This is a genomic window from Streptomyces sp. NPDC058274 (assembly GCF_042881375.1).
In the GTDB taxonomy this organism is placed as follows: Bacteria; Actinomycetota; Actinomycetes; order Streptomycetales; family Streptomycetaceae; genus Streptomyces.
The window spans coordinates 50,080-107,196 of sequence record NZ_JBHVXW010000002.1; the positions used below are offsets into that span (position 1 = coordinate 50,080).

Below are 57,117 nucleotides of genomic sequence, written 5' to 3' on the forward strand. Positions count from 1 at the left end.
GAATGAGAGCCCCGCATCCGGCAACGGAGCGGGGCTCTTCCCGTTCCTCCCGCGCCCGACACCCCCCTCCCCGCCACCCCAAAAGGCCGCGCCCGCGGCGCAGCCGCAATCAGACACAGCAAATCCCGTCAGGACCGCAGTGAATGAGAGCCCCGCATCCGGCAACGGAGCGGGGCTCTTCCCGTTCCTCCCGCGCCCGACACCCGCGGCAGAGAAGGGCCCCGCACCCTCCCGGATGCGAGGCCCTTCCGCATGGCGCGTCCGCCTCGCACACCTTGACGTCGCCACCGTCGGCCGGTACCCAGAAAGCAGGGCCCTCGACCTCCCGGAGGTGGCGTATGGCGACGACCGCCAGGCACGAGACGCGAGCCCTGCTCCGCGCCCACCTGTCGGCCGCCTCCGGCTATCGCCATCTGACCCGGCACTGCCCGATCTGCCACCGGCTCCTGCGCCTCGCCATGGAGCCCGCTCCGTGCGCCGTTGAGCCCGTCCCGCGTGCCGAGGAGGACCCCGAGGCGCCCGCCGAGGACGAAAGTCCCGCCACGGCGTGACCAAAGCCGCGGAGAGCGGGACGGCACCCGGTGGGAAGCTGGACGTAGCGACCGAGCCCGAACACACGTCTCCTTTAGCGCAGTTGCCTCATGAGTAACAAGCCGCCCAGCGTGTGACGGGTGTCACCGCATAAGTTTTTGAAACCCCGGTACTTACGCCCCACCTACAACTAGTCAATTTAATATGTGCAATTGCACCACTCCCGGAGGACTCCCACAGGAGATCCCACAGCCCTCCCCAGACTCCGACAAGGACGCTCACAGTCGAGCTGATCCGGTCCGCTCAGCGCCCAACTCGGTCAGAAGCGGGACGCAACCGGTGGGCAAGCGCTCCCCCATCAGGGCATAAAAAAATCGCGCTGGACCCGGCGGAGTCCAGCGCGATCGACGACGCACCCTTGTCGCGTGCTTGTGAAGCTTGGGCGTGGGCTCTGTTGGGGCAGAACCCGCGTCGCTTGGAGCTTGTGTCCGGGCGTCCCGGCAAAGTTGGGGACTTACCGATATGCCCGGCTATGCAGTTGTTCAGGCCTCGCTGCGCTGCTGCGGGATGCCCGCGAGCAGAGCACGGACCTCCGCTTCGCGGTAGCGGCGATGCCCGCCGAGCGTGCGGATCGACGTGAGCTTGCCGGCCTTCGCCCACCGCGTGACCGTCTTGGGGTCGACGCGGAACATCGTGGCGACCTCAGCCGGGGTCAGCAGCGGCTCGGCATCAGGGGTGCGAGCGGTCATGAGCGGCCTCCTCGGGAGAACCGAACCTTCTCGGTTCTTTCCTCTAAATTCTGCACCTTGACCCGCGTTGCCCGAAATGGCGGACGCGAGTCGAGTCGGTTATAGGACGAACGGCTTGTCCTCGGCACTACAACTACACCATCCGTCCAGCCGCGTAGGCCAAACCGATGGAATTGCCCTCCCAGGTGTTCATCAGCGACGGAAGCCGATGGACCATGCCATAGCGGACAGTCACGCGGCTGTGACGATCAGTCACAGGGCGATCAGGAGTCATCAGACCCCCCATAGCGAGCAATGCTGAGATTCCGCCCATAGACGGACGGACGGAGCCCTCCCCGGACTCCTTGTCCTATTTTGGCATGAGGGGGGGCAAGCGGCGCAAGGGGCGAGTAAGTGCGTTCCATCACGCTTGCGACAAAAGCCCGGATCAGGACCTACGTCCCGTACGGCGAAAGACCGGGGTACGTCGGGCGGAAACCGGGGGCCCTGCGTCAACCCTGGGCCAAGGATCGCCAGTCCACCACGACCGCGCGCTTCTGTCAGCCCCTCACTGCACAGCGGCGCCCGCACCGGCCCCCGGCCACGGCAGCTCACCTCGGCCCAGCCCCCCCCGGCCACGGGCGGCTCACCCGGCCTCGGCCCGGCCTCACCGGCAGGCCGCCGGGCGCTCTCCCCGGGACGACCGCGTCAGTTCGCCGACTGCCGGTCCCGGACCGAACGCCAGCGCTCCACAAGGCGGCCGTACGCCTCACCCGCGGCGACCCCGTCACCGGTGCGCAGCGCCTCGATGCCCTCGGCGACATCGGCCGCCGAGTGGTCCCCTTCCAGCTCCCCCGCCGGCAGGACGTGCACCAGGCCGCCGTAGTCCAGTTCGACGAGCGAGCGCGGGTGGAACTCCTCCAGCCACCGCCCCACATCCAGCAGGCCGTCGATCAGCGGCCCTTCCTCGATGGTGTCCTTGAGCGTCTTCAGGGCCCGCGCCACCCGGCGCCGCGCCTGCACCATCGGCGTCCGGTAGCGCAGCACCGGCCCGTCCCCGTCCGGCTCCCCCGCCCCCTTGGCGTACTCCCGCTCCTCGTCGGAGACCAGGACGAACCAGTTCAGCGGGACCTGCCAGGTCGAGGTGCGGATCCACGGCCGGGCGTCGGGGTTGCGGGACAGCCAGCGCTCGTAGTCCTGGGTGGCCTGGCGGCGGACGAGCGGGGGCAGCAGCGCATCCAGGACCGGTGCCGGGAACTCCTCGGCCAGCTCGCCCAGGGCCTGCCAGCCGCGCAGCCTGGTCCGCCAGGGGCAGACGCAGACCACGCCCTCGACCTCCACGACGAAGGCGTCACCGCTCTCGTGCACCGGCACGGGGACCGGCGGAGTGGGCAGCAAGTCGGCGAGGGACCGGCGCAGTTCGTCCTGGTACGAGGGGCGCTCGGCCCGCCGGGCGTAGCGCGCCCAGTGGCCCCGCTCCGGCTCCGGGAAGGCCGCCAGCGGCTCGTACACACGCAGATAGGACGCGTACGGGATGATCACCGCGGACACCTTGGGCACCCCTGCTCCCTCCCCAACGGACCGGACGTGAAACCCGAGCGCGAAACCCGCGCAACCTGCGCACAAGCGACCGGGAAAGCACTGCAAATCGTGCCACGGACGTACCGGAACGTACTCCGCGAGAGGGTGATCCTGAACACTGCGTCGATGGCGGCCGGGCCCAGGCCCTAATCTCGTGCCCAACGGGAGCCCGCCACCCGCACGGGCACCGCCGCCAACCGCCGCTACGTACCTGGGAGTCACCACCGTGACCGACGTAACCAACGGCGTCCTGCACACCCTGTTCCACTCGGATCAGGGGGGTCATGAGCAAGTCGTGCTCTGCCAGGACCGGACCACAGGCCTCAAGGCCGTCATCGCCATCCACTCCACCGCTCTGGGCCCCGCCCTGGGCGGTACGCGCTTCTACCCGTACGCGACGGAGGAGCAGGCCGTCGCCGACGCGCTGAACCTCTCGCGCGGGATGTCGTACAAGAACGCCATGGCCGGTCTCGACCACGGCGGCGGCAAGGCCGTGATCATCGGCGACCCCGAGCAGATCAAGACCGAGGAACTCCTCCTCGCGTACGGACGGTTCGTGGCCTCCCTGGGCGGGCGGTACGTCACCGCGTGCGACGTCGGCACGTATGTCGCCGACATGGACGTGGTGGCGCGCGAATGCCGCTGGACGACCGGGCGCTCGCCCGAGAACGGCGGCGCGGGCGACTCGTCCGTGCTGACCGCCTTCGGCGTCTACCAGGGCATGCGGGCCAGCGCCCAGCACCTGTGGGGCGACCCGACGCTGCGTGGCCGCACGGTCGGCGTCGCGGGCGTCGGCAAGGTCGGGCACCACCTCGTGGAGCACCTGCTCGAGGACGGCGCCGAGGTCGTGATCACGGACGTCCGGGAGGAGGCGGTGGGCCGCATCCTCCACCGTCACCCGGCGGTCCGCGCCGTGGCCGACACCGAGGCGCTGATCCGCGTCGAGGGCCTCGACATCTACGCCCCCTGCGCACTGGGCGGCGCGCTGAACGACGACTCCGTCCCGGTCCTCACCGCGAAGGTGGTGTGCGGCGCGGCCAACAACCAACTGGCGCACCCGGGCGTGGAGAAGGACCTCGCGGACCGCGGGATCCTCTACGCCCCGGACTACGTCGTCAACGCGGGCGGTGTCATCCAGGTCGCCGACGAGCTGCACGGCTTCGACTTCGACCGGTGCAAGGCCAAGGCCGCGAAGATCTTCGACACCACGTTGGGGATATTCGCACGTGCGAAGACGGACGGGATTCCGCCGGCCGCGGCGGCCGACCGGATCGCCGAACAGCGGATGGCCGAGGCGCGCCGGCGCTGACCCCGGACGCCCTTGTCAGGGACCCGCCGACGGACACGTGGAGAGAACTCTCACGTTCGTCGGCGGGTCGTGCGCCAAGAAGAGGTTAAAATCGCGTTTGACCAGCGGGGACAGGGCACCTCGCGGGTGGTGGGCGAAGGCGCGTGCTGCGGGCGACGTACCGTATGGGCGTGGGCTCAGGTACCGTGGATGCCCTACGGACCGGTCTCTCCACGGAGAGCCCGTTCCAGATCATGAACGCGTGTCAAGACTCTGGGGCCACCGAGCCCCGTATCCGAGGGGGTCGAGCCATGGGGCGCGGCCGGGCAAAGGCCAAGCAGACGAAGGTCGCCCGCCAGCTGAAGTACAGCAGCGGCGGGACTGACCTCTCGCGTCTGGCCAATGAGCTGGGCGCTTCGACTTCGAGCCAGCCGCCGAATGGCGAGCCGTTCGAGGACGACGACGAGGAAGACGACGACCCGTACGCCCAGTACGCGGATCTCTACAACGACGACGATGAGGACGAGGACGACCAGTCAGGTCCTCAGTCTCAGCGTCGCGGCGCGTAGCGCTCGCAGCGGGCTCAGCAGGTTCCACGGTCTCGTAGAACTCGCAGCACTGCACCTCACCCGGTCCGGGGCCTCAGCGCCGGACCGGGTTTCGTGCTGCCCCTCGGGGCTCAGTTCGCGTAGTCACCCACGAGCGCCGCACCCGTCGGGTGCTCGCCGCGGTCGGTGATCTCGCCGGCGATCCAGGCGTCCACACCGCGGTCGGCGAGGGTGGCGAGCGCGACCTCCGCCGACTCCTCGGGGACGATCGCCATCATGCCGACGCCCATGTTCAGCGTCTTCTCCAGCTCCAGGCGCTCGACGTCACCGGTCCTGCCGACGAGGTCGAAGACCGGGGCCGGGGTCCAGGTCTCGCGGTCGACGATCGCGCGCAGCCCGTCCGGGATGACGCGGGCCAGGTTGGCCGCGAGTCCCCCGCCGGTGATGTGCGAGAAGGCGTGCACCTCGGTGGTGCGGGTGAGCGCCAGGCAGTCCAGCGAGTAGATCTTGGTGGGCTCCAGGAGCTCCTCGCCGAGCGTGCGGCCGAACTCCTCCACGTGCTGGTCCAGTCGGAGCTTCGCTCGCTCGAAGAGGACGTGCCGGACGAGTGAGTACCCGTTCGAGTGAAGTCCCGAGGCGGCCATCGCGATCACCGCGTCACCCGTACGGATACGATCCGGGCCGAGCAGCTGGTCGGCCTCGACCACGCCCGTACCGGCCCCCGCGACGTCGAAGTCGTCCGGACCCAGCAGACCCGGGTGTTCGGCCGTCTCGCCGCCCACCAGGGCGCAGCCGGCGAGGACACAGCCCTCGGCGATGCCCTTGACGATCGCGGCGACGCGCTCGGGGTGGACCTTGCCGACGCAGATGTAGTCGGTCATGAAGAGCGGTTCGGCCCCGCACACCACGATGTCGTCCATGACCATCGCGACCAGGTCGTGGCCGATGGTGTCGTACACGCCGAGCTGCCGGGCGAGGTCGACCTTCGTCCCCACGCCGTCCGTGGCGGAGGCGAGCAGCGGACGCTCGAAGCGCTTGAGGGCGGAGGCGTCGAAGAGGCCGGCGAAACCGCCGAGGCCGCCGAGGACCTCGGGGCGCTGCGTCTTCTTCACCCACTCCTTCATCAGCTCTACGGCGCGGTCGCCCGCTTCGATGTCGACGCCGGCAGCCGCGTAGGAAGCACCGGTACGAGGGGAGGTCTCAGACATTGCCTGGGATCTTTCGGGTTGGTTGGTACGAGGCTTACGGGCGACGGATCGCGTCAGCCGCGGCCGTGGCTGCGGGACCCGCGGCCAGCTCGGTCTCCAGAAGCTGCTTGCCCAGCAGTTCCGGGTCGGGGAGATCCATCGGGTACTCGCCGTCGAAGCAGGCGCGGCACAGGTTCGGCTTGTCGATGGTCGTGGCGTCGATCATGCCGTCGATGGAGATGTACGAGAGGGAGTCGGCGCCCAGGGACGTGCCGATCTCCTCGATGGTCATGCCGTTGGCGATCAGCTCGGCGCGGGTCGCGAAGTCGATGCCGAAGAAGCAGGGCCACTTCACGGGCGGCGAGGAGATCCTGATGTGGACCTCGGCGGCGCCCGCCTCGCGGAGCATGCGGACCAGGGCGCGCTGGGTGTTGCCGCGCACGATCGAGTCGTCGACGACGACCAGGCGCTTGCCCTTGATGACTTCCTTGAGGGGATTCAGCTTCAGACGGATGCCGAGCTGGCGGATCGTCTGTGAAGGCTGGATGAAGGTCCGGCCGACGTACGCGTTCTTCACCAAGCCGGCGCCGAACGGAATGCCGGAGGCCTCCGCGTAACCGATCGCGGCGGGCGTCCCCGACTCCGGGGTCGCTATGACCAGATCGGCCTCTACGGGAGCTTCTTTGGCGAGCCGGCGGCCCATCTCGACACGCGAGAGATACACGTTCCGGCCGGCGATGTCGGTGTCCGGGCGGGCCAGATAGACGTACTCGAAGACACAGCCCTTGGGCTTTGCCTCAGCGAATCGCGAGGTACGGAGGCCGTTCTCGTCGATGGCGACGAACTCGCCCGGCTCGATCTCACGGACGTAGGCGGCGCCGCAGATGTCGAGGGCGGCGGACTCGGAGGCGACGACCCAGCCGCGCTCCAGGCGGCCGAGGACCAGCGGGCGGATGCCCTGCGGGTCGCGGGCCGCGTACAGGGTGTGCTCGTCCATGAAGACGAGCGAGAAAGCGCCCTTGACCTGGGGAAGGATCTTGGCGGAAGCCTCTTCGATGGTCAGCGGCTTGCCGTCGTCGTCCACCTGGGCGGCGAGGAGCGCCGTCAGCAGATCGGTGTCGTTGGTGGCCGCCACACGCGTGGTGCGGCCGTCCTGCTTCGGGAGGTCGGCGACCATCTCGGCGAGCTGCGCCGTGTTGACCAGGTTGCCGTTGTGGCCGAGCGCGATGGAACCGTGCGCGGTGGCACGGAACGTCGGCTGGGCGTTCTCCCAGACGGAGGCGCCGGTGGTCGAGTAGCGGGCGTGACCGACCGCGATATGACCCTGGAGCGAACCGAGAGAGGTCTCGTCGAAGACCTGGGACACGAGGCCCATGTCCTTGAAGACGAGGATCTGGGAGCCGTTGCTGACCGCGATCCCCGCGGATTCCTGACCTCGATGCTGTAGGGCGTAGAGCCCGAAGTAAGTGAGCTTGGCGACCTCTTCGCCCGGAGCCCAGACACCGAAGACGCCGCAAGCGTCCTGGGGGCCTTTCTCACCGGGGAGCAGATCATGATTGAGTCGACCGTCACCACGTGGCACGCCACCGAGTGTAGGCGAGATCGACCACTGGTCCGAATTGGGGATACCGGCCCCCGGTGCATCACTTGTCGGCGACGGCCGTCACCTTTTCACCGTTTGCGCTGGTCAGCGTGAGGGTTCGATGATCCAGCGCGTACGTCGGCTTGCCGTCGAAGAGGCCCAGGAGACGCTTCTCGGTGTCCATGAGTGAGCCGTCGCACATCATCCGGGTGGTGGTCGGCCTGCCGAGGGTGATATGTCCGTCGCGGACGGTGGCCTTCGCGGACCCGTGGTTACAGCCGAACCGGCCGCCCAGAGTGCCCTTCTTCTTGTCGAGGACGAGATAGGCCTTGCCGTCCGCGCCCTTCGGCAGGGACTGCGCGACGTCCCCGTCACCGAGTGACATGACAGTCCATTTCGTGCCGTACAGGGACGCGTCCTTCTCCTTGGTCAGGCGGACCCGGTCCCCGGCGCCGGTGGTGAGGGTGAGGGCGTCGTCCGCGACCTTGGTGATGAGGGCGCCGTCGGAGAGCGTGCGGGCCAGGGTGCTCTCGAACTTCATGGGGGCCTTCTCGCAGGCCATCTCGGTCGAGGTGACCGGCCCGAGGTCGAGGCGGCCGTCCTTGAAGGTGGCGGTCGCGTTGAAGTGGTTGCAGCCGTAGTTGCCCTGGACCTTGCCGTGGTCGCCGATCTCGACGCGCGCCCCGGCGGGCGCCCGCTGGGTGGTGCCGTCGACGGTGGCGCTGTCCACGGTCCAGTACGTGCCGGCCAGGTCCGGCCCGGCGTCCGAGCGGACCGCGTCGCCGGCCGTCTCGTTGCCGCAGGCCATCGCGAGCGGGAGCAGGGTCAGAGCGGTGAGGGTCAGTCGCTGCCTGTACATATCGGTGTGACGGGGCGGGTGGGGTGGTTGGTTCCCCCGGCGGGCCGGGACGGGTTCTCGGGTGGGGTGGTTGGTTCCCCCGGCGGGCCGGGACGGGTTCTCGGGTGAGGGGTTGGTTCCCCCCACCCCCCACCCCCTACCGCGGGACCGGGCGGGTTCGCGGGTGAGTGCGCTGTTTGCGGCGGCCACCTCGCCCGCACCGCTGGTGGTTCCCGCGCGGGGGCGGGTTCAGCCCATGACGGGCAACAGCCCGGACAGATCCGCGCGCTCCCCGCTCGCGCTCACCTTGGCGTCGCCGAGAGCGGCCTGCCATTCGATACGTCCCGAGGCGAGCCGGATCCAGGTCAGCGGGTCGGTCTCGACGACGTTCGGCGGGGTGCCGCGGGTGTGCCGGGGGCCTGCCACGCACTGCACCACGGCGTACGGCGGGATCCGCACCTCCGTGGAGGCGCCGGGTGCCTTCACGGCGAGGGCGTCGGCGAGCAGCCGGGTGCAGGCGGCGAGCGCCTGACGGTCGTAGGGGATGTCGAGGCCCGGCAGCGCGCGGTTGAGGTCGTCGGTGTGCACGACGAGTTCGACGGTCCGGGTGACGAGGTAGTCGGCGAGGGTCATCGCGCCGGTACGCGCGGCGAGCAGCCGGCCGTCCGGTGCGGTGGTCACGCGCTCGGTGAACCGCTGTTCGGTGCGGGCGTAGAGCGCGTCGAGGTCCGGGTTCCGCTCCGCGAGTTCGCGAGTGCCTGCGGAGATGTCCCGGGCCCGCGCGGCGGTGGCGAACGGCCAGTCGAGCAGGGCGAGTTCCCTGCTCGCAGGCTCGGGCCGGTCGAGATTGCGGCTCACGCTCTCGACGGCCGTCGCGACGTGCGCGGCCAGGTCCCGGACGGTCCACTCCCCGAGGTGCGTGGGCCGTACCGCCTGCTCCTCGCTCAGGGCGCGTACCCCCTCTCGTACGTTCCGGAACTGCGCGAGGACCGCGGTGCGGATCTTGGCGGAGTCGTAGGTACGGGCGCGCTTCTTGGCCGGGGGCATGATCCTCAGCCTAGATCCCTGGGGCGCGCGGCAAGGGGGTTCGGGGTCGGACTTGGGGCCGAGGTCCGGCACTGGCACCGGCACTGGCACTGGCGGACTGTGGCTCGGAGATCTGGCCTGGCGGACTGGCTCGGCGGTTCGGCGGTTCGGCCTGGAGGCTTGAGCCCGGGAGTCTGGCCCGGCGGTCCGGCCCGGAGGGCTTGGCCCGGGAGCCTGGCCCCGGCGGCTTGGCCCGGGAGTCCGGCCCGGCACCGGGAATCGAGGTCGGCATCGGCATCGGCATCGGGAATCGGCCTGGGATCCGGCCTAGACGGCCGGGGCGCCCGCTTCGGTTCCCTCGGCGCGAGACGTTCGGTCACGGTCGTACGGCGTATCCGCCCATGCCGTTCTCCACCTGGTCGAAGGCGCGGTGGGCCAGGTCGACGGCGGCCGCGGCGATCTCTTCCGGGCTCTGCCCCTCGGACGCGCGGCGGTGGTGCTCTTCGATCAGAGTGTTGCGGGCCGCGATGAGCAGGGCGGCCGCGAGGCTTGCGGGCAGGCGCTCCTCGCCCTCCTCCATCAGTGCCTCGATGAGCTCCTGCTCGCCCTGGCGGGAGGCGAGGAAGGCCCGCTCCAACAGGGCCGGTGTATCCATGACCAGTTGGCGCACCTGGCGCACGAACGGGTCGGGGCTCAGGCCGACCGACGCGTCCCGCGTCTCGATCATCTCCAGGAAATACCGGCGTACGGCGGCCACCGCGGACTCGCCCGGCCGGCGGTCGCGCACGGCCCGGGCGACATCGCCGAAGTGCTCCTCCATCGGCAGGAAGACCAGGTCTTCCTTGCTCCCGAAGTAATTGAAGACCGTCATCTTGGAGACGTCGGACGCTTCGGCGATCTCCATCACGGAGACGTGGTCGAAGCCCCGCTCCAGGAACAGCTCGACCGCGGTCCGCCAGATGCGGAGCCCGGTCTGCAGCTTCTTGCGCTCGCGCAGCCCCATCGACTCAGCCATGCACATCACTGTACCAGGATGAAATTTGATCCGAGAAAAAAGATTGACCGGGTCCACACTTCTCGTGCAAAGTGGTGTCACTGCAGACGGCGGACCAGAACCGCTGTCCACGAGGGGGAGTTACGCATGTCCGCACCAGCCGACACCGGCCCCGGCCCGGCCGGGATGACCGAGGGGCAGCGCAGGATCGGCTTCGTGGTCTGCCTGGTCACGATCGTCCTGGCCATCCTCGACACACAGATCGTCTCGGCGGCGACCGTCCCGATCGTCCGGGACCTCGACCCCGAGCACGGCATCGACAAGATCCCTTGGCTGGTCAGCGCCTTCGCGCTCGCATCGGCCGCGATGCTGCCGCTGTACGGCAAGCTGTGCGACGTCTTCGGACCCAAGCAGGTCTTCACCGGCGCGATCGCCACGTTCCTGCTCGGCTCCGCACTGTGCGGCGCCGCCCAGTCGATGGGCCAGCTCATCGCGGCGCGTGCGGTGCAGGGCCTGGGCGGCGGCGGCCTGATGAGCGTCACGATGGTGGTGATCGCCCACCTCAAGGACCCCGGGGAAAAGAGCAGCGGCAAGGGGAGCAACATCGGCGGGGTCGTCGCGGGCGGCGGCATGGCGATCGGACCCTGGATAGGCGGCCTCCTCGCCGACCACGCGAGCTGGCGCTGGATCTTCTACGTCAACCTGCCCATCGGCATCGCGGTCCTGGCCGCCTCCGCGTTCGCCCTGAAGATCCCCGGGCAACACGTGCGCCGGCCGATCGACTACGCGGGCGCCGGACTCGCGGCCGCCTTCTCCTGCGCCCTGCTGCTCGTCACCGACTGGGGCGGCAAGCAGTACGCGTGGTCCTCACCCGTCGTCCTGGGGCTGATCCTGACCGCCGCCGCGACCCTCGTCCTGTTCCTCCGGCGACAGCGGCGGGCGCCCGAACCGGTGCTCCCGCTCTCCCTGTTCAAGGTCCCCGAAATGCGGCTGGGCTTCGCCATCCAGGGGCTGATGGGCGCCGCGATGATGTGCGCCATCTACTACGTGCTCGTCTATCTGCAGGTCGCGCGGGGCGTCCCCAGCTCCTCCGCGGGGCTCTATCTGCTGCCGATGGCCGCCGGTATGACGGCAGTGGGGCTGCTCTCCGGCCGTCTCACCGAGCGCGGCTGGTCGGCACGCACCTTCACCATCAGCGGTACGGCGACCACCCTGCTCGCCTTCGTGCTCCTCGCCACCACCGGCCCCGACACCTCGCTCTGGCTGATCCGGGCCGAACTGCTGCTCGTCGGCGCCGGGTTGGGGCAGCTCATGGGCCAGCTGATCCTGCTCGTGCAGGACGCGGCACCCCGCCACCAGCTGGGCGTCGCCACGACGAGCATCCGCTTCTTCCAGACCCTGGGCAGCGCCCTGGGCACCGCCGCGTTCGGCACGGTCCTGGCCCGTCTGTACGCGGCCGACGGACCCGGCGGGGACATCAGCGCCCTCACCCGGCTGACGGGGCCGGCCCGCGCCGACGGCGTGCAGGCCTTCGTCTCGGCGATGGACGTCGTCTTCTGGGCCGCGGCCGGGCTGATGGCCGTGGGGACACTGCTCGCTCTGCGCCTGCCGAAGCCGGGCCCTCAGAAGGGCGATCCCGTACGGGACTCCATACCGGGGGACCAGCCGGTCGCGGCCTGATCCCGGACACGGGGGCACGGGGAAGGGGGAAGGGGGAAGGCCCCGCCCGGACATCGGGCGGGGCCTTCATCACCGTACGAGCGAACCCTCTGGGTACGCCTGGCGGCCGGCCGTCGTCAGGCCAGCAGTGCCGGGATCGTCCCTTCGTGGGCCGTGCGCAGCTCGTCCAGAGGGAGGGTGAACTCGCCCTGGATCTCGACCACATCCCCGTCGACGACACCGATGCGGGTGACGGGCAGACCCCGCGCGCCGCACATGTCGTTGAAGCGGAGCTCCTCCGAGCGCGGGACGGCGACGACCGCGCGGCCCGCCGACTCCGAGAACAGGAAGGTGAAGGCATCGAGACCGTCGGGGACGATCAGCCGCGCGCCCTTCTCGCCGAGCAGCGCCGACTCGACCACGGCCTGGATCAGACCGCCGTCGGACAAGTCGTGCGCGGAGTCGATCATGCCGTCGCGGGACGCCGAGATGAGGATCTCGGCGAGCAGCCGCTCACGCTCCAGGTCCACCCGCGGAGGCAGACCGCCCAGGTGGTCATGGACGACCTGCGACCAGGCCGAACCGCCGAACTCCTCGCGGGTGTCGCCGAGCAGGTAGAGGAGCTGGCCCTCTTCCTGGAAGGCGACGGGCGTGCGCCGGGCGACGTCGTCGATGACGCCGAGCACGGCCACGACGGGAGTCGGGTGGATGGCGGCCTCGCCCGTCTGGTTGTAGAGCGAGACATTGCCGCCGGTCACCGGGGTGCCCAACTGCTGGCAGGCGTCGGCCAGTCCGCGGATCGCCTCGGCGAACTGCCACATCACGGCCGGGTCCTCGGGCGAGCCGAAGTTCAGGCAGTCGGAGACGGCGAGCGGCTTGGCACCGGTGGTGGCGACGTTGCGGTACGCCTCCGAGAGGGCCAGCTGCGCGCCCGCGTACGGGTCGAGCTTCGCGTACCGCCCGTTGCCGTCCGTGGCGATGGCGACGCCGAGTCCGGACTCCTCGTCGATGCGGATCATGCCCGAGTCCTCGGGCTGCGCCAGCACCGTGTTGCCCTGCACGAAGTGGTCGTACTGGGAGGTGATCCAGGACTTGGACGCCTGGTTCGGGGAGGACACCAGCCTCAGGACCTGGTCCCGCAGCTCCGCCGAAGTCGCCGGCCGGGGCAGCTTGTTGGCGTCGTCGGCCTGGAGGGCGTCCTGCCAGTCCGGGCGGGCGTAGGGACGCTCGTAGACCGGGCCGTCGTGCGCGACCGTGCGCGGGTCGACGTCGACGATCTTGCCGCCGTGCCAGAAGATCTCGAGCCGGTCGCCGTCGGTCACCTCACCGATGACGGTGGCGATGACGTCCCACTTCTCGCAGATCTCCAGGAAGCGGTCGACCTTCGCCGGTTCGACGACCGCGCACATGCGTTCCTGCGACTCGCTCATGAGGATTTCCTCGGGCGAGAGCGTGGAGTCGCGCAGCGGTACGTCGTCGAGGGTGACGCGCATACCGCCGGAGCCGTTGGACGCCAACTCGCTGGTGGCGCAGGAGAGTCCGGCCGCGCCGAGGTCCTGGATGCCGACGACGAGCTTCTCGGCGAAGGCCTCCAGGGTGCACTCGATGAGGAGCTTCTCCTGGAAGGGGTCGCCGACCTGGACCGCGGGACGCTTCGACGGCTTGGCGTCGTCGAAGGTCTCACTCGCCAGGATCGAGGCGCCGCCGATGCCGTCGCCGCCCGTGCGGGCCCCGTACAGGATGACCTTGTTGCCCGAACCGGACGCCTTGGCGAGGTGGATGTCCTCGTGCCTCATCACGCCGATGGCACCGGCGTTGACGAGCGGGTTGCCCTGATAGCAGGCGTCGAAGACGACCTCGCCGCCGATGTTCGGCAGGCCGAGACAGTTGCCGTAGCCGCCGATGCCCGCGACGACGCCCGGGAGGACGCGCTTGGTGTCCGGGTGGTCCGCCGCGCCGAACCGCAGCGGGTCGACCACGGCGACCGGCCGGGCGCCCATCGCGATGATGTCGCGCACGATGCCGCCGACACCCGTGGCCGCGCCCTGGTAGGGCTCGACGTACGAGGGGTGGTTGTGGGACTCGACCTTGAAGGTGACGGCATAGCCCTGGCCGACGTCCACGACACCGGCGTTCTCACCGATACCGACCAGCAGCGCGTCGGACTGGGGGGCCTTCTCGCCGAACTGGCGGAGGTGCACCTTCGAGGACTTGTAGCTGCAGTGCTCGGACCACATGACCGAGTACATGGCGAGCTCGGCACCGGTGGGCCGGCGGCCGAGGATCTCCACGACCCGCTCGTACTCGTCCTTCTTCAGGCCCAGTTCGGCCCACGGCAGCTCGACGTCGGGGGTCGCGGCCGCGTTCTCGACCGTGTCCAGAGGCGTGCGGCTCATGCGGTGACCAGCTTCTTGAGGATCGAGGTGAAGAAGGGGAGGCCGTCGGTGCGGCCCGACCCGATGAGGGACTCCACGGCGTGCTCGGGGTGCGGCATGAGACCGACCACGTTGCCGGCCTCGTTCGAGATGCCGGCGATGTCCCGCAGCGAGCCGTTGGGGTTGAAGTCCAGGTAACGGAAGGCGACTCGGCCCTCCGCCTCCAGCATGTCGAGGGTGCGCTCGTCGGCGACGTACCGCCCGTCCATGTTCTTCAGCGGGATGTGGATCTCCTGACCCGACGCGTAGTCGGTGGTCCAGGAGGTCTCCGCGTTCTCCACCCGCAACTTCTGGTCGCGGCAGATGAAGTGCAGGTGGTTGTTGCCGAGCATCGCGCCGGGCAGCAGATGGGCCTCGGTGAGGATCTGGAAGCCGTTGCAGATGCCGAGGACCGGCATTCCGGACTTCGCCTCCGCGATGAGGGTCTCCATCACCGGCGAGAAGCGCGCGATGGCACCGGCACGCAGATAGTCGCCGTAGGAGAATCCCCCGCACAGCACCACGGCGTCGACCTGCTTGAGGTCCTTGTCCTTGTGCCAGAGAGCGACGGGTTCGGCACCGGCGAGCCGGATCGCGCGCTGCGTGTCCCGGTCGTCGAGGCTGCCGGGAAAGGTGACGACTCCAATACGAGCGGTCACTTTCCGGCCTCCACCTTCTCGTCCTCCACCTTCACGGTGAAGTCCTCGATCACGGTGTTGGCGAGGAACGATTCCGCCAGTTCGTGGATGCGGGCGAGTGCGGTGTCGTCCACCGGTCCGTCCACTTCGAGTTCGAATCGCTTTCCCTGACGTACGTCGGAGACGCCCTCGAAACCGAGGCGCGGCAGTGCACGCTGCACCGCCTGGCCCTGGGGGTCGAGGATCTCCGGCTTGAGCATGACGTCGACTACGACGCGTGCCACTGGCACTCCCGGTGTGTGGTGCTGAGCAGGTCCCTTCAGACTACCCGCACAAAATTTCTACTCGCGTAGATTCGTAGAATCCTACGTGAGCCCCATCACGATCCCGCATCGACGCGGGGGCCTCCACGGAAAATCCTGGGAAAAACCGCAGAAGAGCGGCCGGGGCCATTGCCGCCCGGACACGCGGAGGGATTTAGCCGGGCTTCACAATGTAATGCCGGGCACTGTACAAAGGAATTGGCAATAGCCGATACTTTGCTCGATAACAGCCGGACAGTCGACATCTCTCCGTCAACTCCCTGACGTCTCCGCACGTCATGGCGCGTGATCGAGAGGTGCCGCACGAAGGGACCGATATTCGTGGCGCAGCGTGTCGTGGTCACTCTCTTTGACGACATCGACGGCTCAGAAGCGGCGGAAACGATCGCCTTCGGACTGGACGGCAAGTCGTACGAGATCGACCTCAATCCCACCAATGCCAAGAAACTGCGTAAGGCGCTCGCTCCGTACGTCGACGCCGGCCGCAAGCGGGCGAAGTCCGGGAAGACGTACACGCACACGGCGCTGACGCCCGACCCGGCCGCCGTCCGCGCCTGGGCCCGCTCCAACAAGCTGGAGGTTCCGCCTCGGGGGCGGATCCCGAAGAAGGTGTACGAGGCGTTCGCCGAGGCGCACTGAGCGGACGCGTCCGGGCGGCCTCCGCGGGGAAGCCCGACCATGCGTGGGACCCGGGCTTCCTTTGGGGGCCCGGATTCTTTCGTTGGCTGGGGCCCTGCTTCTTTTGGTGGCGCGGGTTGGCGGGGCGAGGTGGGGCGAGGCACCAGTGGGTGGGTGCCGGGACGCCGTCGCTTCGCGGGGGCTTCCGCAGGACCAGAGCCGCGGCGCGAGGGCCTCGCAGGGGCACACGCGCGATCCGCCGGCGTTCACCCTCCGCACACAGGTGCGGGCCGCACCCGTCCGCGCGGCGACGCGCGGACCTGCCATCCGGCCCTGAGAGCAGCCGACTTGCGCTGCCCCCCTGCTGGTCAGCTAGAGTCTGGAGCACGCCGAAGGGCAAGGCCGAAAGGCCGAACCCCAAGGAGTCACGCGGGTGTAGTTCAGTAGTAGAACATCCCCCTTCCAGGGGGAAGGCGCAGTGTGCAATTCCTGTCACCCGCTCTGCATCCCTTATCGACCACTCTTGTGGATCAGGTAGGGTGGTGCTCGCGCCGATCGGTGAGAGCCGGTCGGAGGCAATGCGGACGTAGCTCAGCTGGTAGAGCGCAACCTTGCCAAGGTTGAGGTCGCGAGTTCGAACCTCGTCGTCCGCTCCATTTTTGAAGGCCCCGGTCGATGACCGGGGCTTTTTGCTATGCGCTATGCGCTGTGCGTCGTGTGCTCTGCGCTGTGCGTGGGGCGTTGTGCCCGGCACGGTATCGACCTCGGCCGTCGGTACCTGCCCTCCTCCTCTCCTCCTCCCCCTCTCTCTCCCTCCCTACTTCTGACATTTGTCATAGGGAGTGATGACACCGCGCACTGCTGCCGCGTCCCGTCCGCGGGGACGCTGATCTCATGAACACGAATGAGCACGATGACGTGATTGAGGTCACTGATCTGCGGCGCGTGTACGGGGGGAGTCCCCGCGCGTCCGACCGGACCGGGGAGGCTTTCGAGGCCGTGCGCGGAATCACCTTCAGCGTCGGCCGCGGCGAGCTGTACGCACTGCTGGGCACCAATGGCGCGGGCAAGACCTCCACCCTCGAACTGCTGGAAGGCCTCGCGCCCCCGGCCGCCGGTCGGGTGCGCGTCCTCGGACACGATCCGTACGAGGAGCGGGCGGCCGTCCGCCCGAGGATCGGCGTGATGCTGCAGGAGGGCGGCTTCCCCTCCGAGCTGACGGTCGAGGAGACCGTCCGGATGTGGGCGGGCTGTACGAGTGGGGCGCGGCCCACGGCAGAGGCACTGGAGACGGTCGGGCTCGCGCGCCGCTCCCGGGTCCGGGTGAAGCAGCTGTCCGGCGGCGAGAAGCGGCGCCTCGATCTGGCCCTCGCGCTCCTGGGCCGCCCCGAGATCCTCTTCCTCGACGAGCCGACGACCGGCCTGGACGCCGAAGGCCGCCGGGACACATGGGAGTTGGTGCGCGAGCTGCGCGCCGGCGGTACGACGGTGCTGCTGACCACCCACTATCTGGAGGAGGCGGAAGAGCTGGCCGACCGTCTCGCGATACTCCACGAAGGGCGTATAGCCGCCTCCGGCACCCCTGCCGAGGTGACCGCCTCCCAGCCCTCCCGGATCTCCTTCGCCCTGCCCGAGGGTTATTTCGTGGGGGACCTGCCCCCGCTCGCCGAGCTCGGCATCAGCGACCACGAGACGACGGGCCGCACGGTCCGTCTGCGCACGTACGAAGTCCAACGCACCGCCACCGCGCTTCTGTTGTGGGCCGAGCGGGCGCAGGTCGAGCTGCGGGGGCTCGATGTGCGCTCGGCCTCTCTGGAGGAGGCATTCCTGCGAATAGCGCGGGAGGCAGCCCAGGACGCCGCGGAGACGCCTGCGCAAGAGGTCACGCAGCAGGTCGCGCCGCAGGACCCGTCGGGGACAGCGGGCGCCCGGACCCTCACCTCCCAGCAGGCGGGCCCGCGGAAGGAGACACCCGCGTGAGCAGCGTGAAGGGCATGGGCGGGGCGAAGGTCACGACGGACGAGAAGACGCCAGGCATCGGCACGGCAGACATGGAGGCGACGGACATGGAGATGGCGGGCGGGAAGACAGCGGGGGTGCAGAGGGCCGGCGTGGAGACTGCAGGTGTCGGCACGACCACGGCCCTGGGGCGGATGCGTGCGCTGGCACGCGCCGAGCTGACCCTGCTGGGCCGCGCGAAGGCGACGCTCTTCGCGGCGGTGCTGGTGCCGCTGATCCTGCCGTTCAGCGTCCGCTCGGGGGTCGACCAGATGGATCTGGCGGGCACCGGCCTCTCGGTCGGCTCGATCCTGCTGCCCTCCTCCATCGGCTTCTCGCTCCTCTTCGCCGTCTACAGCGCACTCGTGAGCGTGTACGCGGCCCGTCGCGAGGAGCTCGTGCTCAAGCGACTGCGGACCGGCGAGCTCCGCGACATGGAGATCCTCGCGGGCGCCGCCCTGCCGTCGGTGGCGATAGGAGTGGTGCAGTGCCTGGTCCTCACCGCCGCCTTTGGCGTGGCGGTCGACGCCGGAGCCCCCGAGGCACCCCATCTCGCCCTCCTCGGACTGCTGTTGGGCCTCGTGATGTGCCCGGCCCTGGCGGCGGTCACCGCGAACTTCAGCAAGAGCGTGGAGGGCGCCCAGGTCGCGGCCATGCCACTGATGCTCGTGTCCATGTTCGGCTCGGGCACCTTCATCCCCCTGGAAGTCCTGCCCGACCGCCTGGCCAGGTTCTGCGAACTGCTGCCGCTCACCCCGGTGATCACGCTGATACGCGGCGGCTGGACCGGAGACCTCTCCGCGTACGAGACCCTGGGCGCCCTGGTGACGGCGGTGGCCTGGACCGTGCTCGCGGTGTTTGCTGTACGACGGTGGTTCCGCTGGGAACCCCGGCGGTGACCTGTGACGTGGGCGGGGGATGAGGCATGCGCAAACCCATGGCCTGGTGGCGGGGCAAGAGCACCCCGGCGAAGGTCGAGACGTACACCCGCTGGTCGTTCCACTTCTTCGCGGTGATCGAAGTGGGCACGGTCGGACTCACCACCTTCGGGAGCATGGCGAAGCCCCTGGCGTGGTGGCTGTTCGTCATGGTGTGCGGCCACGCCGTGCTCTGCGCGGTGACCGCTTCGAGAACGCTGGACTGGACGCGCGGCACGCGCGAGCAGCCGGGGCGGATGCTCCTGGCACTCGCGGTGGCCACGGCAGTGGTCGCGTCGGTGGCGATGATCCTGTCGGGCACGGACTGGCGGCCGGCCGACGAGAAGACCGTCGCGGCGGCAACGACTCTGTATGTGGGCGTCATAACGTTCGGGACCGGCACGCTCGCCCTCGGCACGCGCAACACCCGCCGCCTGCTCCAAGCGGTGTTCAGCGCCGCCGTGAGCGCAGCGATCGTCTCCCTCCCGCTGGGCCTGCCCGGCCCTGCGGCGCTGATCACCGGCATGGTCGTGCTGCTCACCGCAGGCTTCCTCGCATTCACCGCCGCGTTCTCGGTCTGGCTGCTCAACGCCGTCTACGAACTGGACGAGGCCCGTGAGACGCGCGCCCGGCTCGCCGTCGCCGAGGAGCGGCTGCGCTTCGGACGCGATCTGCACGACGTGATGGGCCGCAATCTGGCGGTGATCGCCCTGAAGAGCGAGCTCGCGGTGCAGCTGGCCCACCGAGAGCGGCCCGAGGCCATGGACCAGATGATCGAGGTGCAGCGCATAGCGCGCGATTCGCAGCGGGAGGTCCGTGAGGTGGTGCGTGGTTACCGTGAGGCTGATCTGGGCACCGAACTCGCCGGCGCGCAAGGTGTGTTGACGGCGGCCGGGATCGAGTGCGAGGTCAGCGGTTCGGCGGCGGGGCTGCCCGTGCAGGTCCAGTCGGCGCTCGGCTGGGTCGTCAGGGAGGCGACCACGAATGTGCTCCGCCATGGCGACGCACGGCACTGCGCGGTGTCCCTGCGTGTGGCGGACGGCCGCGTGGTGCTCACCGTCGAGAACGACGGGGTACCGGCCGCGGAGCCGTGCCCGGAGCTGGAGAAGGGCGCCGGCCCGGGCCGGGGTTCCGGGCTGGTCGGGCTGCGGGAGCGGCTCGGGGAGGTCGACGGGGTGTTGCGGGCAGGACCCGTCGGAGGCGACGGCAGGTACCGGCTGACCGCGGACGTGCCGCTGCCCGTGACGCGTTCCGCGCTCGCCGAGGACGCCAGTCCCGCCCCGGCTGCCCCCTCCCCCGTCCCGCATCCGATGAACGAGGTCACCTCATGACGTCCGTGCCGCCGCCCCTGTCGTCCGGCTCCCCCGCTGCTCGCGTGCGGCTTCTGCTCGCCGATGACGAACACCTCATCCGGGGCGCACTCGCGGCACTGCTCGCCCTGGAGGACGACCTGACGGTGATCGCCGAGGCGGCGACCGGACCGGAGGCGCTCGCGATGGCGCGGGCCCATGCGCCCGACGTGGCCGTGCTGGATCTTCAGATGCCGGGAGCAGACGGTGTGAGGGTCGCCACAACCCTGCGGACGGAACTGCCTGCCTGCCAGGTGCTGATCGTGACCAGTCATGGGCGGCCCGGGCATCTGAAGCGGGCGCTTGAGGCAGGTGTGCGCGGGTTCGTGCCGAAGACCGTCAGCGCCCAGCGGCTCGCGGAGATCATTCGGACGGTCCATGCGGGAAACCGCTATGTGGACCCGGAGTTGGCCGCCGACGCGATCTCGGCCGGGGACTCGCCGTTGACCGCGCGGGAGGCGGAGGTGCTGGAGCTCGCGGCCGACGGGGCGCCTGTCTCGGAGATCGCCGAGCGGGCAGCGCTTTCACAGGGGACGGTGCGGAACTATCTGTCGTCCGCCGCGTCCAAGCTCGGAGCGGAGAACCGGCACACGGCGGTGCGGCTCGCGCGTCAGCGAGGTTGGGTATAGTGGCTGTCGCGCCACGGCGCAGTGCGGACGTAGCTCAGCTGGTAGAGCGCAACCTTGCCAAGGTTGAGGTCGCGAGTTCGAACCTCGTCGTCCGCTCAGAAGAAGAGGCCCCCGGTCATGAACCGGGGGCCTCTTCGTATGTCCGGGAGCGGGTCGGGAGCGGGGCGGTGTGTTCGCGAGCGGCGGTTGGGGGCCTCGGTGTGTTCCGGCTGGGTCGACGGCAGGCCACGGGCCGGCCGACCCGATGCCTGCGGCCGAGCCCAACGGTGCGGCCGAGCCCAACGGTGCGGCCGAGCCCAACCGTGCGGCCGAGCCCAACGGTGCGACCGACCCCAATCGTGTGGCCGACCCCAACCGGGCGGCCGACCCACGCCCTTCGAGCGACCGCGCGCCCTAGGCCGACCGCGCGCCCTCGGCCAACCGAACCCTTCGCCGACCGACACCCGCCGTCGGACGGAGGCGTGCCGTCGGACGGAGACGCGTCGTCGGACGGAGATGCGCGGTCGGCTTTGGTGTGCGGTCGGCTTTGGTGTGCGGTTACGACCAGCTCGTGCCGGTCAGGTGCTCGTAGGCCTCGATGTACTTGGCGCGGGTCGCCTCCACGACCTGCGGGGGCAGGGCCGGCGGGGGCTGCTCGCTTCTGCGGTCCCAGCCGGACTCGGCGGAGGTGAGCCAGTCCCGGACGAACTGTTTGTCGTACGACGGCTGGGAGCGGCCGGGCTCCCACTGCTCGGCCGGCCAGAAGCGGGAGGAGTCGGGGGTCAGTACCTCGTCGGCGAGGACGAGCGTCTCCCCCTCGAAGCCGAACTCGAACTTGGTGTCCGCGAGGATGATGCCGCGGTCGCGGGCGATGTCGCGGGCGCGGCTGTAGACGGCGAGGGTCGACTGGCGGAGCTGGGCCGCGGTGTCGGCGCCGACCTGGCGGGCGACTTCCTCGTACGAGACGTTCTCGTCGTGCTCGCCGACCGCGGCCTTGGTGGCGGGGGTGAAGATCGGGGCGGGGAGTTCCGAGCCGTCGACCAGGCCCTCGGGGAGGGCGAGTCCGCAGACCGTACGGGACTCTTTGTACTCGACGAGGCCGGAGCCGGTGAGATAGCCGCGGGCGACGCACTCGACCGGGACCATCTGCAGGGACTTGCAGATCAGGGTGCGGCCGGCCCAGTCCTCGGGGGCGCCCGGCGGGAGTTCGGTGCTCAGGACGTGGTTGGGGGCCAGGTCGGCGAGCTGGTCGAACCACCAGAGCGACAGCTGGGTGAGCACCCGGCCCTTGTCGGGGATCTCGGTCGGGAGTACCCAGTCGTAGGCGGACATGCGGTCGCTGGCGATCATCACGAGGTCGCCCGCCTCGTTCTGGTACAGGTCGCGCACCTTGCCGGTGTGCAGATGCACCAGACCCGGGACCTGGAGGGGCTCGGGCTTTTCAACGAATCCGGACACGGTTCCTCCCCGTAGTTCTGTCCTATGGCTCGATTCTCCCGTACAGAAGGACCGGCTTTGGCCAGGGGGTGTGTGGAGCGGGTGGGTGGCGAGGGTGCCTGGGGCACGGGGTGGGGGCGCTGTCGGTTCGGCGTGCGGCTTGCTCAGTCGCGTTTGCAGATGCGGTCGAGGAGGTTGGCCGTGGCCCGCTGGACGCGCGTGTCGACGTGTCCGGGGCGGTCCAGGGCGGGAGACCAGGCGAACGTTCCCGAGGCGAAGATCAGGGCGCCGGAGGGGGCGCGATAGAGAGAAGTCTCCTGGTGACGGGGGACGCCCTCGCTGTCCGGGTACGGGGAGTGCGCCAGGAGGATACGGCCCTGGTGCTCGGGGAGGGGTGTGCGCGGGAAGTAGCGGTCGGCCTCGCCCGCGACCAGGCCCTCGAGTTCGTCGCCCTCGTGGGCGCCGGTCGCCTCCCACAGCCAGTGTTCGGAGTTCCGGACGACCAGCGGCTGGGGTTCGGGGACCCGTCCTGCGTACTGGATGCCGATGAGCTGTTGTTCCGGGCGGTCGATTTCCCGCCACAGGGCCGGCTTTCCCGGGCCCCTGCGCTTGCGGCAGGTCAGCAGGCGGTCGGGGACGCCGGACGGGGACGGGCCCAACTCCACTTGCCAGTACATGGTGTTGGCGGAGAGGAAGACCAGCGAGGTGCCGTGGTCGCGGGCGTGCTCGGCGGTGCGGCGCATGGCCGCCGACCAGTACTCGTCGTGGCCTGGGAAGACCAGGCCCCGGTAGCGGGTGGGGTCCACGCGGCCGGCGTGCAGATCACTGGCGTCGGCGTACGCGAGGTCGTAGCCGTAGCGCTCGGCCCAGCGGATGAAGTCGTAGGCGTGGCCGACGTGCAGGGGGAGGCCGGCGCCGGCGTACGGGCGGTCGAAGGAGACCGTCGTCGCGGCGTCGGCCTCGCCGAGGAGACGGCCGTCCTCGTCCCACGCGTGGTACAGGCTGGCGCCCGTGCGGCCGTCCTCCGGGTAGAGGTTGTACGCCTGCCAGGTGATGTCGGGGAGCAGGAGCAGCAGGTCGGCCGGGTGGTCGTCGCGGACCGTGAAGGGGACGTGGGAGCGGTAGCCATCGGCGGTGGTGAGTACGGCGACGTACGCGCCGATGTTCCAGTAACTCGGGATCTGCAGCCGCCAGGAGAGCCACCAGTGGTGGCAGGAAACCGTGCGGTCCGCGGTGAGCGGGGGCGGCTGGACGATGCCGGAGAGCCGGGGACTGGTGGTGATCTTTGCCGCGCCGTCGCCTCCGTAGTGGCCGATGCGGTAGATGTCGACGCTGAATTCCTGGGGCGGGTCGACCGTGATGTGGAAGTCGATGGCCTCGCCGGGGCTTACGGCGCCGGTGGAGGTGAAGCCCTTGATCTGACGGCGGACGTCGTCGGCCGCGCGGGGGCCTCCGGCGCGGGGGTGGGGGACCGCGCGGGTGCCTTTGCCGGGGCGGGGCGCGTCCTCGAGCGCGGCGCCGCTGCCGGCTCCCGTGAACCGGGGACCGTGCGCGTCCGCCTGGTCGGCTTGGTCGATGTACCAGGGGACGACCTGGCCGGTGTCGCTGAAGTAGTGCTCGTCGCCTCGGAGCCAGGGGACCGGGCCCTGGCCGAAGGGGTCCGTCACGGCGTGCGCGAGCGCTCCCGACTCCCAGCGGCGGATCTGCTCCGACCCCATGCCTGCTCCCCTCCCTGGCGCCCCCGTCACCCTTGTCAGCCCTGCCCTGTGCGCGATCGGTCCCAGCACATCACATAACGCACGCACTCCGTCACCGTTCGTCGCGAATTGACGTGAACGGAACGGAGGGCTCCGGGGGTTGGGGGGTGTCAGACAGTGGGGGCGTCGGTCGGTGGGCGCGTCGCCCACCCGGACGGCACGCCGTAGGTGCCGGGGCGCCCCGGCGTTCGCGGTGACGCCGGGGCCGACAGGCGAAGGGGAGTGATCCTCGGCGGCGCCAGGGACCGGGGCGTCAGACCAGGCGGACTGGTTTCTCTGGGCGGACGCCCGCCTCGCGGAGCCAGGTGCGGAGGGGAACCGGGTCACCGCTCTCGATGAGGGTGACGACCCGGGGTCCGAGGTCGGCGGCACGCTCGCCCTTGACGAGAAGCGACGGCCCGTCGAGCCAGTCAAGACCCGGCACCGCCCCCGCCGTGTCCATCGCGGCACAGCACACCATCGCCGTGACGTGATCGGCCAGCAGCTCCCGCCCCGTCCGCGGCGGCTGGAGCGGGAAGAGCGGCAGCACCCCGTCGTCCCAGAGCGCGCTGTCGGGCCCCGACTGCTCCACACCGGCGGCCGCAACCGGCCCCACGGCGGCCTCCTCACGCGCCAGCTCCGCGCTCAGCGCCGCCGCAAGAGCCGCCGTCCGTTCGTTCCCGAGCGGATCCTCGTCCTCGTCGCCGTCCAGCGGCTCGACCGCGCCGGTGAAGACCTCCTGCTCCCCACCCGCGCCCTCGGCCGTCTCGTCGTACGGAGACGAGGACGGAGACGAGGGCGGAGACGGGGGCGGAGATGTAATCGGCGGGGCGGTCGCGCCCGACTCGTCGCTCGGGGCAGTGGTCAGGTGGTCCATGACCCGGGAGAGGGTAGGCCCGGACTCGGAGGACGCCGGTCCGCCGCTGGGGCGGACGCCCTGCGCGTCGAGGACCCGGTGCAGACGGGCCGCGTCGGTCCGCCATTTCCGGTCGACGACCTCCTCCGGATACTCCTGCCAGTTCACCGGCGCCCAGTCCGGACCGCGCTCGGCGGGACCGCCGTGGAAGAGCCGGGCGGCGAGGAGAGAGGCGGCCTCGTCTATCGTGCCGGGCTCTTCCAGCAGGTCACACGCGGGGCGTTCGCCGAGACGTGAGGTGAAGCCCTCGGCGAGACGGTCTCGCCGGGAAAGTTCGGTGAGGGCGGCTACGACGCCAGCGTCCAGCCGGGAGGGCCAGCGGCCCATGCGCCAGGCGGGCAGCGCGACCCGGGTCAGCAACCGGTCCCAGCCCGCGTAGGCCAGCCCCACCTGCTCCTGGGCGACGATCCGCAGGCCGTAGTCCACAGCCTGTGCACGCTCGGCGGCGGCCGCCGCCACCCCCCGCTCCATCTCCCCCGCATGGCCGCGGCAGCTCCGCAGCAGCAGACGCGCCACCCAGCCGGCGCCTCCGAGCACGACACGGGACAGGGGGCCGCGGTGCGGCGCGGAGGTCACGGCCACGGCCGCGTCCAGACCTCGTACGAAACGGCGGGCCGCGGCTATGTCCGGGTGGGCCGACGGGCCCGTACCCGCGACGACCGGGGCGAGGACCGCGCGCAGTTCTCCGACGCGCATCCACCACAGGAACGGGGAGCCGATGACGAGGACGGGCGCGGCGAGGCTTCGCCGATGCCCGTACTTCCCCGCCCGGCCGACGCCGCCGACCAGGGCCGACAGGCGGCCGCGCAGCCCGCGTACGCCGTGTCCCGCTCCTCGTGTTCCGCCGGCGCGCTCGGCCGGGGCCGTGGCGTGGGCCGGATGGGTGCGGTCCTCCAGCCAGCTGTCGCAGTCCGGGGTGAGGGCTATCGCGGAGGGGGCCGGGACGTCGAGGCGGTCGGCCAGGTCGCGCACCATGCGGTACAGGTCGGGCGCCGAGGACTCGTTGATCGCGACCGTGGGGCTCAGGGCCGGCCGGGCGCGGGCGACGATGAGCGCGATGCCCGCGGCGGCGAGCAGGACGATGACGGCGACGGCCGTCACGACCCAGCGCGTGATCCCCCAACTCCCGCCGGTTATATGGCCGGTGGAGCCGCCGACGAGCAGCACGACGGCGACGGCCGCGGGTAGCAGGGCGACGGCCGACGCCCGGCTGCGGATCCGCAGCACAGCGAGAGCCCGGGAGCGCGCGGCCTGCGCGCCCACCTCCACACCCATACCGGTCACGACCGGATGACACCCCCTACTGTCCGGCTCGGCGCACGCCGCGACGGCCACCGTCACAGCTTGCGCCAGGCACTCGCCTGGCGTTGCTCATCCCCCCACTGTGGCACCGACCACTGACATCGCAATGCCGGTGGGCCAAGTGCCGGAACGCTTGCGCCGCACCCTAGTTGGGGCCTTGGCCCCCGTCAGCCAGATGGGGCATCGGTCACTCGATGGAATGGCTTTGGGGAGAGGTGGATGACAGTGGGCAACGATCAGGCCCCGGATTCCAAGGGGAACCCGGGGCCTGGCGCCGACCGGCGCAGATGACAGAAAGTAGCGAGCGCAGAGGCCCGTAACTGTCGGTTAGAGGGACGACGTCAGGAGTGCGGGAGTCGGGAGCTCAGGAGCCTGGAGCTCAGGAGCCCGGGAGCTCAGGAGCTCAGGAGCTCAGGAGCTCAGGAGCTCAGGAGCTCAGGAGCTCAGGAGCCCGGGAGCTCAGGAGCTCAGGAGCTCAGGAGCCCGGAACTCGGGAAGCAGCCGTCTTCGCCCTCGCCGCGATTACTGAGACGCGTCCGCCGCCGCCTTGGCCGCGATGTCCGAACGGTGCTGGGATCCGTCGAGGCGGATCCGGGCGACTGCCGCGTACGCACGGTCGCGGGCCTGCGTGAGGTCCGTGCCGGTCGCCGTGACGGAGAGCACCCGGCCGCCCGCGCTCACGACCGCGTCACCGTCACGCTTCGTACCGGCGTGCAGGACGTACGCGTACGGAGCGTCCTGGGCCGCCACCTCGTCGAGACCGGTGATCGGGTCGCCGGTGCGTGGGGTGTCCGGATAGTTGTGCGAGGCCACGACCACGGTGACGGCCGCGTCGTCGCTCCAGCGCAGGGGCGGGAGGAACGCGAGATTGCCCGTGGCCGCGGCGAGCAGCAGGCCCGCGAGCGGGGTCTGCAGACGGGCCAGGACGACCTGGGTCTCGGGGTCGCCGAAGCGGGCGTTGAACTCGATGACCCGGACCCCGCGGCTGGTGATCGCCAGGCCCGCGTAGAGCAGGCCGGAAAACGGTGTGCCGCGGCGCCGCAGTTCGTCGACGGTCGGCTGGAGGACGGTCTCCATGACCTCGTCGACCAGCTTCGGATCCGCCCAGGGCAGGGGCGAGTACGCACCCATGCCGCCGGTGTTCGGACCCTCGTCGCCGTCCAGTGCGCGCTTGAAGTCCTGGGCGGGCTGGAGCGGTACGACGGTCTCCCCGTCGGTGATCGCGAAGAGCGAGACCTCGGGGCCGTCGAGGAACTCCTCGATGACGACGCGGTCGCAGGCGTTCGCGTGCGCCTTCGCGGCCTCGATGTCGTCGGTCACGACGACACCCTTGCCCGCCGCGAGACCGTCGTCCTTCACCACGTACGGGGCACCGAAGGCGTCGAGCGCCAGGTCGACCTCGTCCGCGGTCGTACAGACGTACGAGCGCGCGGTAGGGACGGCCGCTCCGGCCATCACGTCCTTGGCGAAGGCCTTGGAGCCTTCCAGTTGCGCGGCCTCCTTGGAGGGGCCGAAGCAGGGGATGCCCGCAGCGCGTACGGCGTCGGCGACCCCCGCGACGAGCGGAGCCTCCGGGCCCACGATCACCAGCTCGGCACCGAGCTTCGTGGCGAGCGCGGCCACGGCGGCGCCGTCGAGGGCGTCGACCGGGTGCAGCTCGGCCACCTCCGCGATGCCCGCGTTCCCGGGGGCGCAGTGCAGAGCGGTGACGTCGGGGTCGAGGGACAGGGAGTGACACAGGGCGTGTTCGCGGGCGCCGCTACCGATGACAAGGACCTTCACGGGGGTCAGCCTAACCGGCCCGGACGCGTGGCCTTGTAGGGGCTTCCGAGGTGGAGTGCGGTCGGCTTTGGTGGGATCGTACGAGCGTGAGGGTACGACCAGGGAGGCTCCGCCCCCTGAGATCCCGTGGCCCGTGCCGCCCTGGCCCGGTAACCGCGCTACCTCGGGCCGGCCGCCGCGACTGCTCGGTGGAGAGCTCCACCGCCTCCGTCCCACCGGACCACTCGTTGGAGAGCTCCACCGCCTCCGTCCCACCCGGACCACTCGTTGGAGAACTCCACCGCCACCGTCTCACCCGGACTACTCGTTGGAGAACTCCTCCACCACCGTCCCACCGGACTACTCGTTGGAGAACCCCTCACCACCGTCCCACCGGACTACTCGTTGGAGAACTCCTCCACCACCGTCGCCCCCAGCTCGCGGACGATCAGGTCGTAGCCGGAGAGGGCCGACTCGTCGAGGTCGGGGTCGTCGTCCTCGGGGGTGTCGTCCTCGGGGGCGACCGGGGGCGGCGGTTCCGGGGCGGATGACGGGCCGTTGCTCGGGGCGGGCGCGGACGGGCCCTGGCCGGTGAACCCGGGTCCGCCCTGGGCCGCGGCGGGGCGAGGTGCCGAAGGCTGCTGCTGCGGTGCGCGCGGAGCGGCGGGCGCACCGCCGTAACCGCCGCCGGGGCCCGGGGCCACCGGTGCCGCCGAGCCGCCCGACGGGTCGACGACCGCCTCGATCTTCCACTGCACGTTGAACTGCTCGGCCAGCGCCTGCCGCAGTACGTCCTCGCTGCCGCTGCTGGCGAAGTTGTCCCGCGCGCCCGCGTTGACGAAGCCGATCTGGAGCGTCGTGCCGTCGAACCCGGTCACCTGGGCGTTCTGGCTGAGCAGGATCCAGGTGAACCGGCGCCGGTTCTTCACCGCCTCCAGGATGTTCGGCCAGACCGTGCGCGGGTCGGGACCGCCGGCCGCCGGAGGTGGTGAGTAGGCCGCCGCAGGAGCGGGAGCGGCGGCCGGCGTGGGCGCCGGGGCGGACGCGGGCGCCGCCGACTGGGCCGGAGCCGCGGGCGTACTGGAACCGGCCGGGGCCGGTCCCCCGCCTGCGGGTGCCGCCGTCGGCCAGCCACCGGGGCGCCGTCCACCGCCCACCGCTGTCGCGGTCGGCCAGGCGCCGGGCGCGGAGTTCGCAGCGGCGGGCGGAGCGGCAGCCGGCTGCGGGGCCGAAGGCTGGGCTGCCGCCGGTGCGGAAGGAGCGTCCGCGGCAGGGGCGTCCACGGGTGCGGAAACGGGCGGGCCCTGCTCCGGTGCCGGTGTCGGAGTCGGAGTCGGAGTCGGCGCCAATGTGCGTACGGGTGCGGGAACAGACGTTCCGGCGTCCGCAGCGCCACCCTCGGGCCCGTCACCAGGCCCACCCCCAGAACCACCCGCCGCCCGCACCGCGGCCCGAGCCGCGGCGGGCCCCCCACCGGGCGATACCGCGGACGCGCCACCGGGCGCACCCCCGCCAACGGCCCCGCCAGCCGGGAGCGAGGCCCCGCCCCCCTGCGTGCCGGGCCCAGGACCCGGCACGTATCCCATCGCGGGACCGCCCCCGCCCCCGGAGAAGTTCACACCGCGCTCGATCCGGTCGAGGCGGGCCATGACGGAACGCTCGTCGCCGTACGCGGCGGGGAGCAGCACGCGCGCGCAGATGAGTTCGAGCTGGAGCCGCGGGGAGGTGGCGCCGCGCATCTCCGTGAGTCCCTCGTTGACGAGGTCGGCGGCGCGGCTCAGCTCGGCGGCGCCGAAGACGCCGGCCTGGGCCTGCATGCGCTCCACCACGTCGACGGGAGCGTCGATGAGCCCCTTCTCGGCGGCGTCCGGCACGGCCGCGAGAATCACGAGGTCCCGCAACCGCTCCAGCAGGTCGGCGACGAACCGCCGCGGGTCGTTGCCCCCCTCGATGACGCGGTCGACGATCTCGAAGGCGGCCGCTCCGTCCCCGGAGGCGAACGCCTCGATCACGGAGTCGAGCAGCGACCCGTCCGTGTAACCGAGCAGCGAGGTCGCCATGGCATACGTCACACCGGCCTCGGCCGCGCCCGCGAGTAGCTGGTCCATGACGGACATGGAGTCACGCACGGAACCGGCACCGGCCCGCACCACCAGCGGAAGCACCCCGTCCTCGATGGGGATGCCCTCACGTCCGCAGACCTCGCCCAGGTACTCGCGCAGGGTGCCGGGCGGGACCAGCCGGAAGGGGTAGTGATGCGTCCGCGACCGGATCGTCCCGATGACCTTCTCGGGCTCGGTCGTGGCGAAGATGAACTTGAGGTGCTCCGGGGGCTCCTCGACGACCTTCAGCAGCGCGTTGAAACCGGCCGACGTGACCATGTGGGCCTCGTCGATGATGTAGATCTTGTAACGACTGCTCGCGGGTCCGAAGAAGGCCTTTTCGCGCAGGTCACGGGCGTCGTCCACACCACCGTGCGAAGCGGCGTCGATCTCGATGACGTCGATGGAACCCGGCCCGTTCCGCGCCAGGTCCTGGCACGACTGGCACTCCCCGCAGGGCGTCGGCGTGGGACCCTGCTCGCAGTTCAGACAGCGGGCCAGGATGCGCGCGCTCGTCGTCTTCCCGCATCCGCGCGGACCGCTGAACAGGTACGCGTGATTGACCCGGTTGTTTCGCAGCGCCTGCTGCAACGGGTCGGTGACATGCTCCTGCCCGATGACCTCGGCGAACGACTCCGGGCGATAGCGGCGGTACAGCGCGAGAGACGACACGCATACGAGGTTATAGGCGCCCACTGACAACCAGGACCGCTCCGGAAGCGGCCCCCTCCCGCACGCCCGGCCCCCACCACCGACAACTCGGCGAACGCGGCCCCCCGCAGCCGCTACCCGTCCGCCCCGGCGCCGCCCCGTACCCGGAAACGCAGACGCCCCCCACGCACCCGCCAGAGCCGACCTACCCTTGCTGCCTTCCGGCCCTGGGGGAGTTCAGTCAGATAGCGCCACGTGAGGGGCTGCGCACAGGCTACAGGATCTGGCCGGTGGGAACGAGTTCGCGAGCACTCCTCCGCGTCTTGTATTGTTTGCGGCGGAGGATTCGCCTAGTGGCCTAGGGCGCACGCTTGGAAAGCGTGTTGGGGGCAACTCCTCAGGGGTTCGAATCCCCTATCCTCCGCCAGTGCCTCACCGGGCACGATGTCGAAGGGCCCCACCGTTCGCGGTGGGGCCCTTCGTCGTGTGTGGTCTCAGTTGCAGTGATCGGACTCGGCTGGACCTCGGCGAACAGTGATCTGGTTCACCGTGCCTAATCAGTGAGCCCTTCGCCGCCCTTGGCAGCCCACCTCGATTGTCAGTGACGGTCGTTACGGTTGAGATCACGGAGCGTTCCGGCATGACCGAGCGGATCAGGGGACGACGATGAGCACTCTGCGGGCGGCATGGGTTCCGGATGACGATCCCGAGCGTGACTGGCAGGTGGCTGCCGACCTCGCCGTGCGCTGGGTGGAACGCGAGGCCGCCGAACAGGATGCGACTGCCGTCCTGGTACTGAACGCCTTCGGTGCTGAGCAGACCGTCCCGGCGTTGCGACGGCTTGCTCAACGGCATCTCGTTGCAACGCCGCGATCGGGTAGACAACGCGTCGGAAGTGGCGTCGGACCAGTACTGGCCTACGTGCCGGACGCGAAGACGCTGGAGTTCGCCACTGGACTGGCGCGGGGCTCGTCCCTCGTGGCGGTTGAGGGGGCCAATCTGTTCCCTCTGCGCGGATGGGCCGCGCAGGTCCAGGCCATCGATCTCACTCGCCCGGAGGACGAAGCCGAGGAGGTGGACTCCCGGCTCACATCGGCGCTGGGCCGTTTGAAGTTCTACGGCAACAACGGCTACGGGCCGCCGTTCGACCGTCAGCAGGCCGCGCGAGTTCTCGATGATCTCCGGTCTGCTGGTCTGCTCGACCGTGACGTGGTTCTCGGCGCCATGGCCGCCCAAGGCATCAGTCCCAACGGTCTTAAGCGCCTTGGCCAGCTCATCGACTCTGCTGGTGGCCGGTAACCGCCGCCCGGCCATCGGGCCTTCTTGGAGTGCCCGGCATCAGTCGGGCACTCCAACTCAGTCCCGTCGGCTCAGACCATGGCAGGCGCACTGTCAGGCTCTGACACCGCGTCGATGTCCGTGCGCGCAGCCAGATACCGCTCCGCGTCAAGCGCGACCTGGCAGCCGCTTGCGGCGGCAGTGATGGCCTGGCGGTAGGTGTGATCGACGACGTCGCCGGCGGCGAAGACACCTGGGATGTTCGTGCGCGTGGAGGGCGAGACGACTTTCAGGTAGCCCTCCTCGTCCAGGTCCAGCTGATCCTTGAACAGCTCGGTACGCGGGTCGTGGCCGATGGCGATGAACAGGCCGGTCACGTCCAGGTCCCGGGTCTTGCCAGTGAAGACGTCCCGCAGGACGACCCCGGCGAGCATGCCGCCGGTCTCCTTGATCTCCGCGATCTCGCTGTCGAAGACGAAGGAGATCTTGTCGTCGGAGAAGGCGCGGTTCTGCATAACCTGGGAGGCCCGCAGCGCCGAGCGGCGGTGCACAACGGTCACGGAGCGGGCGAACCGGGTGAGGAAGGTGGCCTCCTCCATCGCGGTGTCGCCGCCACCGACCACGACGATGTCGCGGTCGCGGAAGAAGAAGCCGTCGCAGGTGGCGCACCAGGACACGCCCCGGCCGGCCAGTTCCTCCTCGTTCGGCAGGCCGAGCTTGCGGTAGCCGGAGCCGGTCGCCACGATCACCGTCTTCGCGCGGTGCACGGTGCCAGCGGTGTCGGTGACTTCCTTGACTGGACTGGTGAGGTCGACGGCGACGATGTCGTCCTCGACGATCTCGGCGCCGAACCTCTCGGCCTGCGCCCGCATGTTGAGCATCAGGTCCGGGCCGTCGATGCCCTCGGGGAAGCCGGGGAAGTTCTCGACCTCGGTCGTCGTGGTGAGCGAGAGGCCCACGAAGATGGCACCGCCGAAGATGAGCGGCTTGAGCTGGGCTCGGGCGGTGTAGAGGGCGGCGGTGTATCCGGCGGGGCCGGAGCCGATGATGATGACCTCGCGTATGCCCGTTTCGGTCACGGGGTCACGCCTCCTGCTTCGCGTCGATCTCGGCGATGAGGGCCTCGATGCGCTTCTGGATCTCGTCGCGGATGGGACGGACAGCTTCGATGCCCTTTCCGGCCGGATTTTCGAGGGCCCAGTCGAGGTACTTCTTGCCCGGGAACATGGGGCAGGCGTCGCCGCAGCCCATGGTGATGACGTAGTCGGATGCCTGGACGGCCTCGGCAGTGAGGATCTTCGGCTTGGCGTCGCCGATGTCAATGGCGACTTCCTTCATGGCCTCGACGGCGGAGGGGCTGACCTGGTCGCCTGGGATAGAGCCGGCGGAGCGGACCTCGATCCGGTCGCCCGCGAGATGGGTCAGGAATCCGGCGGCCATCTGCGCGCCGGCGTTGTGGACGCAGACGAACAGCACGGAGGCGAGCGGGCTGGAGGACATGGGTTCTTCCTTCGTGAGCGGTCAGCAGGCGGTGCGGGATGGGCCTCAGCTACTCGGCAGCGAGGCGAGCAGTTCGGTGATGTGGGCGTCGATCTCGTCGCGGATCCCTCGGACGACTACCAGCGAGGCGCCCTCGGGGTCGGTAACCGGCCAGTCGAGGTAGCGGCGGCCCGGAAGGATCGGGCAGGCGTCCCCGCACCCCATCGTGACGACGATGTCGGCGGCCTGCACGACCTCGTCCGTCAGCGGCTTGGGGAAGGCGTCTGCGAGGTCCACGCCCGCCTCGGTCAGGACCTGCGCGACGAGCGGCTCGACCTCGGCGGCCGGGTGCGTACCGGCGGAGGAGGCGATCACATGGCCTCCGGCGCGGTGCGCGAGGAGTGCAGCGGCCATCCGGGAGCGGCCGGCGTTGTGGCTGCACACGAACAGTACGCGCGGCAGGCCGCTGCCCGGGGCGCCCTCGGTACGGGCGAGCGCGTCGAGGCGCTCGGTGGCCAGGTCAGCGAACTGACCGGCGAGCGAGGCGATGACGTTCCCTGGCCGCCACGCTGGCCGACGCCGAGAGCGCCGGCCACGACCCGGCGGCGCTGCTGACCGAGGCCGCCGGGCGGCGGGAGCTGGGCACCACCGGGTCGATCAGCGACGTGCTCGTGTGGCGGCTGCGACGCGTGGCCGACCTGCCCGCCGACGCCACCCTGATGCCCAACCACACCACCGCTGCGGCGAAGGGCGGAACTACTGCCCAGCCCTCGCCAAGCCGACACGACGGGCCGCGCAACGCACGGTAATCCGGGGTACACGCCGGTGCCCCTCGGCCGGGGCAGAGGGGCACCGGTAAAGCGGTTGGTCAGGAGGCGGGGAAGGCCATCTGGATCGACATGGACCTCGCGCTCTGCTGGTCACGACCTGACGGTGACTGCTTGGAGCCCGCTACGCGTGGCCAGGCGCGCGATGTTGTCTACTCCGAAGGCCGACGCGGCAAGGCAAGGTCGGGCAGCTCGTCGCAGCGGTGTGGAGCCGGTGGACACCGGCTCCATGACCTTGGGGGCAAGGTGTTGGCGCCCGGTTTCACTTTCGCTAACTTGCCGATCACGTGACTATTAAGGGGAAGCGTGATCATCGCATTCTTACGGGGGCTGGTCTCCCTTCCGATCGGGGTCGTCGGTTTATGGATCCCCGTTCTCACGACGCGATATCTGCGTGCCCGGACGGCTTCCATGGCGACAGACGAGCCCGTACGCGCAGGTACACCGTGGGCATGGTCCCTGGGGCTCCGAAACGGGCGAGTCCGCGAGGCCAATCGGGTCTACGTACGGAACCTGTGCGCCTACTACGACTGCTCGCATCGGGATCTGTGCCAACGCGTTGTGATCCACATACCGTCCAGCCCGGTCGAACTGCGTCGCCGCGCGCTGAACCGTCGAGACTCCTCGGTTGGCCACATGCTCTACGCCGCGCGCCACGCTTGTACGCGTTTCGGCTTCGAGACGGAGGCCGTCGACTGGCAGGCGATAGCTGGCGCACAGTTGCCTCCACCAGCCCTGCGGAACTACGCCCGCGAAGCGGTGTGCGCCATCCTGTTCCTGGTCTCGTCTGGGCTGTTCGCGTGGTACATCACCAGTCCTTCGGCTCCGCACTGGCTCAACTCGTCACCGGCATCCCCCACTGCGTCCGACAGGGTGGGTGTTGCTGGCGTTGCTGTCGGCTTCCACGGCATCCTTGCGGTGTGGTGGCTTCGCCGTCGATGGACGGCACGCTGGCGTGCATTCAGATACTCCGGAGCGAACGCCCCGGTGTTCGTCGGCCTCGGGCTCCTCTTCGCCGCATCAGCCTTGGCCGGTACCGAAGCCGGCCCTGAACGCACTCGCTTGCTCAGGGACGTGCACCGCATGGGCGCAACACTCGCCAAGGCGGTCGTTGTGACCGGCCGTTGTGCGGCTGGCATGGCGCCCCACAGCCGGCACGTGAACGCGACGATGCATACCGACACCGGGTCGTTTGCCCTCGGATTCGCGACCAACCGAGGTCTCGACCGCGCCACGCGTGTCCGTCTGCGAGGCGCGATGGAACCGCACACGCGTCGAGTGGCCGATGCGTTGTTCGGCTTGGTGGAACAACTCACCACGGACAAGCCCGATGCACCGAAGGTCTTGGCCGCCGCCGCGCTGCACATCGTGCAGGCATGCGCTCATGGTCGCTACCTGGCCCTGCTACCCGAGGAGCAGCTTGGTGAGGACCCCGGGCGCGACCGCGTCGACGGCCGTCGTCTTGCCTTGGTCGTCCTTGGCAGCCTCGCCGTCGCAGCAGCAGTCAGTGCAGTCACAGTGCGCCTCATTGGCTCGTTTTTGCCTGCGTGGTTCGGATTCGCCGTCTTCGCTGCTGTGTTTGCCGCGGCCCTGTTGTTCACTTACGGGCAGAACGGGGCTGCCGCCCGCGTCGCTCTCGTCCGCGACACTCTGGCTGTGCTTCCCGGCGGGGGCGGGGCGCCGTAGTCGCGGACTGTCTTGGCCATCACAAGGGCGCGAATCGTCAGCTACGGCGGACGACTGTGAGCCGTCCCTCAACGCTCTTGGGCACGGTTCGGCGGGGCACCGGGACCCGTGAGGCAAGCGATGACGTGAACGCGGCCACCAGGCCGTTCGGAACGCTGGCGCTGAAGCTGGCACACCACAGGTACGGGGCGCCGAGAGCAAGCTCCGCCCACGCCTGCCATCCCGACAGGTCAGGGCGCGGGTCGGCGTCCTGAATGAGTGGTGGCATCAGCTCCAGGGAGACGCAGCCGGACAGCCCGGGGTCCGTAGCAGTGGTGTGGGGGCGATCGACGTCGCGGAGCCAGCCTTGGGCACCGAGCGTGTTGAGCACCGCCTCGGCCCCGCCGAAGTCGGTCTCAGGCGCCTCGCGGGCGTCGATCGCCACGAGGAGATCGGCGAGCGCCTCATACGGGACGCCAGTGGTGAAGTACGCGTTCCACTCCGTCATCGCCGAGGTGGCGTGCGGACGGGCGCTCAACTGCCAGGCAACAGGCATTCCGCCCAGCTCGAACGGGTAGGCCGCGAGGATCCACTCGGCGCCACGCAGCTCGTCGGGGCTCACAACAGCAGGGTGTGGCGCGAGGTGGGCCACATGCTCCAGCCGAGGCTGACCAAGTTGTCGTCGATCCGCTCGGCGAGCACGCCGTCGTCACCCGCCAGGTGACGCGGGGCCACCCAGTACACCGGGTCCGGCAAGTCGGTACGGGAAGAATCACTGGAATGGTGCGGGTACAGGGGCGCCTCCGTGCCCTCGAAATGGGTTACTAACCGTCGCTGACCTGAGGTTTCGGAAGGTCGTCCACGTTGACATGCCAATCCGCAGAGAACCAGCAGTTTCGGGATCTTCCCTGTCTACCTCCGGCGAACCGGTGAATCGCCGAAGTGATCCGCGTGCATGCGTCCGTGTGTGTCGACCAAAGAGTCCTCACTCGACGGGCGACTTCAGCCGCTTTCCAGCCTGGGACGGCACCTCTTCTCCCGGACTCAAGGAAAGGCGGACAACAATCGATTCCGGCCAGCCCTGGGGATACCGCGGCCGGTCCGCTCTTCGTCGCTCTGGCCCCGGCCGCGTAAGGTCAACTTCCGTACGCCTGGCAAGTTTCGGCAAGTTCCTCGCTCCAACGTCCAGCTGCGGGCAAGCTCTGGCACAGAGATCGTTACCGGCATCCGAGGAGGACATCATGGCCCTGCGCAAGCTCGGTAAGGACCCGGAGAGTCCCAGTGGCGGCTCCCCCACCATCTACCTCGACGAGGAGAAGGGCAGCTACCTCGTACAGGGGCTGAAGGTGGAGGACATCGAGCGCCTCGGGCAGATGGACATCCCCGGCCACTAGTCGGTGGTGGAGATCCCTCGGCGCATGGTGCAGTTCTTCCTGGAGGTGAAGAAGGTTGACGAGGACCCCGACGTTTGAGGAGCTGTTCCGCGACTGCCAGAGGACGGCCGTCCATCTGGAGATGCGCGACGCCTACATGAAGTCGGACCCGGCCTTCATCGACTGGAAAGCCGGCCTGACACTCGACCCGGCCGAGCACTGGGGCGACTGGCACAGCATCGTCACAGAGGCCACCTCGCGAGGCGTCGAGGTCCGCCGGGCCCGAGTCGTCTCGACTCCCGTCAGCGAGTACATCCGCTTCGAGTACGACGTGACGGATGGACTGAACATCGCCGCCGGCGAAGACGTGCGCTGGCTCTCCCGGCGAAACGCCACGGGCCTCGCCCTTCCGGGCAACGACTTCTGGCTCTTCGACTCCAGCCTCGTTCTCGTCAATCATTTCGATGGCGAAGGCGAGAACATGGAGGTGGAACTCACGGAGGACCCCGAGGTGGCAAAGCTCTGCGAGTCGGCCTTCGAGACCGTGTGGGCGCGGGCGACACCGCACGCAGAGTTTCAGCCGGCCTGACAACTCAAACAGCATCTCCGCAGCGACATGACATCGCCATCTTCGAGCGTTCAGGAAGCCCGCAGGGCTCTGGGGAAACGCCTGAGCGAAATCCGGCTCGAAGCCGGGCTCACCAAGCGAGCGTTGGCCAACAGAGTCGGCTGGCATGAGTCGAAGTGTTCGCGTTTCGAGAGCGGCACGCGTCCGCCCTCGGAGCGCGACGTTCGTGCGTGGGCTGCTGCTTGCGGTGCGGAGAACGCGGCCGAGGATCTCGTCTCGACAGCCCGCGGCATCGAGGGCATGTACGTCGAGTGGCGCCGGATGGAGCGCACGGGCCTGAAGCAGGCCCAGGAGTCTGTCCTCCCTCTGTGGGAGCGCACTCAGCGGTTCCGAATTTACTCGCCGTGGCTCATTCCCGGCCCCGTGCAGACGGCCTCGTACATCACCGCACTGCTCACCTCTATTCGCGACCGCCGCGGCCTCATTGATGACGTGCCGGCGGCCGTCAAGGTGCGTGTGGAGAAGCAGAAGATCGTGTATGCCAACCACACGTTCGCGATCCTCCTGGAAGAGGGAGCACTCCGAAAGCGCATAGGCGGGACGGATGTAATGGCCGGCCAACTCGGCTATCTGCTCAGCGTTATGGCGCTGCCTTCGGTGAGTATCGGCATCATTCCTGAAGACGCCAACCGTTCCAGCCTCTGGCCCGTCGAGGGCTTCTTCCTGTACGACGACCACACCGTCCACGTCGAACTTGTCTCGGCCCACCTCGCCGTCACGCAGAAGCACGAACTTGCCATGTATGCCCAGACGTTCACGGGTCTGGCCGAACTTGCCGTCTACGGCCCGGCGGCGCGCGAACTCATCACCGCAGCCATCGAATCCCTGGGGTGAATGCCGGGCAAGTTCCGGCACACTCGTAGAGCCCCTCCTGTCGCCCTTCTTAGCGTTACTGGCACGGCCGGAAACGCGCACTGAAGGGGCGAGACGGTGATCACTGTGGCAAGTAGTGGCAAGGCATCGAGAGCAACCGACAGCGCGGGAACCGAAGTTCTCCCAGTTGCCGTCGAGACGATTTCGGAGAGCACCGAAGCAGCCCTCTCCATGCAGATGGCCACCTCCACCTGCAAGGACATGGACGCGTCTCTGCCGGAGATCGTCGGGCACCTCAACCTTCTACTCGGCGAGGATCTGGGGGCCGACGAGGACGAGGACGTGCGGGAGCTGTTCCGCAAGGGGTATCGGCTCATCGACCTGCAGAACCGTCCGACCGCGGAGACTCCGTCGTTCGGCGTATTCATCTACCTCCGGGATGTCGCCGACATCACGCGAAGGCTCATGTGGATCTACACACAGCGCCACGGGCTCGGTGCCCCGTGAGTATCCGGGAGGACCAGATCGTCCGGGAGCTGTCCCACTACATCTACGAGCACCCTGACGAGCAGATGGCGCTGATGCCGGTGTACGACGCCGCCCGCGACTACGCACAGCGCGGGACCTGCACCCACGACCGACGCTGTCCTCTCGTGACGGCAGGCGCGGTTGTCGTCGATGAACGCAATCGCGTCCTGTCCCTGCGGCACGAAGGAGCCTTCGCCCTCGCCGAAGCGGAGCCGGAGGCACAGGACGACTCACTCAGCGAGGCGGCCCTGCGTCTGTTGACCGAGGCAGTCGGCATTCGCGAAGTATGGACGGAGCCCGACAGCGATGGCCCCTTCCTGATCGACGTGACCACAGCGGGGCACCACAGGTATGGCCCCCGCCTCCGGATCGGCTTCAGATATCTCTTCCGGGCCCACTCCGTCGCCATCGCTCCGATGGTGATCGAAGCCGGCCCAGCGGCCTGGATGCCCCTTGAGGAAATCGGTATCCCGTCAGTCCGCAACCGTCTTCACCGCCACCTGATCGGCGCCCGATGAGCCCCCGAAACCAGCAACTCGCCTACGTGGCAAGCCTCGTAGCACTCGGCGGCTCGATCCTCCTGGCGATCTGGAGAGGCTGAATGTACGAGCGCCGCACCACCGGCCCAACTCCTGCACCTTCTCCGCCCCTCGGCACCATCCCCGGTCAGAGGCAACCAAGCGATGTCCACATAGGCGATTTCGTGTTCCTCGACGGGTTGTACCTGCGTGTCCGCGACATGAGGTCCGCCGGAACCGCGGGGCGCCGTGTCCTGATCTTCGACGGGCGCTCCCCGTGGGTCATGAGGGAGTCAGCGACCACGTATCGGCCCGTCGAACTCCTCTGACCCGAAGCCCCATTCAGCCGTCACTAGAACTGACATCTCGCGCCAGCGAGGAGCTTCGCCATGCGTTTCCGCAAGATCCACGGAGCGGGGAACGACTTCGTCCTGTTATCCGACCCCGCCCCGGACGGCGAGAAGGACTGGTCAAAGGAGGCCGAGCGACTCTGCGCCAGACGAACCGGCGTAGGCGCGGACGGCCTCGTCATCAGCAGCCTCATCAGCATCAACCCGGTCGTCCTCGAAGTCGGCTGCTTCAACGCTGACGGCTCGATCGCGACGATGTGCGGTAATGCTCTGCGGTGTACCGCCTGGGCCGCCCACCACGACCATGGCTTCCGTGAGATGAGCCTCCGCATGGCGGGGGTGATGCACGAGGCGATCGTGAGCGATGACTCCGTGTGGGTCACGGCCGAAGTCGGCGCAGTCCACCCCCGACGAGTTCAGACCGTCATCAACGGCAAGCCCACTTGGTTCGACAGCGCCCACACCGGCACCGAACACGTCGTCGCCATCGTGGACGACGTGGACGCCATCGACGCGGTACTCGTCGGACGCCTCGTCCGCCACCATGCCGACCTTGCCCCGCTGGGGACGAACGTCAACTTCGTACAGACCGCCGGCAGGCAGGCACTGAAGATCCGCACCTACGAGCGCGGCGTCGAAGCGGAAACCCTGTCATGCGGGAGCGGAGCCGTCGCGGCCGTCGTCATCGCCACCCTGCGCGGACTCGTGTCGCAGCGTGCCGTCACCGTCCACAACCGCGCCGGGGAGCCGCTTACGGTCCGGCCACATCCCGACCGACCGCAGCGGACGCACTGGGTCGGCGGGCCGGTCACCAACACCTTCGAAGGGGTCCTCGCATGACTCAGTTCCTCAACCCCAGCTGCGGTCTCGCGGTGCGGGAGGCCGCCCAGAGCCTTCGCGACTGGCAGCGCGACCGAGAGGGGCTCGGTGTCGCCCTCGTCTACGGGCCGGTATCAGCAGAGGACCGGCTCTACCACTCGAAGTGTCCCGTGGATCAACGTTCCGTGACCGCCCTGTCCGAGGCCCTGGACAACATCGGAGCCCGCTGGAAGGTGCTGAATCCGTGCGAGCCGGACTTCATCACGGAGTTGGCCGGGTACGACGTGGCCCTCTCCAACCTTCACGGTCCATACGGGGAGGACGGGAGGCTGCAGGGCCTGCTCGACTACCTGCGCGTGCCGTACTGCGGCAGTGGAGTCGCGGCGTCCGCGGTGGCCGCCGACAAGATCCTGTGCAAGCGCGTGATGCTGAGCCTCGGCATCCCCACGCCGGGATGGTGGGTGTGGTCCGGCGGCCCGATGCACTGGAACGGGCGGGCGGCGATGGTCAAACCGCCCTTCGGCGGCTCCAGCGTGGGCATGAGCCTGGTACGCGAACAGGCGGACCTCCCCACGGCGTTGGCGGACGCAGCCGGCGAAGAAGGCGATGCGGTACTGGTCGAGGACTACCTGCCCGGCGTACCGCTGACCGTGGGCCTCCTGGAACTACCCGGAGGGGCGGTCGTCGTACTTCCCCCGCTGGCCACCGAAGCCACCGAGGCGGAGTTCTACGACGCGGACACGAAGCTCGACGAGGAGTCCAGGGGCGCCGCAGCCGTGCGGGCCGCCGAGTTGTCGCCGGAGGTGCAGTCCAAGGTCACCGAGTGCGCCACGAAGCTGTGGGACGGGCTCGGGCTGCGTGGTTCGGCGCGCGTCGACTTAATCCTCACCGAGGACGACGAGCCGTACGTGCTGGAGGTCAACAGCACGCCGGGCATGTCCCGAGACAGCAACTTCGTGGTGGGCGCCGCGATGACCGGACTCACGCACACAGATGTCGTAGTGGCGATGTTGCACGAGGCGTTGACCCGACCGCCATACGATGTTCCTCTGCCCACTCCCGCGTTCGCCGGCACCACGCTGACTCGGGAGGTTGCCGTCTCACCGTAGGAGCCCGCCCGCTGTGTCGCGCGTCCACGATGTCCCTATGTGCCGACAGCTCATCGCCCCCGCGGAATGGGATCTGCACGGAGGCTGGGCACTCGGGGACAGAAGGGAATGGTCCAACCGGGCATGCGGCCTGGCGTCGCTGAGAATGATCCTGCTCGCCTACGGGCGCGCGGCACCCACGGTCACGGAACTGCTGAAACTCGCGGTCAAGCACGAGGTTCTGACCCCGCGCGGGGCGCTCCACGCGGGGATCGCGAGCCTGGCAACCGACCTCGGCGTCCCGTCGGCCGCAGAGCCCGTGCCGGTCGAAAACCTGCTCACCCGCCTCGATGACGCACCCGTCATCGTGTCCGTCACCGAGCAGTTCCCCGACGACGGACGTTCCGGAGGCCACCTCGTCATCCTTCGCGGCTACGAGGACGGCCCCGACCCGACGATCCAGTTCCGAGACCCGTCAGCCTGGGGCCAGACACACGATCAAATCCCACTGAGTCGCCTGTCCCCTTCCTACGCCGGCCGCGCGATCACCTTCGCGCCCTTGAACAACGGAGAGTCTTGATGCCCGAGGCAGACGGCGACACGACCGAGGCCGCAGGCGGTCGAAGGATCGCCGTACTCGGAGAGATGCTGGAGCTGGGCGACGGAGCCGTGGAAGCCCACCGGCAGGTCGGCCGCATGGCAGCCGAGAACGGCGTCGATCTAATCGTGGCGGTCGGCGACACACTCGCCAAGCAACTCGCCCTTGCGGCGGGCGCGGCTGGAGTCCCCGACATCGCGATGGTCGGCGACAACGGCACCGCCGCCGCCTACCTGGCCGCCATCCTCCGCCCCGGCGACGTCGTTCTGGTGAAGGCGTCCCGCGGCGGTCAGTTGTGGCAAGTCGCGCAGGCACTCACAGGACAGCCTGTTACGGGGTTGTGAGTCTTCCTCAGCCCCAACGAGTGGCTCCATAACCTGCCCGTCGACCTGAACAGCCCCTCCACCTTCAAAGTAGCTACGCCGCAGGCAATTCCTCGGAAGGTTCCGGTTCAGCTGACAGGCTGCCGATAGTGAGACCCAGCATAAGAGCCCCTTCGAGCGCCGCGAGGACGCTCAAGAGCTGAATCTTCTCCTCAGACGTCCCGTGATCAGCGTGCTTCATCTTCTGCAACTGATTCCGAATGGAAACCAATGAAATAGCGATCACATCGTGGATAAAGTCGGGACCTTGACCATCATCGTTCTCGCTAGCCTCGCGTGGCATGATGGGGTCGCCGCCATAAACAAAGCATAGGGCTTCCGCACGCTTGGTCGGGCGCCTTTGCCCTTGCACTTCGTGCGTCAGATCTATCCCATCCGGAAGGTTGACATCCACCCAGGCCAGAACTTCTGCAGGCTTGAAGCTTTCTCGCATGATGCGATCAAGCAACTCGATGAGAGAGTTGGCGGCCTGGGAAACGCCGTCCTCTGAGAATCGAAGAGCGTCTCGCGCGCCTCGAATTTTCCTTACAAGCGGAGAATTTCTGCGCTCCACACGCTTGACCGAAGCCTCCGCCACCATGGAGCGAAAGCTGGCCACGAGGTCGTCTATACCTTCTGGCGCCAGCGTCGCAAGATCAGATTCCTTCGCACCCGTCACTTCCATGGGAAGAGCGGCGAGGACCTTCTCCCCGAGAAAGTCGTCGAGCGACACCAGCATTTCGACGGCATTCACCGCGAGAACATTGGCTGGCTGGACATCCTTGAGCTGATTTTGTGAAGAAATCTTGACGGCGTCATTCCATGCCACAACGAAAGGAGTGAGTGCGCGCACCCCGCGTCGAACGGCCAGCGCGACCACAGCGCCATCTTGCTTCAGGGAATCAATGAAGCGCTTATACGTTGCCGCCCCCAGAAGGCGCTCAGCGAAGCTGCTGTAGTTCTGATTCTTGAACCGCTCCACCCAGCGTTGCAGCTGCTCACCTTCGCATTCATCAACGAAGGCTTGGACCATTTCCTTCAGCCGCTCTTCCGTAACCTCTGAAAAACAGTCTTCAACCCGTTCCTGCCACGGCCGCGGGTCACTGTCGTTGGTCAGCGCCTTGCACAGCGAGACAAAAGCCTCCATCAAGAGCACGGCAGATTCACTGATACGCAGTGTCTCGAGCAGCCCAGGATCCAACGTCCGCGTGCAGGCGGCAAAGCTGGACTGGTAGACGGTGACAGGTATGGGTTCTTGCACTGTGCCTCGCCTCACTCTGACAAGTACGCGCGCTCATCAAAGAAAGTACCGATGTACGCAACGATGCGGTACGGAATTTCGGACGGAGCTGCCGACGAGAACCGGCAGGGTCTCCTGTGAGTGGACTGTACGACACGCCACTGACATCGCTGAGTGGCCGTCAGATACCCGTGCTGTGACTCGACATCGACCGGCTCAGCGTCTGCTGCCGGGGCGCATCGATGCGCCGAGCAACTGGGACCGACCCAAGGACATGCCCGAGATCACGGGGTTGGAGGTGGGGAACGCAGGCATCCCGGTACTGGCAGAGCGGGCCGAGCTCGACGCAGCGAAGTTCCTCCAGCAGCTATGCGAGCTGTAGCAGCGCGTGCTTGAACACACCACGGCGTCTGGGAGATTGGCAGCGGCGCCCGCGCCATACGCCGGGCATCGCCTGCCTACGGTGAGCCCCGCCAGCCCGTGACTACGCCCTGGACCTCTTCGCCGCGGCGCGAGCCGAATTCGCGTTGGCGGCTGCGTTGAGTCGGGCCAGATGCGCGCGTTGCGAGACTTCGCCCCCGTAAGAAGACCAGCCGTACAGAGACGCAAGCAGTTCGGCTGCAACGGCTGCGGCTGCCGTCAAGCCGGCCATAGTCCTGGACATGGACGCAGGGGGCCTGGCAACCAACCGACCTCGGCTTTGCGCAGCCGTGATGGCACATTGCTCCGACCAGAGCTCGAAGACCTGAGCGAGACGGGCGAAAAAGGCGGCCGCCGCGGCCAAGCAGGCGTAGAAGGCGACGAGCCCTCCGCCGATGCGGGCAGCGATGCCCGGAGCCGGTTCATGGTCGGTCCAAGGCCAGCCCATGACCGCATAGACGACGGCCAGACCAGCCGCAGCGGAAACCCATGCAGCCACGATCAGAGATCCCAGGACGCCCTCGTAGTCATCCTCATCCTCGTCATCCTGCTCGGGCTGTCGCTTCGTCGGCGCCGGATTGCCGGACGTCTTCTTTCCGTAGGGCGGGAGAAAGACCTGCCAGAGGCCACCGTGGACGTCGCCGCCCACGAACGTGCCCGAGCCGTGGTTGTGCTGTTCCCGGTGCTCAGTGTCCGCCATCTGGCGCCCCGCCGTAGTTGAAGGTCAGGCCACCGTGGACGTCACCACCGATGAACGTTCCTGTTCCGGTGTTGTGCTGGTTCCAGACCTTCGAGGCCGCCGGAGTGGGCACCGCGAGTTCGTCCACCTCACTCATGGCGTCGTGGTGCTCGGCAAGGTATTGGGCGATGAGCTGCGCCCAGGCGGTCGCTGCGAGCGCCTGAGCCTCTGCAGAGGGTGAGGTGAGCTGCGCGGCGGTGTCATCCACTGCTTGGGCAGCCGCTCTCTGCTGATCCGGAGTGGCCAGGCGGAAGAAGTGCGCGACCTTCAGGCGCATCTTCTCAGCGCCCGACGTGGCTATGGCTGCGACGAGCGTGCCGGCCGCACCGGTGGCCACGGCCATTAATTCGGCGTCGTACATGATCGAGATGTCTCCCCGTTCGTAGTGGCGTACCGCAGCAGAACCTACCGGGCACCACTGACACTCCGAGGGGACAATCCGCATACACAGACTCCGAGAGGGCCACGCAGCCAGCCAGACGAAACCGCCTCCTGATCAGCACGTCGCTGGGGCTCGAATGCGGCGCCTGACCAGGTAGAACACCGGGGACCTTGGTCTCAGTTCTGGTCTCATTCGCCCCCGTCCGGCGCCGTTCAAGGGCGCCGCTGCCACCCTCTCCACCCCAGGTCAGAACGCCCCCGTCCCCCACCGAACCCCCAGACGAAGACTTGGAAAGCGTGTTGGGGGCAACTCCTCAGGGGTTCGAATCCCCTATCCTCCGCCAGTGCCTCACCGGGTACGACTCGAAGGGCCCCACCGTTCGCGGTGGGGCCCTTCGACGTTGCCTGGTCTCAGTTACGCAGGGCGGTCAGCCGTGGGCTTCCCGGACAGGCAAAAAGGGCACGGTCACCGGCCGACTCCCTGACGTCTCCATCTCCAGCTCGCCCGCCGCTTCACCGGCGACATCGACGGCGGACACGCAGCTGCGCCGTCGCACCGACGGAAGCAGGGCAGCAAACGTCGCCGTCCTCTGCATCAAGCGCCTCTGCAACGGCAACTGGCGCGTCCGAGAAGAAGGTCACCGAGCAGGCCCAGGCGGCCCTTGTTGCTGTGCAGAGCGGCAGGTTCTTCGCGTCCGGCGCGGAGCGTGTGACCGACGGGGTCCACACCGAGACCATCCTGAGTAAGGGCAAGAACTACAAGCTCAACCTGGTGTGTATCGGCAGTGGTAGCGCGCAGTTGTCGTTCACGCCGGCGAGCGCCGGCTCGAAGGCCGCGATCCCGTGCGATCAGTCGTTGGTCCAACAGCGGATCACGGGGCACGGGCCGGTCCGCATCAACGTTGACGGCGCCAAGGGCGCGACCGGCGTGATTGCCTGGCGGGTCGACGCCGTCTGATCCACGCACACAGGGAGCGTCCTCCGGCATCACTGCTGGGGGCGCTGGCCGCGTGCAGTACAGCCCAATGCCGGCATCAACACATCGTGGCTGAGGCCGACGGCTCCACGACTTTGTGCAGCGACTTCGACCAACTCCCGCCTTACACGCGGGGCCTCAACGGTCAAGGGCATCTGATCGATACTGCCGGCGCACCGCCACGATCGATCGCGCCTTCGCCGACACGCAAACCCAAACCATCGCCGTCCGGCGAGGCTTACGCCAGCCCCAGTACCGCCACGACATCCTCGACGACTGCCTCACCAGCACCGGACTGACACCCGCCCCACCATGACCCGATCGCGCCTCAAAGTCTCGACAAGATGTGAAGGGAGCTTGCCCTGAAGCTCTGAAGATCCTCAAATGATCTTCACAGAGTCGGATATCGCGTGATGAGATGCTCGTGCGATTTGATCATGCAACCGCCCCGATACGTCTGGACAGTTGGCATGTCCTATTCAAACAAAGGGGATCTCGTGCGCACCAACGTCGCCTGTACGCGCATCAGTTCTCCAATGACAAAATCGGCACCACTTACTCCAGGACGGGTGGCTCTTCCGTCAGTGTCCGCCTCGGCTACACCCACAACGGGTCTACGCACTACTCCGGCTACTTCTCCATCAGCTCGGGGGAGACGGTGGTGAAGCAGTTCAGCACAGGCTCCGGCTCCTACTGTCAGAGCATGACCGGCGTGCTCAACTACAGCGGCGGCACTTTCCAGACGCCCTCCACGCACTGCTGAATCCAGCGATTCCACGGGCCCCGTCTGCTCAGGCGGGGCCTTCGCTGCCCCCAAGTTCTCCTCGCTCTGACCACGCAAGGAACGCGCCGTGTTTACCGCGATCTTCCAACATCAGGTCGGCTATCTGGCCGCCTGCACACTGACCGCCCTCATTCTCGGTGGCGCGGCATGGGCACTCGTCCGCAGACTGGGCAACCCTCACGGCGCGTGGTGGGCCGGGCTTGCTTTCGCCCTGACCGGTGTGCTTGGAGTCACCTTCATGGGCAGCGGCCGAGCCAGTGGTATGTGCGTCCTCAACCACCAGTTCGCCGAGCCGTTCCACACAACACAGGGGCTATGGAACCTCGCCATGATGGTGCCCGTCGGCATCCTCGCGCTGATGGCCGTCCGCCGCCCGCTGCCCGTCCTGGTCGCCGTCGTCATCCTGCCCCTGGGCATCGAGTTCACCCAGGCCACTGTGGAGGGCCTGGGGCGCGTATGTGACAGCTCGGATGCCGAGATGAACATCATCGGCGGACTGGTGGGACTGGGCAGCGCCGCGACCGTGCTCACGGTGCGCCGGTCGCTCGACTGGCGGGCCGGTCTGAAGGGGGCATTGATCGCCTCCGCCGCATTCCTGCTCCTCGGGACGGGAGTCGCGCGCCCGATGCTCGACTTCACGAACGTGGACGGCACCGGCCTCTCCGCCGCCGACTCCGATCAGAAGCGAGCCGTCGAGACCGCCGTGAAGGAGGCCTTCGGCGACCGTTACGAGATCGGTCAGCTGTATGAGCAGCCGTGCGGGGACCTGCCGTGCAAGAACATCATCTTCAATCTGCACAGCCGCGAGAAGGGCCACAGCGAGGCATTCGGCAATGGCAGCCTCTCCTGGCCGGACAAGAAGCACCTGAACGTTCTGCTGGAGGACAGCGACCGTCCCACCGTCATGGGATACCCGGTGACAGGGGCCAAGGCGCCCTCCACCGACCAAGGGGCCAACCGGGTGGCGCAGTCGTACGCCCGGCAGCAATACCCGTGGGCGAAGGACGCGAATGTGCAACAGACGTACCCCATCGGGGAGAAAGCCCAACTGGGCTGGATCACCAACTGGCGATGGACCCACAGCGGCGTCCTGATGCCCAGGATGCTGGACGTTCAGGTCGACAGAGCCGGACACGTTTCTCAGATCGACGTCACCCTCGGGCCGACCCGCATGAACCTTCCCAAGGCCAGGCTTGACGCAAAGCAGGCCGAGAACGCGGTCGTCAAGGCAGTGTCCGCACGGCTGCGGGCCAATGAGACCGCTGACGCCACATTTCAAGTCAAAGCCTTCACCGTCAAAGCGGTGGACCAGGACGGCAAGTGGGCACCGTACTGGCTCGTGAACGTGGCGTCGGACACAGAGAAGCAGGAAGATGACGCTCAGCTTTCGAACCCAGGCGAGACGTACCGAGTGAATGCCATCAGCGGTCAGGTGTACGACTCCGGCGGAGCTTCCATGAAAGTCCGCTGATGCACTCCCACTGCTCTTCACTTGGGTACCGGTCGACGACCGCGCCTGGCAGGTCCAGGACGTACTGGCCAAGCGAGGCCGGCATCGCAGCGCCGGCGCCGTCGATCTGGTCGTTGCCGCTACGGCGGAACTCCAGGGTCTGACCCTTCTGCACCGTGACCGGGACTTCGAATGCATTGCGGCGATTACCGGGCAGGCACTTCAGTGGTACGGACCGGCCAGCGGTAAGTGAGCCGGATCGGTTCCCCATTGTGGTCTTGGGTAGCCGGGCTCCATGGGTGAGATCTTGGTGGGGTCCTGTTCGTGGACGGACCGGGAGTTGGTGGGGAGTGGGTGGTATCCCGCCGGGTGGCGGGGTGCCGAGGGGCGGCTGCGGCATTACGCGGGGCGGTTTCCCGTGGTGGAAGTGGACTCCACCTACTACGGGCTGCCCAGTGAGCGGAACAGTGCGCTGTGGAGCGAGCGGACTCCGGACGGGTTTCTCTTTGACGTGAAGGCGTTCTCGATGCTCACCGGGCATCCGACGCGGGACGGTGCGCTGCCCGCGGATCTACGGGGTCGGGTCGGGCGGGGAGAGCCCGGGGCCGGGGTGCTCGACGAGGTGTGGGGACGATTCAGCTCGGCGCTCGAACCGCTGCGGCGGGCGGGGCGCTTGGGGGCGGTGTTGTTCCAGTTTCCGCCGTGGTTCGCGCCCGGGGAGCGGGCCGAGCGGTTTCTCGCGGAGTGCGCCGAGCGTACGGCCGGCTGGTCCGTCGCCGTGGAGTTCCGGCATCCGGCCTGGTGGCGGGAGGAGCGGTACGCCGATACCGCCGCCCTGCTCTCCGAGTCGGGGATGGCCGCCGTCGCCGTGGACATGGTGCAGACGCTCGACGTCTCCGTCCCGCCGGTGATGCCCGTCACCTCGCCCGAGTTGGCGATGGTCCGCTTCCACGGGCGGAACAAGGCCTGGGGGACCGGCACCAAGGAGGACCGGTTCCGCCACGAGTACACCGCCGGCGAACTGGCCGAGTGGGCGCCCCGGGTGGCCCGTGCCGCCGAGCGGGCCCGGCAGGTCCACGTGCTGTTCAACAACTGCTGTGCCGACGCGGCCGTCCGGGCCGCCGAGGCCATGCGGAACCTGCTCGTCAGCGAAAGGGCCCTGGCCGTGCGGTGAGCACGACGCGCTGGACCGGGCCCGCTGCTCCGTCTCGCCCGCGCTAGCCGATCTTCACCGTCTTCGAGACCGTGACCTGGTCGATGTCGGTCGTGCGGATCGTGACCTTCATCGTCCAGGTGCCGGGCAGCGGGAGGTTGACGCTGTCCGAGCCCCAGTAGCCGCCCCTGTTGGTGACGTTCGCGTCGAGCGGGCCGATCCTCTCCTTGGCCAGCGTGAAGGTGAGGCGCAGCTCGGGGACGGTGGCGATGCCGCCGTCGGGGCCGATGATCACGGCCTGGACCGTGTTCTCGCCGACGCGCCCCGGCGCCAGTTCGATCTGCACCTTGCCGTGCCCGCCCGGCGTCCCCACGTCGAACGGGATCAAGGTGGTCGAGCCGACGGGCTGATCGGCCGACGAGGCCGACGCCGCCTTCGCCTCCGTGGCGGCGCGGCCCGGCTCGGTCCCGGTGAGCACCGTGGTGATCACCAGGACCGCGATCCCGATCGTCACCTCCGCCAGCACCGAGCGGCGCAGGGCACGGCGGTACGTTCCCGGATCGGGCGGGGCCTCGGACGGGGCCCCGGGCAGGACCTCGGGCAGGACCTCGGACGGGGCCTTGGGCAGAGTGGGGTCCGCGTCCGGCCGTACGCCATCCCGCCGTTCGCCGTCCGCCCGTACGTCCTCGATGTCGGCTCGTACGGAGCCGGCCTCGTCGTCGAGGGCGGCCGGTGCGCCCACCCGCTCGGGCACCCGCGCGGGCGCCGGGACCGTACGGTCCGCCGTGTTCACCTGACGTGCCGTCGTGACCTGCCCCGCCCTCGTCACCAGGCGGGCCGTCCAGCGTCGCGAGTACGCCGCTGCCGCGAGGACGAGCAGGACCGCCACCAGTTTGGCGATCAGGATCCGGCCGTACGACGTCGACGTGAGGGCGTCCCAGGAGCCCAGGCCGCGCCAGGATTGGTAGACGCCGGTGGCGACCAGGACGGCGACCGCGGTGAACGCGAGGCGGGAGAAGCGGGCGACGGCGCCGGCGGGCAGGCTCTCCGGGGCCCGCTGGAGTGCGGTGAGCAGGGCCGCCAGGCCGCCCAGCCAGACCGCCATCGACAGCAGGTGCAGTACGGCGGAGACCATCGCCACGGGGACCTGGATCCCGGCCGAGGCGTGATCGGCGACGGCCCAGGTCGTCAGCAGGGCGAAGGCCAGCACGCCACCTGCGATGAGCACGCCCCTCGGGGGGCTGAAGACCTCCACAGGGGTGGAGTCCTTGGTCGGGGCCGAGTCGTCGGTCGGGGCGGAGTCCTCGGTCGGGGTGGAGTGTTCCGGGGGGTCGGAGGCGTTTCCCTTACCGGTTCCGGCGGCCTGCGCGAGCTTGTCGCCGTCCTCCCCGGGTTCGTCGTCCTCCCCGGATTCGGCGCCCTTCGCTTCATCGGTGCCGACTCCGGCTTCGGTCCCGCGTACGGCTGCACCGCCCCCTTCGAGAAGCCGCGCGGGGATCCGCATCGGCAGCAGCGCCACCGCGGCCAGCAGGACCAGCCTGGCCAGCAGCGCCAGCCCCGGCCGTCCGGTCAGCGTGGTCGCCAGGGCCGACGGGTCCAGGGCCGTCGACAGTCCGCTGCCCCGCTCGTACGGGCCGCGGAGCAGCAGCAGGGCGAGGGTGGAGACGAGCAGCGTCCACCAGCCGGCCAGCAGCAGGGCGCGGACCGGGGCGACGCCGGTGACCACGGCGAAGGTGGCCGCTCCGATCAGCAGGGCCAGGGCCGCGTACGCGAAGTAGCGCGCGGCGTCGTAGAGGGTGCCGGCGGGCGTGTTCCCGGAGGCGTCGGAGGGCAGGACGACGCTGGTCGCGGAGGGCTTGCCGACGGAGAAGGTGAAGGCGCCGGAGACGGGGTGGCTGTCCGCCGACACCACCCGCCAGGCCACCGTGAAGGTGCCGGTGCCCAGGTCACGCGGCAGGGTCACCCTGGCCGTGTCGGAACTGCCCCCCGCGTGTCCGGCCTCTCCGGTGTGGACGCGCCGGTTCTCGGGGTCGAGGACGCGGAAGGAGTCGTCGAGCAGACCGACGGACTCGGTGAAGGTCAGGGTGACGTGGCGTGGGGCCGACTTGAGGACGGTTCCGTCTCGAGGGTCGGTGCCGCTGAGGGCTGCGTGCGCGGACGCCGGGCCCGCGCCACCGAGGAGGAGCAGGACCAGCACGGCGCCCAGCAGCACCACGCCGCGAACTCCCCGCCCGCCGGGGCCTCGTCCGCCCCGCGATCCGGCGACGGCCGCATCCCGTCGGCCGGTTCGCGATCCGGTGACCGCTGCGCCCCACTGTCCGCGCCGTGCCCCGGCGACATCTTCGTCCCGCCGTCCGCCCCGCGACCCGGCGACAGCTGCGCCCCACTGTCCGCGCCGTGCCCCGGCGACATCTTCGTCCTGCCGTCCGCTCCGCGACCCGGCAACGCCTGCACCCGACCGTCTGCCCCGCGACCCGGCAACCGCTCCGCCCCGACCTCCGTCTCGTCCGCCATCGTGTCCTTCTTCTCGCCGTGGGCCCACGTCGCGTCTCCGTATCCGGGCATCCGATGGCCGGGCGCCGCCGGCCGGCGCCCGGGTCATCCGTGTATCCGTATGGTGCCGCGTCCGTACTTCAGCGTGTCGGGGGTGTCCCGGACGTCCGGTGGTTCCGGCGCGCGACTGCGTGCGGATACATACGGACGTGCGCCGTCGCGCGCTCACCGGGCCGGGCGGGACACGCTCCCCAACCTCACCGGACCGGGCAGGCGGACCTCACCCGGGACGAGCGGGACAAGCTCCCCAACCTCGCCGGACCGGGCGGGCGGATCTCACCCGGGACCGGCGGGACGACCTCGGCAGGTCACGCGGGGCGAGTCACTGCGGCCGGGCGCCCTACCAAGTCGGCCGCGCCGACACCCCGCCGTCGACCACCAGGTCGTGTCCCGTGACCCACGACGCCAGCGGGGAGGCGAGGAACACGCAGGCGTCGCCCACGTCCTCGGGGCGGCCCAGGCGGCCGGTGGGAACCGCCTGTTGCCAGCGCCGTACGCCCTCCGGCCATGCCTCGGCCAGGCCCTCGCGGTCGATCAGGCCGGGCGAGACGGTGTTGACGCGGATACCGTGCGGGCCGTACTCCAGGGCCGCCGAGCGGGCGTGCATGACGACGGCCGCCTTGGCGGCGGAGTAGTGGGCGTGGAGCGGCGCGGGGTGGGTCGCCTCGATGGACGCGATGTGCGTGACGCTGCCGCCACCACCCGCACCACCCGCACTCACCCTGCCGCCACCACCCACACCACCCGCACTCACCCTGCCGCCACCACCCACACCGCCCGCACTCACCCTGCCGCCACCACCCACACCGCCCGCACTCTCCCTGCCGCCACCACCCGTGCTCATGACCTCCGCGGCCGCCTGCGTACAGGCGAAGACGCTCGACAGGTTGGTGTCGACGACGGCCTTCCAGTCGGCCAGGGTCATACCGGGCAGCGCCTGAGTGGGCTGGACGCCCGCATTGTTGACCAGCGCGGTCAGCCCGGCACCGCCCGCCGGACCCACGCCGTGCCGAAGTCTCAGCCCCCGCCCCCACTCCGCCGCCTCCCGGACCAGCCGCCGGCAGGCGTCCTCGTCCGTCAGATCGGCTCGCAGGGCGACGGCCTCGACGCCCAGGGCCCGCGCCTCGGCGACCACTTCATCGGCGGAGGCGGACGCGGACGCGGAGGCGGAGGCGGAGGCGGACGCGGACGCGGACGCGGAGGCGGAGGCGGAGGCGGACGCGGAGGCGGACGCGGACCCGCCGCGGTAATGCACCGCGACCGCCGCGCCCGCCCGGGCGAACCGCAGCGCGATCCCCCGCCCAATCCCTCCCGAGGCGCCGGTCACCAGGGCCACTTGGCCGGCGAGGAGACCTTCGGCCGCGGTCAAGGGCGGCTCAGCGCGGTGATCCGCGCCTCCTCGGCGGGATAGCGGGCGGTCAGCTCGGCGCGGTCCCCGTGCTCGTAGCCCTCGTAGGTGAACCCGGGGGCCATCGTGCAGCCGAAGAACGCCCAGGACCCGTCCCCGGCGACCCGCGCGCCCATCCAGGTGCCGGCGGGGACGGTGTACTGCGGGTGCTGGCCGCCGAGTACATCGGGTCCGAGGACGACCGTGCGCGCGGTGCCGTCCGGGGCGAGCAGCAGCATGTCCAGCGGATCGCCGAGATAGAAGTGCCAGACCTCGTCCGTCGGCAGCCGGTGCAGGGCCGAGAAGTCGCCGGGAGCAGAGGTGAGAAGGGCGACGATCGCGGTTCCCTCGGGGCGGCCGTCGGCCCGCTCGGGACCCGCCCACGTCTGCCGGAAGAGGCCCCCCTCCTGGGGGATCGGCTCCAGACCGTAGTGCGCGACGAGATCTTCGGGCGTCATCCGGCCAGGCTACTGAGCAGAGGCCCGGGCGTGGGCCGTCTGCCTGGTGAGGAAGGCGAGTCGGGCGCGCTTCTCGGGCAGTTGGACGTCGGGGAGATCGATTTCGGGCAGGACGACCAGCGGCCCGGGCTCGAAGCCGTGCCGGGCGAATCGGGCGATCGCCTTCTCGTTGCGCTCGTCGGGGTCGACCACCACCCGCCGGCGGTCCTGGCCGGTCAGCAGGTACGCCATGAACGCGGTCAGCAGCGCGGCGGAGAAACCGGGCCGCGCCCCGCCGGGTCCGGCCGGTCCGATCAGCACGTGGGCGCCGATGTCGCCCGGCTCGACCTCGTAGCACTCGCTCACCCGGTCGGCCTCCGGCTCGTACGTCTGCAGGAGCGCGGCCGGTTCGCCGGCCATGACCGCGAGGAAGGCGTGGTGGGTGTCGAGCGTGTCCAGCTGGACGTACGTCTCCAGGACCTGCTCCTTGGTGAACCCGGTCATGCCCCAGAAGACGGCGCGCTCCTCGGTGACCCAGCCGTGCACGACGTCCAGGTCGGCGTGCGGGTCCAGGGGCAGGATGCGCACGGAGCCGAAGCCCTCGACCGACTGCTCGTGGACGGCTTCGCGGGCAGGGGCGTACGGCTCAGTGGTCATCGTTCTCCTTCGTCAGCGGGCGCAGCAGGCTCCAGTCGGTGACGACCGGAGCGAGATCTCCCTTGAGCCACAAGGGGAGTTGGTCGCGGTGGTGGGGCGAACCGGGGATGCCCGAGGCGCCGAGCGGGACGGCCCAGAGGCTGTCGTCACGGCGGGCGAGGTCCCATACGTAGCGCGCGGCCGGGCCCCGCGCGGCGCGGTCCGTCACCCCGGGGACGGCCGAGGTGCACAGCACGCAGTCGTGATCCCCGGACAGACGCGGTTCGTCGTACGGGGCCGAGGCGAGCGCCCGCCACGGAGCGAGACGATGCGTGTCTCCCCAGCTCGGATCCCGCGTGCCGTCCCCGGCGCTTGCGGCCGCCGCCACCTCCTCCACGGCCTCCTGCACGAGCGCGGCACGGTCGATGCCGTACAACTCCCGTGCGCCCAGCAGGTTTTCCAGCGCGTAACCGACGCGTGGGGTGAGGGCGAGCCAGGGGCGGAAGATCCCCGGGTACGCGGGCGGGTCGGTCAGACACGCCAGGGCGGGGTGCGCCGCGAGCCGTCGTACGACCGCACCGCGCACCGCCGCGTACGTCGCCGCGTCGGTGCTGTCGGCGTCCATATGCCGGTTCCAGGACAGGAGTCGGGCCCGTACGGCGGCGGCCCGGGGAGTCAGCGCCTTCTCGTCGAGGGCGTCGAGGCGGGCCAACAGGGGTGCGGCGGAGGCGAGATGGGTGTCCATGTGGATGGCCGCCATCTCCGGCGCGGACCAGGTCTCCTGGGCGGTGAGCAGGGCGTGGATGCGGGCGGCGCGGTGCGGCGGGGCGAACTCGACGCCGAGCGGGGTCGACGGGCCGCGCTGGTTGGCCATCACGGCGATGCCGTCGTCGACGGTCCCGTACGGCATCTCGTGCCAGCCCCGCCACTCGTGGCCGGGCACCCAGGCGGGCACCACCCGGGTCCGGTTGTCCGCGTGGCGCACCGGCACCTTTCCGGCGACCCGGTGCAGCAGCCCGCCCTCGGTGTCGGCGGCCTGGACGACGTTCACGGGCTCGGCCCACCGGTCGAGCGCCCGGTCCACGTCGGCCACCGTGCGGGCGCGCAGCAGCGGCAGCAGCGCGCTGAAGCCGAGGTCGTGGGTGACCCGGGGCGGATACCGGAGGCTGATGGCCGCCTCCTCCCCGTCGCCGCCGATGACGGCCCCGGCCTCCTCGGTGGCGGCTCCGGACCCACCGACGACGGCTCCAGGCTCCCCGATGACGGCTCCCGACCCGCCGACGACGGCCCCGGACTCCCCGAAGACGGCACCGGGCTCCCCGGAGACGGCACCGGACCCACCGACAACGACCCCGGACCCACCGACGACGGCACCGGGCTCCCCGATGACGGCTCCCGACCCGCCGACGACGGCGCCGGACTCCCCGACGACGGCGCCGGACTCCCCGAAGACGGCACCGGACCCACCGACAACGACCCCGGACCCACCGAAGACGGCCCCGGGCTCCCCAATGACCACCGGCCCCCGTTCCGTCTCGATCACTTCGACCTCGACGGGCTCCGCGTCCGCCACCTCGACGGTCTCGGTGTGGCGGGTCGCCGGCCGCCATACGCCGTCGGGGCCGAGGGCCTCGACGCCGGCCGTGGTGCGCCGCAGGCGTTCGCGGTAGAGGTCCTGGTAGTCGGCCATCGCGTTGGTGATGGCCCAGGCGACCGTGCCGGTGTGGGCGAAGTGGGCGATGCCCGGGACGCCGGGTACGGCGAGGCCGACGACGTCGAACTCGGGGCAGGCCAGGTGGATCTGCTGGTAGACGCCGGGGTCCTCGATGTAGCGGTGGGGGTCGCCCGCGATGACCGGCCGGCCGGTGCCGGTGCGCTCGCCGGTGACGAGCCAGCCGTTGCT

General features: G+C 69.4%; 49 protein-coding genes, 4 tRNA genes, 1 other RNA gene and 3 pseudogenes (1 of these 57 only partly in view). 29 read left to right on the plus strand and 28 right to left on the minus strand.

What is annotated here, in order from left to right; translation table 11 throughout:
• Positions 1-338: 338 nt before the first annotated feature.
• A complete protein-coding gene (locus ACFVYF_RS04655; RefSeq protein ID WP_389450780.1) occupies positions 339-551 on the plus strand; it encodes a DUF6274 family protein in 213 nt (70 codons plus the stop codon).
• A gap of 522 nt (positions 552-1,073) precedes the next feature.
• Here ACFVYF_RS04655 and bldC read toward each other — a convergent pair.
• Complete coding sequence (bldC, locus tag ACFVYF_RS04660) at positions 1,074-1,280, minus strand: developmental transcriptional regulator BldC (protein ID WP_003949541.1); 207 nt, start codon at positions 1,278-1,280, stop codon at positions 1,074-1,076.
• Positions 1,281-1,967: 687 nt separating this feature from the next.
• Positions 1,968-2,819 carry a hypothetical protein gene (locus ACFVYF_RS04665; RefSeq protein WP_389450783.1) on the minus strand — a complete coding sequence of 284 codons (852 nt, stop codon included), beginning with the start codon at positions 2,817-2,819 and terminating at the stop codon, positions 1,968-1,970.
• 247 nt (positions 2,820-3,066) lie between these two features.
• Between ACFVYF_RS04665 and ACFVYF_RS04670 the strand changes: the two genes are divergently transcribed.
• Complete coding sequence (locus ACFVYF_RS04670) at positions 3,067-4,149, plus strand: Leu/Phe/Val dehydrogenase (protein ID WP_389450786.1); 1,083 nt, start codon at positions 3,067-3,069, stop codon at positions 4,147-4,149.
• A gap of 290 nt (positions 4,150-4,439) precedes the next feature.
• Positions 4,440-4,697, plus strand: a complete 258-nt coding sequence (locus tag ACFVYF_RS04675; RefSeq protein ID WP_389450789.1) for a DUF3073 domain-containing protein — start codon at positions 4,440-4,442, stop codon at positions 4,695-4,697.
• Between the two features lie 110 nt (positions 4,698-4,807).
• On the opposite strand, the gene purM is transcribed toward ACFVYF_RS04675, so the two are convergent.
• The 5 genes from purM to ACFVYF_RS04700 all read right to left on the minus strand — a co-directional run bounded on the left by purM (position 4,808) and on the right by ACFVYF_RS04700 (position 10,324).
• A complete protein-coding gene (purM, locus tag ACFVYF_RS04680) occupies positions 4,808-5,884 on the minus strand; it encodes a phosphoribosylformylglycinamidine cyclo-ligase (RefSeq protein ID WP_389450792.1) in 1,077 nt (358 codons plus the stop codon).
• Positions 5,885-5,918: 34 nt separating this feature from the next.
• Entirely contained in the window at positions 5,919-7,445 is a 1,527-nt protein-coding gene (gene purF, locus ACFVYF_RS04685) for an amidophosphoribosyltransferase (protein ID WP_389450795.1), read from the minus strand.
• 61 nt (positions 7,446-7,506) lie between these two features.
• Positions 7,507-8,304 carry an META domain-containing protein gene (locus ACFVYF_RS04690; RefSeq protein WP_389450797.1) on the minus strand — a complete coding sequence of 266 codons (798 nt, stop codon included), beginning with the start codon at positions 8,302-8,304 and terminating at the stop codon, positions 7,507-7,509.
• 228 nt (positions 8,305-8,532) lie between these two features.
• Entirely contained in the window at positions 8,533-9,330 is a 798-nt protein-coding gene (locus ACFVYF_RS04695) for a sterol carrier family protein (protein WP_389450800.1), read from the minus strand.
• A 355-nt stretch (positions 9,331-9,685) separates the two neighbouring features.
• Positions 9,686-10,324 (minus strand): TetR/AcrR family transcriptional regulator, encoded by a 639-nt coding sequence (locus ACFVYF_RS04700; RefSeq protein ID WP_389450803.1) that lies wholly within the window; start codon positions 10,322-10,324, stop codon positions 9,686-9,688.
• Positions 10,325-10,450: 126 nt separating this feature from the next.
• Here ACFVYF_RS04700 and ACFVYF_RS04705 point away from each other — a divergent pair, with 126 nt between their 5' ends.
• Positions 10,451-11,983, plus strand: a complete 1,533-nt coding sequence (locus tag ACFVYF_RS04705) for an MFS transporter (RefSeq protein WP_389450806.1) — start codon at positions 10,451-10,453, stop codon at positions 11,981-11,983.
• Between the two features lie 116 nt (positions 11,984-12,099).
• Here ACFVYF_RS04705 and purL read toward each other — a convergent pair whose 3' ends face one another.
• The 3 genes from purL to purS are packed head-to-tail and all read right to left on the minus strand — an operon-like array spanning position 12,100 to position 15,298.
• Positions 12,100-14,358 carry a phosphoribosylformylglycinamidine synthase subunit PurL gene (gene purL, locus ACFVYF_RS04710; RefSeq protein WP_389450809.1) on the minus strand — a complete coding sequence of 753 codons (2,259 nt, stop codon included), beginning with the start codon at positions 14,356-14,358 and terminating at the stop codon, positions 12,100-12,102.
• Entirely contained in the window at positions 14,355-15,035 is a 681-nt protein-coding gene (gene purQ / locus ACFVYF_RS04715) for a phosphoribosylformylglycinamidine synthase subunit PurQ (RefSeq protein ID WP_389450812.1), read from the minus strand. The genes purL and purQ overlap by 4 nt, the downstream gene beginning before the upstream one ends.
• Complete coding sequence (purS, locus tag ACFVYF_RS04720; RefSeq protein WP_383288034.1) at positions 15,032-15,298, minus strand: phosphoribosylformylglycinamidine synthase subunit PurS; 267 nt, start codon at positions 15,296-15,298, stop codon at positions 15,032-15,034. The genes purQ and purS overlap by 4 nt, the downstream gene beginning before the upstream one ends.
• A 360-nt stretch (positions 15,299-15,658) precedes the next feature.
• Between purS and ACFVYF_RS04725 the strand changes: the two genes are divergently transcribed.
• The 8 genes from ACFVYF_RS04725 (at position 15,659) to ACFVYF_RS04760 (ending at position 20,944) form a co-directional block, all read left to right on the plus strand.
• The gene (locus ACFVYF_RS04725) at positions 15,659-15,976 is read left to right on the plus strand and encodes an Lsr2 family protein (RefSeq protein ID WP_383288032.1); all 318 of its coding nucleotides are present in this window, start codon (positions 15,659-15,661) and stop codon (positions 15,974-15,976) included.
• 408 nt (positions 15,977-16,384) lie between these two features.
• Positions 16,385-16,456: transfer RNA gene (locus ACFVYF_RS04730), tRNA-Gly, on the plus strand.
• 79 nt (positions 16,457-16,535) lie between these two features.
• A tRNA-Gly gene (locus ACFVYF_RS04735) sits at positions 16,536-16,611 on the plus strand.
• 238 nt (positions 16,612-16,849) lie between these two features.
• Positions 16,850-17,935: an ABC transporter ATP-binding protein gene (locus ACFVYF_RS04740; RefSeq protein WP_389450815.1), complete on the plus strand. Its 1,086-nt coding sequence runs from the start codon at positions 16,850-16,852 to the stop codon at positions 17,933-17,935.
• A 92-nt stretch (positions 17,936-18,027) separates the two neighbouring features.
• Complete coding sequence (locus tag ACFVYF_RS04745) at positions 18,028-18,852, plus strand: ABC transporter permease (protein ID WP_389452050.1); 825 nt, start codon at positions 18,028-18,030, stop codon at positions 18,850-18,852.
• 26 nt (positions 18,853-18,878) lie between these two features.
• The gene (locus ACFVYF_RS04750; protein ID WP_389450818.1) at positions 18,879-20,201 is read left to right on the plus strand and encodes a sensor histidine kinase; all 1,323 of its coding nucleotides are present in this window, start codon (positions 18,879-18,881) and stop codon (positions 20,199-20,201) included.
• A complete protein-coding gene (locus tag ACFVYF_RS04755) occupies positions 20,198-20,848 on the plus strand; it encodes a response regulator (RefSeq protein WP_389450821.1) in 651 nt (216 codons plus the stop codon). The genes ACFVYF_RS04750 and ACFVYF_RS04755 overlap by 4 nt, the downstream gene beginning before the upstream one ends.
• 23 nt (positions 20,849-20,871) lie before the next feature.
• A tRNA-Gly gene (locus ACFVYF_RS04760) sits at positions 20,872-20,944 on the plus strand.
• Between the two features lie 441 nt (positions 20,945-21,385).
• Here the strand turns inward: ACFVYF_RS04760 and ACFVYF_RS04765 are convergent.
• The 6 genes from ACFVYF_RS04765 to ffs all read right to left on the minus strand — a co-directional run bounded on the left by ACFVYF_RS04765 (position 21,386) and on the right by ffs (position 31,000).
• Positions 21,386-22,285 (minus strand): phosphoribosylaminoimidazolesuccinocarboxamide synthase, encoded by a 900-nt coding sequence (locus ACFVYF_RS04765; protein ID WP_389450824.1) that lies wholly within the window; start codon positions 22,283-22,285, stop codon positions 21,386-21,388.
• A gap of 143 nt (positions 22,286-22,428) precedes the next feature.
• Entirely contained in the window at positions 22,429-23,982 is a 1,554-nt protein-coding gene (locus ACFVYF_RS04770) for a N,N-dimethylformamidase beta subunit family domain-containing protein (protein ID WP_389450827.1), read from the minus strand.
• 292 nt (positions 23,983-24,274) lie between these two features.
• Positions 24,275-26,191, minus strand: a complete 1,917-nt coding sequence (locus ACFVYF_RS04775; RefSeq protein ID WP_389452053.1) for a hypothetical protein — start codon at positions 26,189-26,191, stop codon at positions 24,275-24,277.
• A 549-nt stretch (positions 26,192-26,740) separates the two neighbouring features.
• Complete coding sequence (purD, locus tag ACFVYF_RS04780; RefSeq protein WP_389450830.1) at positions 26,741-28,000, minus strand: phosphoribosylamine--glycine ligase; 1,260 nt, start codon at positions 27,998-28,000, stop codon at positions 26,741-26,743.
• 377 nt (positions 28,001-28,377) lie between these two features.
• Complete coding sequence (locus tag ACFVYF_RS04785) at positions 28,378-30,753, minus strand: DNA polymerase III subunit gamma and tau (protein WP_389450833.1); 2,376 nt, start codon at positions 30,751-30,753, stop codon at positions 28,378-28,380.
• A 150-nt stretch (positions 30,754-30,903) separates the two neighbouring features.
• Positions 30,904-31,000, minus strand: an RNA gene (ffs, locus tag ACFVYF_RS04790) — signal recognition particle sRNA small type.
• A 71-nt stretch (positions 31,001-31,071) separates the two neighbouring features.
• On the opposite strand from ffs, the gene ACFVYF_RS04795 reads away from it, so the two are divergent.
• Both ACFVYF_RS04795 and ACFVYF_RS04800 read left to right on the plus strand, forming a co-directional pair.
• Positions 31,072-31,159 (plus strand) — tRNA-Ser (locus ACFVYF_RS04795).
• 239 nt (positions 31,160-31,398) lie between these two features.
• On the plus strand, positions 31,399-32,031 hold the full coding sequence (locus tag ACFVYF_RS04800; protein WP_389450836.1) for a hypothetical protein: 633 nt from the start codon (positions 31,399-31,401) through the stop codon (positions 32,029-32,031).
• 71 nt (positions 32,032-32,102) lie between these two features.
• On the opposite strand, the gene trxB is transcribed toward ACFVYF_RS04800, so the two are convergent.
• From trxB to ACFVYF_RS04815, 3 genes are read right to left on the minus strand one after another with little or no spacing between them, the layout of a single operon-like run.
• Entirely contained in the window at positions 32,103-33,089 is a 987-nt protein-coding gene (gene trxB / locus ACFVYF_RS04805) for a thioredoxin-disulfide reductase (RefSeq protein WP_389450838.1), read from the minus strand.
• Between the two features lie 4 nt (positions 33,090-33,093).
• A complete protein-coding gene (locus ACFVYF_RS04810; protein WP_389450841.1) occupies positions 33,094-33,510 on the minus strand; it encodes an arsenate reductase ArsC in 417 nt (138 codons plus the stop codon).
• Positions 33,511-33,555: 45 nt separating this feature from the next.
• Positions 33,556-33,903 carry a low molecular weight phosphatase family protein gene (locus tag ACFVYF_RS04815; RefSeq protein WP_389450844.1) on the minus strand — a complete coding sequence of 116 codons (348 nt, stop codon included), beginning with the start codon at positions 33,901-33,903 and terminating at the stop codon, positions 33,556-33,558.
• Positions 33,904-33,921: 18 nt separating this feature from the next.
• Between ACFVYF_RS04815 and ACFVYF_RS04820 the strand changes: the two genes are divergently transcribed.
• Positions 33,922-34,104 (plus strand): hypothetical protein, encoded by a 183-nt coding sequence (locus tag ACFVYF_RS04820; RefSeq protein ID WP_389450847.1) that lies wholly within the window; start codon positions 33,922-33,924, stop codon positions 34,102-34,104.
• An 848-nt stretch (positions 34,105-34,952) separates the two neighbouring features.
• The gene (locus ACFVYF_RS04825) at positions 34,953-36,002 is read left to right on the plus strand and encodes a hypothetical protein (RefSeq protein WP_389450850.1); all 1,050 of its coding nucleotides are present in this window, start codon (positions 34,953-34,955) and stop codon (positions 36,000-36,002) included.
• Between the two features lie 37 nt (positions 36,003-36,039).
• Here ACFVYF_RS04825 and ACFVYF_RS04830 read toward each other — a convergent pair.
• Positions 36,040-36,725 (minus strand): annotated as a pseudogene (locus tag ACFVYF_RS04830) (DUF317 domain-containing protein).
• A gap of 497 nt (positions 36,726-37,222) precedes the next feature.
• Here ACFVYF_RS04830 and ACFVYF_RS04835 point away from each other — a divergent pair.
• From ACFVYF_RS04835 to ACFVYF_RS04875, 9 genes and pseudogenes are all read left to right on the plus strand, one after another.
• A pseudogene (locus ACFVYF_RS04835) lies at positions 37,223-37,453 on the plus strand (hypothetical protein).
• Positions 37,431-37,943: a DUF6879 family protein gene (locus ACFVYF_RS04840; protein WP_389450853.1), complete on the plus strand. Its 513-nt coding sequence runs from the start codon at positions 37,431-37,433 to the stop codon at positions 37,941-37,943. Before ACFVYF_RS04835 ends, ACFVYF_RS04840 begins: the two are co-directional and overlap by 23 nt.
• 27 nt (positions 37,944-37,970) lie before the next feature.
• Positions 37,971-38,816 carry a helix-turn-helix domain-containing protein gene (locus ACFVYF_RS04845; protein ID WP_389450856.1) on the plus strand — a complete coding sequence of 282 codons (846 nt, stop codon included), beginning with the start codon at positions 37,971-37,973 and terminating at the stop codon, positions 38,814-38,816.
• Between the two features lie 96 nt (positions 38,817-38,912).
• The gene (locus ACFVYF_RS04850) at positions 38,913-39,302 is read left to right on the plus strand and encodes a hypothetical protein (RefSeq protein ID WP_389450859.1); all 390 of its coding nucleotides are present in this window, start codon (positions 38,913-38,915) and stop codon (positions 39,300-39,302) included.
• The gene (locus ACFVYF_RS04855) at positions 39,299-39,841 is read left to right on the plus strand and encodes an NUDIX hydrolase (RefSeq protein ID WP_389450862.1); all 543 of its coding nucleotides are present in this window, start codon (positions 39,299-39,301) and stop codon (positions 39,839-39,841) included. The genes ACFVYF_RS04850 and ACFVYF_RS04855 overlap by 4 nt, the downstream gene beginning before the upstream one ends.
• Positions 39,842-40,230: 389 nt before the next feature.
• Positions 40,231-41,031 (plus strand): diaminopimelate epimerase, encoded by an 801-nt coding sequence (gene dapF, locus ACFVYF_RS04860; RefSeq protein ID WP_389450864.1) that lies wholly within the window; start codon positions 40,231-40,233, stop codon positions 41,029-41,031.
• Positions 41,028-42,119, plus strand: a complete 1,092-nt coding sequence (locus ACFVYF_RS04865) for an ATP-grasp domain-containing protein (RefSeq protein ID WP_389450867.1) — start codon at positions 41,028-41,030, stop codon at positions 42,117-42,119. The genes dapF and ACFVYF_RS04865 overlap by 4 nt, the downstream gene beginning before the upstream one ends.
• A gap of 37 nt (positions 42,120-42,156) precedes the next feature.
• Positions 42,157-42,678 (plus strand): C39 family peptidase, encoded by a 522-nt coding sequence (locus ACFVYF_RS04870; RefSeq protein ID WP_389452056.1) that lies wholly within the window; start codon positions 42,157-42,159, stop codon positions 42,676-42,678.
• Positions 42,678-43,040, plus strand: a complete 363-nt coding sequence (locus ACFVYF_RS04875; RefSeq protein WP_389450870.1) for a glutamate ligase domain-containing protein — start codon at positions 42,678-42,680, stop codon at positions 43,038-43,040. The genes ACFVYF_RS04870 and ACFVYF_RS04875 overlap by 1 nt, the downstream gene beginning before the upstream one ends.
• A 73-nt stretch (positions 43,041-43,113) precedes the next feature.
• On the opposite strand, the gene ACFVYF_RS04880 is transcribed toward ACFVYF_RS04875, so the two are convergent.
• The 3 genes from ACFVYF_RS04880 to ACFVYF_RS04890 form a co-directional block, all read right to left on the minus strand.
• Complete coding sequence (locus tag ACFVYF_RS04880; protein ID WP_389450873.1) at positions 43,114-44,319, minus strand: hypothetical protein; 1,206 nt, start codon at positions 44,317-44,319, stop codon at positions 43,114-43,116.
• Positions 44,320-44,782: 463 nt separating this feature from the next.
• Entirely contained in the window at positions 44,783-45,418 is a 636-nt protein-coding gene (locus ACFVYF_RS04885) for a hypothetical protein (RefSeq protein WP_389450876.1), read from the minus strand.
• Positions 45,405-45,818, minus strand: coding sequence for a hypothetical protein (locus ACFVYF_RS04890; protein ID WP_389450878.1), 414 nt, complete (start codon positions 45,816-45,818; stop codon positions 45,405-45,407). Before ACFVYF_RS04890 ends, ACFVYF_RS04885 begins: the two co-directional genes overlap by 14 nt.
• Positions 45,819-46,508: 690 nt before the next feature.
• Here ACFVYF_RS04890 and ACFVYF_RS04895 point away from each other — a divergent pair.
• The 4 genes and pseudogenes from ACFVYF_RS04895 (at position 46,509) to ACFVYF_RS04910 (ending at position 50,222) form a co-directional block, all read left to right on the plus strand.
• The gene (locus ACFVYF_RS04895) at positions 46,509-46,796 is read left to right on the plus strand and encodes a hypothetical protein (protein WP_389450881.1); all 288 of its coding nucleotides are present in this window, start codon (positions 46,509-46,511) and stop codon (positions 46,794-46,796) included.
• Between the two features lie 869 nt (positions 46,797-47,665).
• Complete coding sequence (locus ACFVYF_RS04900) at positions 47,666-49,069, plus strand: VanZ family protein (protein WP_389450884.1); 1,404 nt, start codon at positions 47,666-47,668, stop codon at positions 49,067-49,069.
• A gap of 10 nt (positions 49,070-49,079) precedes the next feature.
• A pseudogene (locus tag ACFVYF_RS04905) lies at positions 49,080-49,301 on the plus strand (PIN domain-containing protein); the annotation flags it as partial.
• 42 nt (positions 49,302-49,343) lie between these two features.
• Positions 49,344-50,222: a DUF72 domain-containing protein gene (locus tag ACFVYF_RS04910; protein WP_389450887.1), complete on the plus strand. Its 879-nt coding sequence runs from the start codon at positions 49,344-49,346 to the stop codon at positions 50,220-50,222.
• A gap of 43 nt (positions 50,223-50,265) precedes the next feature.
• Here ACFVYF_RS04910 and ACFVYF_RS04915 read toward each other — a convergent pair whose 3' ends face one another.
• From ACFVYF_RS04915 to ACFVYF_RS04935, 5 genes are all read right to left on the minus strand, one after another.
• Positions 50,266-52,413, minus strand: a complete 2,148-nt coding sequence (locus ACFVYF_RS04915) for a copper resistance CopC/CopD family protein (RefSeq protein WP_389452059.1) — start codon at positions 52,411-52,413, stop codon at positions 50,266-50,268.
• A 681-nt stretch (positions 52,414-53,094) separates the two neighbouring features.
• The gene (locus ACFVYF_RS04920; RefSeq protein WP_389452062.1) at positions 53,095-54,009 is read right to left on the minus strand and encodes an SDR family NAD(P)-dependent oxidoreductase; all 915 of its coding nucleotides are present in this window, start codon (positions 54,007-54,009) and stop codon (positions 53,095-53,097) included.
• A 110-nt stretch (positions 54,010-54,119) separates the two neighbouring features.
• A complete protein-coding gene (locus ACFVYF_RS04925) occupies positions 54,120-54,599 on the minus strand; it encodes a cupin domain-containing protein (protein ID WP_389450889.1) in 480 nt (159 codons plus the stop codon).
• Positions 54,600-54,608: 9 nt separating this feature from the next.
• Positions 54,609-55,235 carry a GNAT family N-acetyltransferase gene (locus ACFVYF_RS04930; protein WP_389450892.1) on the minus strand — a complete coding sequence of 209 codons (627 nt, stop codon included), beginning with the start codon at positions 55,233-55,235 and terminating at the stop codon, positions 54,609-54,611.
• Positions 55,225-57,117 carry the 3' portion of a penicillin acylase family protein gene (locus ACFVYF_RS04935; RefSeq protein ID WP_389450894.1) on the minus strand. Its footprint extends 516 nt past the window's final position, so only the last 1,893 of its 2,409 coding nucleotides appear in the window; its start codon lies off the right edge, out of view; the stop codon is at positions 55,225-55,227. Before ACFVYF_RS04935 ends, ACFVYF_RS04930 begins: the two co-directional genes overlap by 11 nt.

Bases quoted from the DNA above. Each gene is read 5' to 3' on its own strand.
- ACFVYF_RS04930 (WP_389450892.1), bottom strand. From the start codon at position 55,235: ATGACCACTGAGCCGTACGCCCCTGCCCGCGAAGCCGTCCACGAGCAG.
- ACFVYF_RS04700 (WP_389450803.1), bottom strand. From the start codon at position 10,324: ATGGCTGAGTCGATGGGGCTGCGCGAGCGCAAGAAGCTGCAGACCGGG.
- ACFVYF_RS04745 (WP_389452050.1), top strand. From the start codon at position 18,028: ATGGCGGGCGGGAAGACAGCGGGGGTGCAGAGGGCCGGCGTGGAGACT.
- ACFVYF_RS04675 (WP_389450789.1), top strand. From the start codon at position 4,440: ATGGGGCGCGGCCGGGCAAAGGCCAAGCAGACGAAGGTCGCCCGCCAG.
- ACFVYF_RS04755 (WP_389450821.1), top strand. From the start codon at position 20,198: ATGACGTCCGTGCCGCCGCCCCTGTCGTCCGGCTCCCCCGCTGCTCGC.
- dapF (WP_389450864.1), top strand. From the start codon at position 40,231: ATGCGTTTCCGCAAGATCCACGGAGCGGGGAACGACTTCGTCCTGTTA.
- ACFVYF_RS04775 (WP_389452053.1), bottom strand. From the start codon at position 26,191: ATGGGTGTGGAGGTGGGCGCGCAGGCCGCGCGCTCCCGGGCTCTCGCT.
- ACFVYF_RS04925 (WP_389450889.1), bottom strand. From the start codon at position 54,599: ATGACGCCCGAAGATCTCGTCGCGCACTACGGTCTGGAGCCGATCCCC.
- ACFVYF_RS04885 (WP_389450876.1), bottom strand. From the start codon at position 45,418: ATGGCGGACACTGAGCACCGGGAACAGCACAACCACGGCTCGGGCACG.
- ACFVYF_RS04695 (WP_389450800.1), bottom strand. From the start codon at position 9,330: ATGCCCCCGGCCAAGAAGCGCGCCCGTACCTACGACTCCGCCAAGATC.
- ACFVYF_RS04890 (WP_389450878.1), bottom strand. From the start codon at position 45,818: ATGTACGACGCCGAATTAATGGCCGTGGCCACCGGTGCGGCCGGCACG.
- purM (WP_389450792.1), bottom strand. From the start codon at position 5,884: ATGTCTGAGACCTCCCCTCGTACCGGTGCTTCCTACGCGGCTGCCGGC.
- ACFVYF_RS04870 (WP_389452056.1), top strand. From the start codon at position 42,157: ATGTGCCGACAGCTCATCGCCCCCGCGGAATGGGATCTGCACGGAGGC.
- ACFVYF_RS04910 (WP_389450887.1), top strand. From the start codon at position 49,344: ATGGGTGAGATCTTGGTGGGGTCCTGTTCGTGGACGGACCGGGAGTTG.
- ACFVYF_RS04845 (WP_389450856.1), top strand. From the start codon at position 37,971: ATGACATCGCCATCTTCGAGCGTTCAGGAAGCCCGCAGGGCTCTGGGG.
- purL (WP_389450809.1), bottom strand. From the start codon at position 14,358: ATGAGCCGCACGCCTCTGGACACGGTCGAGAACGCGGCCGCGACCCCC.
- ACFVYF_RS04810 (WP_389450841.1), bottom strand. From the start codon at position 33,510: ATGTCCTCCAGCCCGCTCGCCTCCGTGCTGTTCGTCTGCGTCCACAAC.
- ACFVYF_RS04815 (WP_389450844.1), bottom strand. From the start codon at position 33,903: ATGGCCGCTGCACTCCTCGCGCACCGCGCCGGAGGCCATGTGATCGCC.
- ACFVYF_RS04865 (WP_389450867.1), top strand. From the start codon at position 41,028: ATGACTCAGTTCCTCAACCCCAGCTGCGGTCTCGCGGTGCGGGAGGCC.
- ACFVYF_RS04750 (WP_389450818.1), top strand. From the start codon at position 18,879: ATGCGCAAACCCATGGCCTGGTGGCGGGGCAAGAGCACCCCGGCGAAG.
- ACFVYF_RS04705 (WP_389450806.1), top strand. From the start codon at position 10,451: ATGTCCGCACCAGCCGACACCGGCCCCGGCCCGGCCGGGATGACCGAG.
- ACFVYF_RS04690 (WP_389450797.1), bottom strand. From the start codon at position 8,304: ATGTACAGGCAGCGACTGACCCTCACCGCTCTGACCCTGCTCCCGCTC.
- bldC (WP_003949541.1), bottom strand. From the start codon at position 1,280: ATGACCGCTCGCACCCCTGATGCCGAGCCGCTGCTGACCCCGGCTGAG.
- ACFVYF_RS04740 (WP_389450815.1), top strand. From the start codon at position 16,850: ATGAACACGAATGAGCACGATGACGTGATTGAGGTCACTGATCTGCGG.
- ACFVYF_RS04655 (WP_389450780.1), top strand. From the start codon at position 339: ATGGCGACGACCGCCAGGCACGAGACGCGAGCCCTGCTCCGCGCCCAC.
- ACFVYF_RS04770 (WP_389450827.1), bottom strand. From the start codon at position 23,982: ATGGGGTCGGAGCAGATCCGCCGCTGGGAGTCGGGAGCGCTCGCGCAC.
- ACFVYF_RS04800 (WP_389450836.1), top strand. From the start codon at position 31,399: ATGAGCACTCTGCGGGCGGCATGGGTTCCGGATGACGATCCCGAGCGT.
- ACFVYF_RS04875 (WP_389450870.1), top strand. From the start codon at position 42,678: ATGCCCGAGGCAGACGGCGACACGACCGAGGCCGCAGGCGGTCGAAGG.
- ACFVYF_RS04825 (WP_389450850.1), top strand. From the start codon at position 34,953: ATGCTCTACGCCGCGCGCCACGCTTGTACGCGTTTCGGCTTCGAGACG.